At 59.7% G+C, this 55,660-nt stretch carries 60 protein-coding genes (1 of these 60 cut by a window edge); 37 read left to right on the plus strand and 23 right to left on the minus strand.

Annotation, left to right across the window (positions count from 1 at the left end; translation table 11 throughout):
- The first annotated feature begins 133 nt into the window (after window positions 1-133).
- Window positions 134-1,225: a porin gene (locus R6X40_RS28475; RefSeq protein ID WP_318418227.1), complete on the plus strand. Its 1,092-nt coding sequence runs from the start codon at window positions 134-136 to the stop codon at window positions 1,223-1,225.
- 117 nt (window positions 1,226-1,342) lie between these two features.
- Here R6X40_RS28475 and R6X40_RS28480 read toward each other — a convergent pair whose 3' ends face one another.
- Together R6X40_RS28480 and R6X40_RS28485 are read right to left on the minus strand one after the other, a co-directional pair.
- Entirely contained in the window at window positions 1,343-2,236 is an 894-nt protein-coding gene (locus R6X40_RS28480; protein WP_318418229.1) for an alpha/beta hydrolase, read from the minus strand.
- Window positions 2,237-2,363: 127 nt separating this feature from the next.
- Complete coding sequence (locus R6X40_RS28485; protein WP_318418231.1) at window positions 2,364-4,436, minus strand: lytic transglycosylase domain-containing protein; 2,073 nt, start codon at window positions 4,434-4,436, stop codon at window positions 2,364-2,366.
- A 299-nt stretch (window positions 4,437-4,735) separates the two neighbouring features.
- On the opposite strand from R6X40_RS28485, the gene dapA reads away from it, so the two are divergent.
- Complete coding sequence (gene dapA / locus R6X40_RS28490; RefSeq protein ID WP_318418233.1) at window positions 4,736-5,620, plus strand: 4-hydroxy-tetrahydrodipicolinate synthase; 885 nt, start codon at window positions 4,736-4,738, stop codon at window positions 5,618-5,620.
- Window positions 5,620-6,096: an SsrA-binding protein SmpB gene (smpB, locus tag R6X40_RS28495; RefSeq protein ID WP_318418235.1), complete on the plus strand. Its 477-nt coding sequence runs from the start codon at window positions 5,620-5,622 to the stop codon at window positions 6,094-6,096. Before dapA ends, smpB begins: the two co-directional genes overlap by 1 nt.
- A 77-nt stretch (window positions 6,097-6,173) precedes the next feature.
- On the opposite strand, the gene R6X40_RS28500 is transcribed toward smpB, so the two are convergent.
- Entirely contained in the window at window positions 6,174-6,752 is a 579-nt protein-coding gene (locus tag R6X40_RS28500; RefSeq protein ID WP_318418236.1) for an NYN domain-containing protein, read from the minus strand.
- Window positions 6,753-7,335: 583 nt separating this feature from the next.
- Here R6X40_RS28500 and rpoZ point away from each other — a divergent pair.
- The 8 genes from rpoZ (at window position 7,336) to era (ending at window position 14,534) form a co-directional block, all read left to right on the plus strand.
- A complete protein-coding gene (gene rpoZ, locus R6X40_RS28505; protein ID WP_318418237.1) occupies window positions 7,336-7,746 on the plus strand; it encodes a DNA-directed RNA polymerase subunit omega in 411 nt (136 codons plus the stop codon).
- A gap of 161 nt (window positions 7,747-7,907) precedes the next feature.
- The gene (locus R6X40_RS28510; protein ID WP_318418238.1) at window positions 7,908-10,130 is read left to right on the plus strand and encodes a bifunctional (p)ppGpp synthetase/guanosine-3',5'-bis(diphosphate) 3'-pyrophosphohydrolase; all 2,223 of its coding nucleotides are present in this window, start codon (window positions 7,908-7,910) and stop codon (window positions 10,128-10,130) included.
- 279 nt (window positions 10,131-10,409) lie between these two features.
- On the plus strand, window positions 10,410-10,562 hold the full coding sequence (locus R6X40_RS28515) for a DUF3563 domain-containing protein (protein ID WP_082546971.1): 153 nt from the start codon (window positions 10,410-10,412) through the stop codon (window positions 10,560-10,562).
- A gap of 314 nt (window positions 10,563-10,876) precedes the next feature.
- Entirely contained in the window at window positions 10,877-11,341 is a 465-nt protein-coding gene (locus tag R6X40_RS28520) for a DUF2062 domain-containing protein (protein WP_318418240.1), read from the plus strand.
- A 92-nt stretch (window positions 11,342-11,433) separates the two neighbouring features.
- Window positions 11,434-11,841 carry a holo-ACP synthase gene (acpS, locus tag R6X40_RS28525; protein ID WP_318418241.1) on the plus strand — a complete coding sequence of 136 codons (408 nt, stop codon included), beginning with the start codon at window positions 11,434-11,436 and terminating at the stop codon, window positions 11,839-11,841.
- 202 nt (window positions 11,842-12,043) lie between these two features.
- Window positions 12,044-12,778, plus strand: coding sequence for a signal peptidase I (lepB, locus tag R6X40_RS28530; RefSeq protein ID WP_412178488.1), 735 nt, complete (start codon window positions 12,044-12,046; stop codon window positions 12,776-12,778).
- Complete coding sequence (rnc, locus tag R6X40_RS28535; RefSeq protein ID WP_318418244.1) at window positions 12,775-13,491, plus strand: ribonuclease III; 717 nt, start codon at window positions 12,775-12,777, stop codon at window positions 13,489-13,491. The genes lepB and rnc overlap by 4 nt, the downstream gene beginning before the upstream one ends.
- A 110-nt stretch (window positions 13,492-13,601) precedes the next feature.
- Window positions 13,602-14,534 (plus strand): GTPase Era, encoded by a 933-nt coding sequence (era, locus tag R6X40_RS28540; RefSeq protein ID WP_318418246.1) that lies wholly within the window; start codon window positions 13,602-13,604, stop codon window positions 14,532-14,534.
- Between the two features lie 34 nt (window positions 14,535-14,568).
- Here the strand turns inward: era and arsH are convergent, their stop codons facing one another.
- The 4 genes from arsH to R6X40_RS28560 are packed head-to-tail and all read right to left on the minus strand — an operon-like array spanning window position 14,569 to window position 16,758.
- The gene (gene arsH, locus R6X40_RS28545; protein WP_318418247.1) at window positions 14,569-15,294 is read right to left on the minus strand and encodes an arsenical resistance protein ArsH; all 726 of its coding nucleotides are present in this window, start codon (window positions 15,292-15,294) and stop codon (window positions 14,569-14,571) included.
- Window positions 15,269-15,691 carry an arsenate reductase (glutaredoxin) gene (arsC, locus tag R6X40_RS28550; protein ID WP_318418248.1) on the minus strand — a complete coding sequence of 141 codons (423 nt, stop codon included), beginning with the start codon at window positions 15,689-15,691 and terminating at the stop codon, window positions 15,269-15,271. The genes arsH and arsC overlap by 26 nt, the downstream gene beginning before the upstream one ends.
- A 16-nt stretch (window positions 15,692-15,707) precedes the next feature.
- A complete protein-coding gene (locus R6X40_RS28555) occupies window positions 15,708-16,409 on the minus strand; it encodes an MIP/aquaporin family protein (RefSeq protein ID WP_318418249.1) in 702 nt (233 codons plus the stop codon).
- Complete coding sequence (locus R6X40_RS28560) at window positions 16,402-16,758, minus strand: helix-turn-helix transcriptional regulator (protein ID WP_318418434.1); 357 nt, start codon at window positions 16,756-16,758, stop codon at window positions 16,402-16,404. The genes R6X40_RS28555 and R6X40_RS28560 overlap by 8 nt, the downstream gene beginning before the upstream one ends.
- A 175-nt stretch (window positions 16,759-16,933) precedes the next feature.
- Between R6X40_RS28560 and R6X40_RS28565 the strand changes: the two genes are divergently transcribed.
- The 8 genes from R6X40_RS28565 (at window position 16,934) to R6X40_RS28600 (ending at window position 27,950) form a co-directional block, all read left to right on the plus strand.
- Window positions 16,934-17,932, plus strand: a complete 999-nt coding sequence (locus R6X40_RS28565) for a glutathione S-transferase family protein (RefSeq protein ID WP_318418251.1) — start codon at window positions 16,934-16,936, stop codon at window positions 17,930-17,932.
- Window positions 17,933-18,231: 299 nt separating this feature from the next.
- A complete protein-coding gene (locus R6X40_RS28570; protein WP_318418252.1) occupies window positions 18,232-19,488 on the plus strand; it encodes a cyclopropane-fatty-acyl-phospholipid synthase family protein in 1,257 nt (418 codons plus the stop codon).
- 124 nt (window positions 19,489-19,612) lie between these two features.
- Entirely contained in the window at window positions 19,613-21,934 is a 2,322-nt protein-coding gene (locus tag R6X40_RS28575) for a Tex family protein (RefSeq protein WP_318418254.1), read from the plus strand.
- 95 nt (window positions 21,935-22,029) lie between these two features.
- A complete protein-coding gene (gene recO, locus R6X40_RS28580) occupies window positions 22,030-22,794 on the plus strand; it encodes a DNA repair protein RecO (RefSeq protein ID WP_318418256.1) in 765 nt (254 codons plus the stop codon).
- Window positions 22,791-23,300, plus strand: a complete 510-nt coding sequence (locus tag R6X40_RS28585; RefSeq protein WP_318418257.1) for a PaaI family thioesterase — start codon at window positions 22,791-22,793, stop codon at window positions 23,298-23,300. Before recO ends, R6X40_RS28585 begins: the two co-directional genes overlap by 4 nt.
- Before the next feature lie 168 nt (window positions 23,301-23,468).
- Complete coding sequence (locus R6X40_RS28590; RefSeq protein WP_318418259.1) at window positions 23,469-26,327, plus strand: DUF2339 domain-containing protein; 2,859 nt, start codon at window positions 23,469-23,471, stop codon at window positions 26,325-26,327.
- A gap of 39 nt (window positions 26,328-26,366) precedes the next feature.
- Window positions 26,367-27,023 (plus strand): HD domain-containing protein, encoded by a 657-nt coding sequence (locus R6X40_RS28595; protein ID WP_318418261.1) that lies wholly within the window; start codon window positions 26,367-26,369, stop codon window positions 27,021-27,023.
- Between the two features lie 81 nt (window positions 27,024-27,104).
- Entirely contained in the window at window positions 27,105-27,950 is an 846-nt protein-coding gene (locus tag R6X40_RS28600; protein WP_318418263.1) for an MOSC domain-containing protein, read from the plus strand.
- 24 nt (window positions 27,951-27,974) lie between these two features.
- Here R6X40_RS28600 and R6X40_RS28605 read toward each other — a convergent pair whose 3' ends face one another.
- Window positions 27,975-28,964, minus strand: a complete 990-nt coding sequence (locus tag R6X40_RS28605) for an aldo/keto reductase (protein ID WP_318418265.1) — start codon at window positions 28,962-28,964, stop codon at window positions 27,975-27,977.
- Between the two features lie 438 nt (window positions 28,965-29,402).
- On the opposite strand from R6X40_RS28605, the gene R6X40_RS28610 reads away from it, so the two are divergent.
- Complete coding sequence (locus R6X40_RS28610; RefSeq protein WP_318418267.1) at window positions 29,403-29,558, plus strand: hypothetical protein; 156 nt, start codon at window positions 29,403-29,405, stop codon at window positions 29,556-29,558.
- Window positions 29,559-29,721: 163 nt separating this feature from the next.
- Here R6X40_RS28610 and R6X40_RS28615 read toward each other — a convergent pair whose 3' ends face one another.
- Complete coding sequence (locus R6X40_RS28615) at window positions 29,722-30,660, minus strand: phytanoyl-CoA dioxygenase family protein (protein WP_318418268.1); 939 nt, start codon at window positions 30,658-30,660, stop codon at window positions 29,722-29,724.
- A 124-nt stretch (window positions 30,661-30,784) separates the two neighbouring features.
- Between R6X40_RS28615 and R6X40_RS28620 the strand changes: the two genes are divergently transcribed.
- From R6X40_RS28620 to nadC, 5 genes are all read left to right on the plus strand, one after another.
- Window positions 30,785-31,651, plus strand: coding sequence for an AraC family transcriptional regulator (locus tag R6X40_RS28620; RefSeq protein ID WP_318418269.1), 867 nt, complete (start codon window positions 30,785-30,787; stop codon window positions 31,649-31,651).
- A 109-nt stretch (window positions 31,652-31,760) separates the two neighbouring features.
- Window positions 31,761-33,005, plus strand: coding sequence for an MFS transporter (locus R6X40_RS28625; protein ID WP_318418270.1), 1,245 nt, complete (start codon window positions 31,761-31,763; stop codon window positions 33,003-33,005).
- A 172-nt stretch (window positions 33,006-33,177) separates the two neighbouring features.
- Window positions 33,178-34,257, plus strand: a complete 1,080-nt coding sequence (gene nadA / locus R6X40_RS28630) for a quinolinate synthase NadA (RefSeq protein WP_318418271.1) — start codon at window positions 33,178-33,180, stop codon at window positions 34,255-34,257.
- A 219-nt stretch (window positions 34,258-34,476) separates the two neighbouring features.
- Window positions 34,477-36,075 carry an L-aspartate oxidase gene (locus R6X40_RS28635; RefSeq protein WP_318418273.1) on the plus strand — a complete coding sequence of 533 codons (1,599 nt, stop codon included), beginning with the start codon at window positions 34,477-34,479 and terminating at the stop codon, window positions 36,073-36,075.
- Between the two features lie 149 nt (window positions 36,076-36,224).
- Window positions 36,225-37,133: a carboxylating nicotinate-nucleotide diphosphorylase gene (gene nadC, locus R6X40_RS28640; protein ID WP_318418275.1), complete on the plus strand. Its 909-nt coding sequence runs from the start codon at window positions 36,225-36,227 to the stop codon at window positions 37,131-37,133.
- Between the two features lie 12 nt (window positions 37,134-37,145).
- On the opposite strand, the gene R6X40_RS28645 is transcribed toward nadC, so the two are convergent.
- Together R6X40_RS28645 and R6X40_RS28650 are read right to left on the minus strand one after the other, a co-directional pair.
- Window positions 37,146-37,367 (minus strand): DUF6434 domain-containing protein, encoded by a 222-nt coding sequence (locus R6X40_RS28645; protein WP_318418277.1) that lies wholly within the window; start codon window positions 37,365-37,367, stop codon window positions 37,146-37,148.
- 10 nt (window positions 37,368-37,377) lie between these two features.
- Window positions 37,378-37,608: a hypothetical protein gene (locus R6X40_RS28650; RefSeq protein ID WP_318418279.1), complete on the minus strand. Its 231-nt coding sequence runs from the start codon at window positions 37,606-37,608 to the stop codon at window positions 37,378-37,380.
- A 139-nt stretch (window positions 37,609-37,747) separates the two neighbouring features.
- On the opposite strand from R6X40_RS28650, the gene R6X40_RS28655 reads away from it, so the two are divergent.
- A complete protein-coding gene (locus R6X40_RS28655; RefSeq protein ID WP_412178489.1) occupies window positions 37,748-38,461 on the plus strand; it encodes a sulfite exporter TauE/SafE family protein in 714 nt (237 codons plus the stop codon).
- A gap of 107 nt (window positions 38,462-38,568) precedes the next feature.
- Window positions 38,569-39,081 (plus strand): superoxide dismutase family protein, encoded by a 513-nt coding sequence (locus R6X40_RS28660; RefSeq protein ID WP_318418282.1) that lies wholly within the window; start codon window positions 38,569-38,571, stop codon window positions 39,079-39,081.
- A gap of 28 nt (window positions 39,082-39,109) precedes the next feature.
- On the opposite strand, the gene R6X40_RS28665 is transcribed toward R6X40_RS28660, so the two are convergent.
- The 8 genes from R6X40_RS28665 to R6X40_RS28700 all read right to left on the minus strand — a co-directional run bounded on the left by R6X40_RS28665 (window position 39,110) and on the right by R6X40_RS28700 (window position 44,188).
- Window positions 39,110-40,084 carry an NrtR DNA-binding winged helix domain-containing protein gene (locus tag R6X40_RS28665; RefSeq protein ID WP_318418284.1) on the minus strand — a complete coding sequence of 325 codons (975 nt, stop codon included), beginning with the start codon at window positions 40,082-40,084 and terminating at the stop codon, window positions 39,110-39,112.
- Window positions 40,074-40,613: a tyrosine phosphatase family protein gene (locus tag R6X40_RS28670; protein WP_318418285.1), complete on the minus strand. Its 540-nt coding sequence runs from the start codon at window positions 40,611-40,613 to the stop codon at window positions 40,074-40,076. The genes R6X40_RS28665 and R6X40_RS28670 overlap by 11 nt, the downstream gene beginning before the upstream one ends.
- A 1-nt stretch (window position 40,614) precedes the next feature.
- Window positions 40,615-41,223 carry an HD family hydrolase gene (locus tag R6X40_RS28675; RefSeq protein ID WP_318418435.1) on the minus strand — a complete coding sequence of 203 codons (609 nt, stop codon included), beginning with the start codon at window positions 41,221-41,223 and terminating at the stop codon, window positions 40,615-40,617.
- Window positions 41,220-42,059, minus strand: coding sequence for a folate-binding protein YgfZ (locus tag R6X40_RS28680; protein ID WP_318418437.1), 840 nt, complete (start codon window positions 42,057-42,059; stop codon window positions 41,220-41,222). Before R6X40_RS28680 ends, R6X40_RS28675 begins: the two co-directional genes overlap by 4 nt.
- 73 nt (window positions 42,060-42,132) lie before the next feature.
- Window positions 42,133-42,879 carry a hypothetical protein gene (locus tag R6X40_RS28685; RefSeq protein ID WP_318418287.1) on the minus strand — a complete coding sequence of 249 codons (747 nt, stop codon included), beginning with the start codon at window positions 42,877-42,879 and terminating at the stop codon, window positions 42,133-42,135.
- Window positions 42,880-42,892: 13 nt separating this feature from the next.
- Entirely contained in the window at window positions 42,893-43,162 is a 270-nt protein-coding gene (locus R6X40_RS28690) for a hypothetical protein (RefSeq protein WP_264265995.1), read from the minus strand.
- 125 nt (window positions 43,163-43,287) lie between these two features.
- Window positions 43,288-43,710, minus strand: coding sequence for a TIGR02301 family protein (locus R6X40_RS28695; protein WP_318418290.1), 423 nt, complete (start codon window positions 43,708-43,710; stop codon window positions 43,288-43,290).
- Window positions 43,711-43,765: 55 nt separating this feature from the next.
- Window positions 43,766-44,188 carry an NUDIX hydrolase gene (locus tag R6X40_RS28700; protein WP_318418291.1) on the minus strand — a complete coding sequence of 141 codons (423 nt, stop codon included), beginning with the start codon at window positions 44,186-44,188 and terminating at the stop codon, window positions 43,766-43,768.
- A gap of 65 nt (window positions 44,189-44,253) precedes the next feature.
- On the opposite strand from R6X40_RS28700, the gene R6X40_RS28705 reads away from it, so the two are divergent.
- Window positions 44,254-45,018, plus strand: coding sequence for an SOS response-associated peptidase (locus R6X40_RS28705; RefSeq protein ID WP_318418293.1), 765 nt, complete (start codon window positions 44,254-44,256; stop codon window positions 45,016-45,018).
- Window positions 45,019-45,022: 4 nt separating this feature from the next.
- On the opposite strand, the gene R6X40_RS28710 is transcribed toward R6X40_RS28705, so the two are convergent.
- The gene (locus R6X40_RS28710) at window positions 45,023-45,160 is read right to left on the minus strand and encodes a hypothetical protein (protein WP_318418294.1); all 138 of its coding nucleotides are present in this window, start codon (window positions 45,158-45,160) and stop codon (window positions 45,023-45,025) included.
- A gap of 410 nt (window positions 45,161-45,570) precedes the next feature.
- Between R6X40_RS28710 and cysS the strand changes: the two genes are divergently transcribed.
- The 8 genes from cysS (at window position 45,571) to cimA (ending at window position 51,953) form a co-directional block, all read left to right on the plus strand.
- Window positions 45,571-47,001, plus strand: coding sequence for a cysteine--tRNA ligase (cysS, locus tag R6X40_RS28715; protein ID WP_318418295.1), 1,431 nt, complete (start codon window positions 45,571-45,573; stop codon window positions 46,999-47,001).
- A gap of 55 nt (window positions 47,002-47,056) precedes the next feature.
- Window positions 47,057-47,311, plus strand: a complete 255-nt coding sequence (locus R6X40_RS28720; RefSeq protein WP_318418297.1) for an antitoxin — start codon at window positions 47,057-47,059, stop codon at window positions 47,309-47,311.
- A gap of 14 nt (window positions 47,312-47,325) precedes the next feature.
- Window positions 47,326-47,730, plus strand: coding sequence for a type II toxin-antitoxin system VapC family toxin (locus R6X40_RS28725; RefSeq protein ID WP_318418438.1), 405 nt, complete (start codon window positions 47,326-47,328; stop codon window positions 47,728-47,730).
- Window positions 47,727-48,209: a GFA family protein gene (locus R6X40_RS28730; RefSeq protein ID WP_318418298.1), complete on the plus strand. Its 483-nt coding sequence runs from the start codon at window positions 47,727-47,729 to the stop codon at window positions 48,207-48,209. Before R6X40_RS28725 ends, R6X40_RS28730 begins: the two co-directional genes overlap by 4 nt.
- Complete coding sequence (locus tag R6X40_RS28735; RefSeq protein WP_318418300.1) at window positions 48,206-48,700, plus strand: GFA family protein; 495 nt, start codon at window positions 48,206-48,208, stop codon at window positions 48,698-48,700. The genes R6X40_RS28730 and R6X40_RS28735 overlap by 4 nt, the downstream gene beginning before the upstream one ends.
- A 1-nt stretch (window position 48,701) precedes the next feature.
- Complete coding sequence (locus R6X40_RS28740; protein WP_318418301.1) at window positions 48,702-49,175, plus strand: GFA family protein; 474 nt, start codon at window positions 48,702-48,704, stop codon at window positions 49,173-49,175.
- Window positions 49,176-49,210: 35 nt separating this feature from the next.
- Window positions 49,211-50,170 carry a prolyl aminopeptidase gene (gene pip / locus R6X40_RS28745; RefSeq protein ID WP_318418302.1) on the plus strand — a complete coding sequence of 320 codons (960 nt, stop codon included), beginning with the start codon at window positions 49,211-49,213 and terminating at the stop codon, window positions 50,168-50,170.
- Window positions 50,171-50,336: 166 nt separating this feature from the next.
- Complete coding sequence (gene cimA / locus R6X40_RS28750; RefSeq protein WP_318418440.1) at window positions 50,337-51,953, plus strand: citramalate synthase; 1,617 nt, start codon at window positions 50,337-50,339, stop codon at window positions 51,951-51,953.
- A 43-nt stretch (window positions 51,954-51,996) separates the two neighbouring features.
- Here the strand turns inward: cimA and R6X40_RS28755 are convergent, their stop codons facing one another.
- The 3 genes from R6X40_RS28755 to R6X40_RS28765 all read right to left on the minus strand — a co-directional run bounded on the left by R6X40_RS28755 (window position 51,997) and on the right by R6X40_RS28765 (window position 55,411).
- Window positions 51,997-52,356 (minus strand): VOC family protein, encoded by a 360-nt coding sequence (locus R6X40_RS28755; RefSeq protein WP_318418304.1) that lies wholly within the window; start codon window positions 52,354-52,356, stop codon window positions 51,997-51,999.
- An 81-nt stretch (window positions 52,357-52,437) separates the two neighbouring features.
- Window positions 52,438-53,319: a DMT family transporter gene (locus R6X40_RS28760; RefSeq protein WP_318418306.1), complete on the minus strand. Its 882-nt coding sequence runs from the start codon at window positions 53,317-53,319 to the stop codon at window positions 52,438-52,440.
- Between the two features lie 106 nt (window positions 53,320-53,425).
- On the minus strand, window positions 53,426-55,411 hold the full coding sequence (locus tag R6X40_RS28765; RefSeq protein WP_318418441.1) for a bifunctional 2',3'-cyclic-nucleotide 2'-phosphodiesterase/3'-nucleotidase: 1,986 nt from the start codon (window positions 55,409-55,411) through the stop codon (window positions 53,426-53,428).
- 240 nt (window positions 55,412-55,651) lie between these two features.
- Between R6X40_RS28765 and rarD the strand changes: the two genes are divergently transcribed.
- A protein-coding gene (gene rarD, locus R6X40_RS28770) for an EamA family transporter RarD (RefSeq protein ID WP_318418308.1) crosses the window boundary here: on the plus strand, window positions 55,652-55,660 show its beginning. It continues 930 nt past the right edge of the window; the window shows 9 of its 939 coding nt (coding positions 1-9); it begins with the start codon at window positions 55,652-55,654; its stop codon lies off the right edge, out of view.

Here is a 55,660-nt window from a genome sequence, read left to right on the forward strand (position 1 = left end):
TGTGCGTGCCGATCCTGGAGCGGCATAAATAGATCTCAGCAGGCGCTAAGCTGTTGGTCTTCCCGAAGCTGGTCGGGGTTGCGCAGGGGAGACCAACAGCGCTTGGTCGGTTATCTCTGACTGGAGGTCAGAAATGAACATCAAGAGCCTTCTTCTCGGCTCCGCTGCAGCTCTCGCAGCAGTATCCGGCGCCCAGGCAGCTGACGCAATCGTAGCTGCTGAGCCGGAACCAATGGAATACGTTCGCGTTTGCGACGCATTCGGTACTGGTTACTTCTACATCCCGGGCACGGAAACCTGCCTGAAGATCGGCGGCTACGTCCGTTTCCAGACCAACTTCGGTCGTGACCAGGTACAGAAGGGTGCTTTCGCAGGCAACGGTTCGTCCAGCTGGGATACGTTCACACGTGGTCAGTTGCAGTTCGACGCCAAGAACGACACTGAACTTGGCACGCTTGAAAGCACGATCGTTCTGCAGACCAACGCCGACGCGGCTGGCAACAGCGACTCGACTTTCCTTGATACGGCTTCGTTCGCGATCGCTGGCTTCAAGTTCGGCTACTACTACAGCTGGTGGGACGACGGCATTGCCGGCGAAACCGACGCTCTCGCAACCAACACCCTGTTCAACTCGATCTCGTACACCTACGATGGCGGCGCATTCAAAGCCGGTATCTCGGTTGACGAACTCGAAGGTATCGGCCGTGGTGGCGCGTTTGCTCCGACACAGCTGCCGAACGACTTCGGTCGTAAGGATAACGGCGTTGGTGTTGCTGCCATGCTGTCCGGCTCGGTCGGTGGCGTAACGGCTACCCTGCTCGGCGCATACGACACAGAGCGTGAAGAAGGCGCCATCCGCGCTATCTTGTCCGCTGAACTCGGTGCTGGCACGTTCAACCTTGCTGGTGTCTGGGCATCTGACCCGAACGCATACTACAACGAATCCGAATGGACCGTTGCAGCATCGTACGAGTTCAAGGCAACCGACAAGCTGACCATCACTCCGGCAGCTCAGTACTTCGGCGACTACGCTTTCATCAACGGTGTTGATGCATGGCGCGTTGGTCTGACGGCTGGCTACCAGATCACAGACGGTCTGAAGGCTCTCGCGACTGTCCAGTATCAGGACATCGACAGTGGTTCGTATTCCCGTGCTGGCACGACGACCAACTTCAACGGCAATGATTCGACAAGCGGTTTCCTCCGCCTGCAGCGCGACTTCTAATCTCTGGTTTCATATCAGTGATGGAAAGCCCGGTCGAAAGACCGGGCTTTTTTCGTTTGGTTGCTTTCGCTACTTTGGTGCTTTCTCGGCGCAGGCTGTGTCCAGGCGCTTCTCTTACTAAATCGTGTTGATGAACGCCGCGATTTCGGCAAGCAAATCCGGACGATGCAAAAGCGGTGCGTGTCCTTGTCCCGCTGCGGTTACGGATTTCATGTCCGGATGCCGTTGTCCCATCTCCGTGAAGGTGGCCTGTGATAGAATGCTGGAGTTTTTACCCCGGATGACCATCAACGGCATTGTCTGAAATCCCTGATAGAGTTCCCAGAGATCCGGAACCGGCGTGCTAGAATCAATGCTTTTCAGGGGCTCGATCAGGGCCGGATCGAAATCGGCGACGATCATGCCGCTCTTTTTCCGGAAGATCGCCTGCGCCATATCTTCCCAGTCTGGGTCATCAAGAGCCGGGAAAGCGGCACCATGCACCCGTTTCAGACTTTCGATGGCCTCTTGCCAGGACTGCGGCGGCTGTTGCGCTTCCAGATATTGCCGGATCTGCAGCAGACCGGCGATTTCGATGACCGGCCCGATGTCGTTCAGTACGACTGCGGCGAGTAGAGCCGGGTGCAGAGTGGCGAGAAGATGCAGGATCAGCCCGCCGCGTGACGTGCCGATGAAGATCGCCCGCGCGATCTCGAGAGCGGCGCATGCGCTCAGGACATCCTGGGCTTCGACGGGCAGTTGATACCGGCTTTTATCCGTGTCCCAGTCCGAAAAACCGCGCCCCCGATAGTCGAGCGCGATGACGCGGCGTGGATTATCCGGATGGGTTGAGAGCCGTGTTGCCAGAAGGTGGAAATCGCGGCTGTTGCGGCTGAGGCCGGGCAGGCAGACGATCGGAAGCGCTGCCACTGTCCGCGGATCGTCATATCCGTAGTCGCGGGCATAAAGCTGCAACCCGTCGCTGGCTGAAAACCGGTGTTCCTGAAAACTAGTCTTGCTGGTGCTCGTCACGATGTCTCCCTTCGATGAATGCTGGGAGAATCATAGCGGATCACGTCAGTCCCGAAAGAGGGGCGGGCACTTTATGTCTTCCGGGAGATTCGGGATTTGTGGCTGGCAGGCTACGGGTGGTTCGTCGTCAGCGCCCCATCCGTAGATCTTGCACAATATCGGCCGTCTGCCCGAGCCGGGACTTGTAGACCTGATAGTTCTCCATCACCCGCTGCACGTAGTTTCGCGTTTCGGCAAAGGGAATACGCTCGATCCAGTCGACGACGTCATCGATCGACTTGCCACGCGGGTCGCCGTAGCGGTTGATCCAGTCCGGCACGCGGCGAGGACCGGCATTGTAGGCGATGAAGGTGAGAATGTAGGAGCCGCCGAAATCATCGATCTGCTCGCCAAGGTAATGCGCTCCGAGCGTGGCATTATAGGCGGTATCTGTCGTCAATCGCTCCTGGGAATAGGCAAGGCCATGCCGGCCGGCGACGCCTTTGGCCGTGCCCGGTAGGATTTGCAACAGTCCGCGTGCATTGGCAGGCGAGATCGCTGCCGGATTGAAGGCGCTTTCCTGGCGGGCAATCGCATAGGCCAGCGCCTTGCCCGCGCCACTGATATTGGCATTTGCCGGAATGACGCCGATCGGGAAGGCGAGGGCCGCAACGTCGATCCCGCGGCCAAAGGCGAGTTTGCCGATCTGCAGCGACAGTTGGTGCCCACCGGCTTTTTCTGCGCCGGCTGAAAGGATGGCGAGTTCTCCCGGGCTGGTCAGTTCCTCGGCCAGGGCCCGGTAGAGATTGTCAGCGCGCCAGCCATGCCCTGCCTCCTCCAGCCGCGCGATAGCTTGAACCGCTTCGCGGCCCTCGAACCGCGCGCGATCATCGGCCGTCGGTGACGGGTAGGTGACGTTCAGCCCCTTACGGCCAAGCCGGGCTGCCGCAAGTTGCCCGTAGAATGTGCCGGGAAGGGTAGCCGCTTTGGCAAAATACTCTTTTGCATCGCCGGGAGCACCTGCCTCGGCGGCGCGTCCCATCCAGTACCAGGCACGCGAAACCGAAATTGGCCGGTTGGACGCCTTCAGGATGCGTTGAAAGTGCTGCGTTGCAACCGACGCGTCCTTCAGCCCGCGCAGGGCAAACCAGCCGGCATGGAATTCCGCATCGACAACATCGGCCGGGGCAACCGCAGAGTTGTTTGCCGCGATCGCATACGCGGCCTTGAATTTGCCTTGGTCCAGCAGACCCCGGCTGATGATCCGTTGCTCGACCCACCATTCACCCGGATTGACGAGCGCGTCCTTGTCTTTCGAAAGACCGGCCAGAAGCTTGGCTGCCTCTTCGTATTTCTCCTGCTTGCGCAGATATTCGACTCGAATGAACAGGTAGGCCGGTTCGTTGGACCAGGAACGGTCGACAGCGGCAATCAACGCCGCTGCATTATCTGCCTTCTTGGCAACCGCGATCCACGCGCGGTAAAGCGATTGCGCCTTGCCGAGATCACTGAAACGGGCGGCCTGGTCGAGACGGCCGCGATACAGCAACATTTCCATGCGCCGTTTGTGGTCTGCCACCGTCAGAAGGCTCGGAAACTCTGCGAGAATCTTGGTTTCGGTCTCCTTGTCGAGGGCATCTTTCAGCCAGAGGCCACGCAGCAATTTTGCTGCCGCGTTCATGTCGCCTGTCTGCTGCAAGGCGCGCGCCAGAATGATGGTGCCATCGGCTGTTTCCGGCCGGGTCGTGCCAAAAGCCGCGAGAATATCGGCGGCGGCCGGGTTCTCGCGGTACATCGCGCGCTCGGAATTGGCTCGTAGCGCGCCAAGCCCTGGCCAGCCCTTCAATTCCTGCTGTGCGGCGGCAATTTCATAGGATGGTACGCCCTTCTGCCCGGAGGTGGCGATGGCCCAGGTGAGAATATGACGGTCGAGCGTACCCTTGGCCATGGCATTGCGCGCCACGATTGCCTTGCCTGCGTCCTTGTTGGAAAGAGCGTCCAGTCCCATTTTCAGGGGCGAGTTGACGGGTATCGAGGCCGTGGCGGAGATGATGGAACCTGTGACTTCAGGGGAAGGGGCTCGTCCGGTCTTCACCTGTGTCTGTGGTTTCGCCCGGGGCAGTGGCGCCTGAAGGTCTTGCGCTGAAACGGTCAATGTCGAAAAAAGCATTGCCGATGCACCCAGCATCGCAATCATGTGGCGAAACATATGACCACGCATTCAGAACCCCACGCTTCCCCACAATAGTCTCTCATTTGGCGACGCAATTGTTACCGAAAGATTACCCGTTTCCATTCAATCCCACAAATATTGACACGTCCTTGTCGGCGGTGGGGCGAGCACCGATATGCGGAAAATCGCCATTGATACCGGTGTAATAGACGGGAACCGGCAACGAATGGCGCGATAGAGTGCTTGCCGCAGGCACGTCACATGATTAAGGTGCGCCAGTTTTCTAACCATGAAATGCGGCTAAAGCGTGGGTTGGTTTCAAGCTCCCGGGCCGTCAGGAGTCGTGCATGTTCAAGGGATCCATTCCCGCACTTGTCACCCCGTTCACCGCTTCCGGCGCTGTGGATACGGATAGCTTTGCCGCGCATGTCGAATGGCAGATCAGCGAAGGCAGTCACGGTCTGGTTCCGGTGGGTACCACTGGTGAATCGCCCACTTTGTCACACGCCGAGCATAAACGCGTGGTGGAACTGTGCATCGAGACCGCGGCCAAGCGCGTACCGGTGATCGCAGGCGCTGGCTCCAACAATACGACAGAGGCTGTCGAACTGGCTCAGCACGCCGAAAAGGCGGGCGCAGACGCCGTTCTGGTGGTGACACCGTATTACAACAAGCCCACGCAGAAGGGGCTTTTTGCCCATTTTGCAGCCATCGCCGAGAGCGTGAAGGTGCCGATCGTCATCTACAACATTCCCGGCCGCTCCGTCGTGGACATGAGTGTCGAAACGATGGCCGCGCTACACAAGGCCTATCCGTCGATCATCGGCGTCAAGGACGCGACCGGCAAGATCGAACGCGTCTCCGAGCAGCGAATGGCCTGCGGCGCAGGCTTCGTGCAGCTTTCGGGTGAGGATGCAACGGCACTTGGCTTCAACGCCCATGGTGGCATCGGCTGCATCTCGGTCACCGCCAATGTGGCGCCGCGCCTCTGTGCCGAATTCCAGGAAGCGACCCTTGCCGGCGATTATGCAAAGGCGCTGGATTACCAGGACAAGTTGATGCCTTTGCACAAGGCGATCTTTATGGAGCCGGGCCTGTGCGGCGCCAAATACGCGCTCAATCGCCTGCGCCAAATGAGCCGCACAGTCCGTTCGCCGCTGTTGTCGACGCTGGAACCAGCCACGGAAGCCGCCATTGATGCCGCGCTACGCCATGCGGGGCTGATGAACTGATGGCACCCAAAGGCAGCCAGCGTGTGGTCAAAAAGATTGTCGCGGAGAACCGCAAGGCCCGCTACAATTACGAGATCATGGATACCTACGAGGCCGGTCTGGTTCTGACCGGCACCGAGGTCAAGTCGCTGCGCGAAGGCAAAGCCAATATCGCCGAATCCTATGCCACCGACGAAGGTGGCGAGATGTGGCTGATCAATTCCTATCTGCCGGAATATCTGCAGGCCAACCGTTTCAACCACGAGCCTCGCCGCCGTCGTAAACTCTTGCTGTCGAAACGCGAAGCGAATCGGCTGCAAAGTGCGATCAACCGCGACGGCATGACGTTGATCCCGTTGAAAATCTATTTCAACGATCAGGGCAGGGCAAAGCTGGAACTGGCGCTGGGCAAAGGCAAGAAGTTGCACGACAAGCGTGAAAGCGAAAAGGAACGTGACTGGAACAGGCAGAAGAGCCGGTTGATGAAGGACCGTTAGTTCGCTGCTTGTCAGTGGGAAAGAACACTGGGATCGAAAAAAAGGGACCGGCTGATTGCAGCCGGTCCTTTTTCATTTCAGTCGTTGAATTCTTCGCTGACCGGCTCGGTCACCCGCACCGGGCGCTCTGAAGGGTCGCGGCCGACTTCGGCCTTCAGGCTGACAAGCTCGATGAAGTGGTCTGCCTGCCGGCGCAGGTCGTCGGCGATCATTGGTGGCTGGGTCGCCATGGTCGAGACGACGGAGACCTTGCGGCCCTTGCGTTGCAGCGCTTCCACCAGCGTGGTGAAATCGCCATCACCGGAAAAAATCACCAGGTGATCCACTGTTTCGGACTGTTCCATCGCATCGATGGCCAGTTCGATATCCATGTTGCCCTTGATCTTCCGGCGCCCGAGGGAATCGGTAAACTCCTTGGCGGGCTTTGTCACAACCTTGTAACCGTTATAGTCTAGCCAATCGATCAAAGGCCGGATCGATGAATATTCCTGGTCCTCAATCAGCGCCGTGTAATAATACGCCCGAAGCAGATAGCCGCGCTTCTGGAAGGCCTTGAGAAGCTTGCGATAATCAATGTCGAAACCAAGGCTTTTCGACGCAGCGTACAGGTTGGCCCCATCGATGAAGAGCGCGATTTTTTCGCGTGGGTCGAACATCGTAATTCCTTTTTGTTGTCTCAATGTTTTTTGTTGTCAACCTTAGCGAGCGGAGGCGTCCTCGGTGGCAGAACAGTCGAATACATTAAGGTTCCATCATATTCCAGCGTTCTAAGCCAGCATTCGCTTTAGTCTAAGAAAATTCCGCTTGGAATAGCTATTTCTCGCAGTTTTTTGCTAAAAATATGAAATATCCCGCTTTGATTAGATTTTTTTTCTGATGGCCTGGGTCGGGTGCTCTCGGCGAAAACGTCAATTCCTCCATGGCTCATCAGGATTTAACGATATTCAATCATCATTTAAGCGGATGTCAAAGCCAATCGATTGGGAGTGGTTACCTGGATGTCGTTTTTGTCTCCAACACCGCTGCAGCCCTGATTTCCGGATATCTTTTTTGGCATTGCAGGAAAAACTTGAATTTATGCGGTTTTGATTGTATCGGGCAGGGTAATTCCTGAAATCGGAGCCGCGGATACCGTCAAGCCGACGGCTGGACGGGTTCCGGTGTTGTTAATCAGCGCAGCAGCGGACGTCTTACGGCATCCATGATTTTAGCTGCGCTCTTGAGATCCAAAGGACAGGCATGGCCCGCGTCACCGTTGAAGATTGCATCGACAAAGTCGATAACCGTTTCGAGCTCGTACTTCTTGCAAGCCATCGTGCCCGCCTGATCTCGCAGGGGGCTGCGATCACCATCGATCGTGACAACGACAAGAATCCGGTCGTCGCGCTGCGCGAAATCGCCGACGAGACGCTCTCGCCGGGCGATCTCAAGGAAGACCTGATCCACTCGCTGCAGAAGCATGTCGAAGTCGATGAACCCGAGCCCGATCCAGCTTCGATGATCAGCGGCGATGCTGGTTCCGTCTTTGCCGGACAGTCCGGTGAAGACGACGATCAGCCGGAAGTCGTGACTTTCGACCGCATGTCGGAAGAAGAGCTGCTGGCCGGTATCGAAGGCCTGGTTCCGCCGGAAAAAAGCGACGATTATTGAGCCAATGCGGTGTCCGGCCTCTTGGCCGGACGCGCTGCTCTGATGCAATGCCGCGTTTTCGTTCAGAATTCGCGCAACGCCGGTATTTGCAAAGCAGTGCGCCACTCCTACGATTGGCGCACTTTTTTTGTTTTTCGGACCTTTCCTGGAGTCCCTCGCGGATGATGCGCCAATACGAGCTCGTTGAGCGCGTTCAAAAATACAAACCCGATGTAAACGAGGCGCTGCTCAACAAGGCGTATGTTTACGCCATGCAGAAACATGGCCAGCAGAAGCGGGCGAGCGGCGATCCCTATATTTCCCATCCTCTCGAAGTCGCAGCGATTCTCACCGAGATGCATCTCGACGAATCGACCATTGCGGTCGCTCTGCTGCACGATACGATCGAGGACACCACGGCGACACGCGCCGAAATCGACGAGCTCTTTGGGGAAGACATCGGCGCGCTGGTCGAGGGGCTCACCAAGATCAAGAAACTTGATCTGGTAACAAAAAAAGCCAAGCAGGCGGAAAACCTGCGCAAGTTGCTTTTGGCGATTTCCGACGATGTGCGCGTTCTGCTCGTCAAGCTTGCTGATCGTCTGCACAACATGCGCACCCTCGACCATATGTCGGCGGAAAAGCGTGCCCGGATTTCTGAAGAGACGATGGATATCTATGCGCCGCTTGCCGGCCGCATGGGCATGCAGGACATGCGCGAGGAGCTTGAAAACCTCTCCTTCCGCCACACCAATCCGGAAGCCTTTGAAACGGTCACCCGCCGCCTTGACGAGCTGTCGACCCGCAATGAAGGGCTGATCAGGAAGATCGAGGCCGAGCTGGACGAGCTGCTTCAGGCAAGGGGCTTGACGGGTACGATGGTTAAGGGGCGGCAGAAGAAACCCTATTCCGTCTTCAAAAAGATGCAGTCGAAGTCGCTCTCCTTTGAACAACTCTCGGACGTCTGGGGCTTCCGCATCATCGTCGCCGATATTCCCGATTGCTACCGGGCGCTCGGGATCGTCCATACGCGCTGGCGCGTCGTTCCCGGCCGGTTCAAGGATTATATCTCGACACCGAAGCAGAACGACTACCAGTCCATCCACACGACCATCGTCGGTCCGTCCCGCCAGCGTATCGAATTGCAGATCCGCACGCGTCTGATGCACGAAATTGCCGAATACGGCATCGCCGCCCACACACTCTACAAGGACAGCGTCGAGCCTGTCGGCGAGGTCAAGCTGTCGCCGAAGTCGAACGCCTACTCATGGCTGCGGCGGACGATCGAATCGCTCGCCGAAGGGGATAATCCGGAAGAGTTTCTCGAGCACACCAAGCTTGAACTATTCCAGGATCAGGTCTTCTGCTTCACACCGAAGGGTCAGCTGATTGCGCTGCCGCGCGGCGCCACCCCGATCGATTTTGCCTATGCCGTTCACACCAATATCGGCGACACCTGCGTTGGCGCGAAGATCAACGGCCGGATCATGCCGCTGGTGACACGGCTCAACAACGGCGACGAGGTCGAGATCGTCCGCTCCGGCATCCAGGTGCCGCCACCGGCCTGGGAAGAGATCGTCGTGACCGGCAAGGCCCGCGCCGCCATCCGCCGCGCCACCCGCGCTGCTGTGCGCAAGCAATATTCCGGCCTCGGTTACCGCATCCTTGAGCGCACGTTCGAGCGGGCCGGAAAATCCTTCACCCGTGAAGGGATGAAGCCTGTCCTGCATCGCCTCGGCCATAAGGAAATCGAAGACGCGATCGCCGCCGTTGGCCGTGGCGAGCTGTCTTCGCTCGATGTGCTGCGCGCTGTCTATCCCGATCATCAGGACGAGCGGGTGACGGTCAAGCCCAATGATGAAGGCTGGTTCAACATGCGCAGTGCTGCAGGCATGGTCTTCAAACTGCCGGGACGCCCCAAGGACATGTTCGACGTGCTGGACAGCGAGGGGCCTGAGGCTCTGCCGATCCGCGGGCTTTCCGGCAATGCCGAGGTCCATTTCAGCGCGTCCGGCGCTGTGCCGGGCGACCGTATTGTCGGCATCATGGAAAAGGACAAGGGGATCACTATCTACCCGATCCAGTCGCCGAGCTTGCAGAAGTTCGACGACGAATCGGAGCGCTGGATCGATGTGCGCTGGGATCTCGACGAGGCGAACAACACTCGCTTCATGGCGCGCATCCAGATCAATGCGCTCAACGAGCCGGGTACGCTGGCCGAGATCGCTCAGGCGATCGCCACCAGCGACATTAATATCCGGACGTTGTCGATGGGAGGGGTGGCTGCCGATTTCAGCGAATTCGAACTGGATATCGAGGTTTGGGATCTTCGCCAGCTCAACCATCTCGTCACTCAGATCCGCGACCTGCCGAGCGTTTCCACGGTCAAGCGCGTGTTCGAGTAAGGCCTGCGTTGCCCTTGCGCACAGGATTGAAATCGACAGTCAGCTCTCCGCCTCGTGCGCATGGTTCGACGGCTGGCGGAAGATCGTGTCTATCTTTCGCCATGATTGATGGCCGTTTCGCATGGCTTGGCGGCAATTGCACTTTGATTGTGCATTCTCTGGGGCGAAAACGTGCAGGGCATGCGCGCTGCGCATGGCTGCCGCCTCTTTGTAGCTCTAGTGAAGGGCGGTGGGTTCGACTATCTTCAGCGTCGGGAGGTAAACAAAAAGAGGTTTACCATGTTTAAGCAACTGAAGAAGATCACCAACGCCCTGCGCGTCCCGTCTGTCGAAGACCGTGAACTGAACTATCTCAATGGTTCGCTCGACCGGATCGACCTGGAATACCGTCAGCGTCAGATCGACCGCGGCCTGTTCCGCAACTCGTTCTAAGCGAACTGACCGTCCGGCTGCCTGTCGATACAGGCTGCCGGGACCTATGCACAGAGCGTATGGCGGGGCTGGCTTTTGCGCATGACGCGCAAGCGTATTGAGCGGCCGACAATGATTGCCCGGCATGTGGCATATTTGCGCTTCCCATTCCGGAAGTGCTGATTTCCGCGCAACTGCCATTGAACAGCCATATCCGCATCGTCTATCAGAGCATTATGTTGTTCAGACGCAAGAAGCCGGCAACCTGGTCGGGCAAGCTCCGTGAGTTCCTGTGGCCGCGAAAAGGTTTTTCGCGCGGGCCACGGTATTTGGCAATGCGCGTGCTGAGGATCTCGTCATCGCCGCACTCGATAGCGGTCGGCGTCGCTGCCGGTGCTGCGTCTTCGGCAACCCCATTTGTCGGTTTTCACATCCTCATCGCGCTCGCTTTTGCCTATCTGTTGTCCGGAAACATGATCGCAGCCGGCATATCGACGGCGCTCGCCAATCCACTGACCATCCCGTTCATCCTGGCGGCCACCTACGAGGTTGGTCTGATCATGCTTGGCAGTGAGGGTAACGGCGCCATGGCCGGTCAGGATATCCTCCACATGCTGCGGCATCTTGAGATCTCCCATTTGTGGGAACCGGTTTTGAAGCCAATGCTGATTGGCTCGGTGCCGCTTGCAGCCGTCAGTGCCGTTGTTTTCTATGTCGCGGCTTTCTATGCGGCCAAACTGTTTCAGTCCCGGCGGCATATCCGCCGCCAAGGCAAGATACAGGCACGTTCAGTCGCCTGAGCTGACGATCTTTGATTTCTGACATATTTTTAACTTGGCAGAGGGCGGACTGTTTGCTCTTGTTGTATTTTCACTAGGGTATTTTCATTTCGATGATTATCGGCATCGGCAGTGACCTGATCGACATCCGGCGTATCGCCAGTTCGCTTGAGCGTTTCGGCGAGCGGTTTAGCCATCGTTGCTTTACCGATGTCGAGATCCGCAAATCGGAAGGCCGCAAGAACCGCGCCGAATCCTATGCAAAGCGGTTCGCCGCCAAGGAAGCCTGTTCCAAGGCGCTCGGCACCGGATTGGCGCAGGGCGTCTTCTGGAAAGACATGGGCGTCGTCAATCTGCCGGGCGGTAAACCGACCATGCAACTGACCGGCGGTGCCGCCGCGCGGCTTGCCGAAATGCTGCCGGCCGGTCATCGCGCCGTTATCCACCTGACCATTACCGATGATTTTCCCTTGGCGCAGGCCTTCGTCATAATTGAGGCTCTGCCCGTTGCTCAAGATTGAGGAAGCGTTTAGAGCATGTCCGGATGACGTGGACCGTATAATTGGGCTCAAGTTTATTTGAAAGGACGGCGCCGCGCACGATATGCGTCAGGCAGCCTCCAATCGGATGACCCGGCAGGATACGGAACCCCAGGCAATATAGCCGCCCCGCTTTGCAGCGAGTGCGGGATCAGATCAAGGAACAAGTCGCGTGGCAGAAAATATCGACAAGAAGCAGGGCAGTGGCCTTTGGGAAAACGTCAAGGTCATCATCCAGGCGCTTCTGCTCGCCGTGGTGATCCGCACGGTGTTCTTCCAGCCGTTCACCATTCCGTCGGGCTCGATGATGCCGACGCTTTTGGTCGGCGACTATATCTTCGTCAACAAGTTCGCCTATGGCTATTCGAAATATTCGCTGCCGTTCTCACCCGACCTGTTCGAAGGCCGCATCTTTGCCAGCGAACCCAAGCGCGGCGACGTCGTGGTGTTCCGCTTCCCACCGAACCCGGACATCGACTACATCAAGCGCCTGATTGGCCTGCCGGGCGACAAGGTCCAGGTTCGCGACAGTATTCTCTACGTCAACGATACCGCTGTTCAGCGCGTGCCGGACGGCATGTTCCGTGCCGACGACCAGTATGATACCGGCGCTGACGTTCCGGTTTTCCGTGAGACCCTGGACAACGGCGTCAACTTTGACACGCTTGACCAGTTCCCGGATTCGCGCGGCGACAACACCCGCGAGTTCATCGTTCCTGAAGGCCATTATTTTATGATGGGCGATAACCGCGACAATTCGGCAGACAGCCGTTTCGATGTTGGCTTCGTTCCGGCGCAGAATCTTGTCGGCCGCGCCTCGATGATCTTCTTCTCGCTCGGCAACGACACGTCCTTCCGTGAAATCTGGAAATGGCCGACAAACCTGCGCTACGACCGCCTGTTCAAGAGCGTCGAATGAGCAAGGGCCGTTCGCTGAACACCGAGGACCGCCAGCGGCTTGAAGCCGCGATCGGTTACAGCTTTGTCCAGAAGGAACGGCTCGACCGGGCGCTGACTCATGCCAGCGCCCGCAATGCCAAGGGTTCCAACTATGAGCGGCTGGAGTTTCTGGGCGATCGCGTGCTCGGCCTCTGCGTGGCCGAACTGCTGTTCGACACCTTCAAGGATGCCGACGAGGGTGAGCTTTCGGTCCGGTTGAACCAGCTCGTCAGCGCTGACAGTTGCGCGCTTGTCGCCGATACGCTGTCGCTGCATCTCTTCATCCGCACTGGTGCGGACGTGAAGAAGCTCACCGGAAAATCGATGCTTAATGTGCGCGCCGATGTGGTAGAGTCGCTGATCGCGGCGATCTATCTCGACGGTGGACTTGAGGCAGCGCGCGGCTTCATCCAGCGTCATTGGTTGTCGCGAGCAAGCCGGGTCGATGGTGCGCGTCGCGATGCCAAGACCGAACTGCAGGAATGGGCCCACGCCAAGTTCGGTGTGACGCCAAGCTACCGGATCGACGATCGCTCCGGCCCGGATCACGACCCGCGCTTCACGGTGACGGTCGAAATACCCGGTATCGGTCCCGAAACGGGCATCGACCGGTCCAAGCGCGCCGCCGAACAGGTGGCCGCCACCAAGATTCTGGAGCGCGAAGGCGTCTGGAAGAAAGCGACGACGGCCTGATCTGTCCGGAGGTACGGTTCCTCCCGAAAGATCAGGCAATCCTTTGACAGACAATTGCGATTTTGCGCGCCTCAGCGGTGCCGGTCGCCCAATCGGAAATTACGGACACCATGAGCGAAACAGAACCAACAGCAGTAGAAACCGAAAAGGGCCCGACCCGGTCCGGTTTCGTCGCCCTGATCGGCGCCACCAATGCCGGCAAGTCGACGCTGCTCAACAAGCTGGTTGGCGCCAAGGTGTCGATCGTCAGCCACAAGGTGCAGACGACGCGCGCTATCGTGCGCGGCATCACCATCCACAAGAACGCCCAGATCGTCTTCATGGACACGCCCGGCATCTTCAAGCCGCGCCGCCGTCTTGACCGCGCCATGGTTACGACCGCCTGGGGCGGCGCCAAGGATGCCGATGCGATCATGATGCTGATCGACAGCGAACGTGGCCTGAAGGGTGATGCGGAAACCATTCTTGAGGGTTTGAAGCATGTCGAACAGCCGAAGATGCTGGTCCTCAACAAGATCGACCAGGTGTCGCGTGAAGACCTTTTGAAGCTGGCAACTGCCGCCAACGAATTCGTCGATTTCGAACGTACTTTCATGATCTCGGCGCTCACCGGCTCGGGCTGCGACGACGTGCTCGATTATCTCGCCATGAAGCTGCCGGAAGGTCCGTGGTATTACCCGGAAGACCAGATTTCCGACTTGCCGATGCGCCAGCTTGCTGCTGAAATTACCCGCGAAAAGCTGTTCCTGCGCCTGCATCAGGAACTGCCCTATTCGTCGCATGTCGAGACGGAGAAGTGGGAAGAGCGCAAGGACGGCTCGGTGCGCATCGAGCAGGTCATCTATGTCGAGCGCGACAGCCAGAAGAAGATCGCACTTGGCAAGAACGGCGATGCGATCAAGGCGATCTCCATGGCCTCGCGCAAGGAACTCTCCGAAATCCTCGAACAGCCAGTCCACCTGTTCCTGTTCGTCAAGGTTCGCGAAAACTGGGGCGATGATCCCGAGCGTTTCCGCGAGATGGGCCTGGAATTCCCGAAGTAACAAAAAGGCGCCGGAAACGGCGCCTTTTTCTATGTCATATGCTCCGCAACTCCACCCGCTGTTCGAGTTTTTCAGCATCTTCCTTGCGTTCGCTGTAGCGGTCAGTGAGGTAGCCTGAAGCATCCCGTGTCAAAAGCGTGAACTTCATCAATTCCTCCATCACGTCGACGACGCGATCGTAATAGGCTGACGGTTTCATTCTGCCGTCGGCGTCGAATTCTTGATAGGCCTTGGCAACGGAGGACTGGTTGGGGATGGTGATCATCCGCATCCAGCGCCCGAGAATGCGCATCTGGTTGAGTGCGTTGAAGCTCTGCGAGCCGCCCGAGACCTGCATGATCGCCAGCGTTCGCCCTTGTGTCGGCCGCACCGACCCGACAGACAGCGGTATCCAGTCGATCTGTGCCTTCATGATGCCGCTCATGGCACCGTGCCGCTCCGGGCTGACCCAGACCTGGCCTTCCGACCACAGGGAAAGATCCCGCAATTCCTGTACCTTCGGGTGACTGGCCGGAGCGGCGTCGGGGAGGGGCAGGCTTTCCGGACTGAAGAATTTCACCTCCGCGCCGAAATGGGTCAGCAAGCGGCCGGCCTCCTCGGCAAGCAGGCGGCTGTAGGAGATGGTGCGGAGCGAGCCGTAGAGGATGAGAATACGGGGCGGGTGACCGGGAGCAGGTAATCGCAACGCACGCATGTCCGGTTGGCAAAGATGTGCCGTACTGGCTGAGGGCAAATCAGACACGTCGCTTGCCTCCTGCATCAAGAACCTGTTCGCCGTCTTCCTTGGCAAAGGCGCCCTTGTGCGTCTGCGGCAGGATGTCGAGGACCACCTGGGACGGGCGGCACAGGCGCGTGCCCATCGGCGTGGTCACGAACGGCCGGTTGATCAGGATCGGATGCTCCAGCATGGTGTCCAGAAGCTGATCGTCGCTGAGGGACGGATCGGCAAGGCCGAGCGCCTCGAAGGGGGTGCCTTTTTCGCGGATCGCCTCTCGCACAGTGAGGCCTGCAGCCGCAATCATCGCCTTCAGTTGATTTCGGCCCGGCGGGGCCTGCAGGTATTCGATTACGGTTGGCTCGATCCCGGCATTGCGGATCATTGCCAGCGTGTTGCGGGAGGTGCCGCAATTGGGATTGTGATAGATGGTGACGGTCATGACTGGCCTTGAGGGATTAGACGTTGACGGAGGGTTGGCGTAGCAACCAATTCATCAGTGCAAAGGCACAAAGCGCGCCCAGGAGTTCGGCAGCGATGAAACCGGGCAGATCGAGTGGACGGATTCCGGAGAAGGTGTTGGTTAGCGATCGCGCCAGCGCCACGGCGGGGTTGGCGAATGACGTCGATGCGGTGAACCAATAGGCAGCGGTGATATAGAGCCCCACCAGCCATGGGATGGCCTTCTGCTCGAAACGCATACCGGCAAGGACAACGCCGATAAGGCCAAAGGTTGCTACCCACTCGGAAAACCATTGCGGGCCACCTGTTCGAGCCTTCAGCGAGACCTCGATCATCGGCAGGTTGAACATCAGATGTGCTGCCATTGTGCCGAGGATACCGCCGCCAACCTGTGCCGCGACATAAAATCCGAGTTCGCGGCGCGGCAGTTGGCGTTTTAATGTGAAAATCAATGAGACGGCCGGGTTGAAATGCGCCCCGGAGATTGGTCCAAGAATGGTGATGAGGACCACCAGTATGGCGCCGGTCGCCAGCGTATTTCCAAGCAGCGCCAGTGCATTGTCGTCGCTTAAGGTATTGCCCATGATACCTGAGCCGACCACGGTCATGACCAGCAGGCAGGTTCCAAGCGCTTCCGCGGCGACCCGGCGGTTCAGTCCAAAGCCTTGCGATTGCCGATGCTCGTTATCATCAGGCATGGCCTTTTTCCTTTGGAGTGCAGCAGGGAACGAGATCGGCGATCAGTGGTGCACAAAGATCGGGATGACCGGCGCAGCAGTCTTTCAGCAGAAACGTCACCACTTGGCGAAGGCTGTCGAGGCTGGCGCGGTAGACGATGGATCGGCTTTGCCGCTCGGCCGTGATCAGGTCCGCCCGCTGCAGGGTCGCCAGATGGGTCGACATGGTGTTGTGGGGAACGCCGAGCAGGCGGGCGATTTCGCCTGCAGGCAACCCGTCAGGTTCATGGGTAACGAGCAGCCGGAAGGCATCCAGCCGGGTGGTTTGGGCGAGGGCTGCAAGGGCATTGATGGTTGTCGTATTGTCCATATGTCGAGAGTTATCGACATAATAGGATTCCGTCAAGATGGATACTGTTCTGGCCGCCGATGCCGATCATCGAACAGTCTGTCGAACATCCGCAGGCTTGCTGCATGTTCACGTGCATGAGATTTGATTGGTGAAGTTGAGCGTATCCTCATGCAGGGGAAGAAGGACAATTACGATGCCACAGCTGGTCGATGGAAAATGGGAAACCGGCGATGTCGCCGCCAGCGAAATGAAGAACGGCGCTTTTCACCGCGAGCCGACCAGTTTCCGCAACTGGATCACGCCGGATGGCGAGCCGGGACCCGATGGCCAGACATCTCTGCCCGCTGAAGCCGGCCGTTATCAGCTGTTCGTCGCCTTCATCTGCCCCTGGGCATCACGCACGTTGATGATGCGCGCTCTGAAAGGCCTGCAGGACATCGTTTCAGTGTCGATCTCCGAGCCTGAACTTGGCGAAAACGGCTGGACGTATGCGCAGCCGCAGGATGCCGGTTCGCGCGTTGGAAAAATCCGTTATCAGCACGAGCTCTATACGGCGTCCGACCCGCATTATACCGGCAAGGTCTCCGTTCCGGTGCTCTGGGACCGCAAGGAAGGCCGCATCGTCAACAACGAGTCCTCTGATATCATCCGCATCCTCAACACCGCTTTCAATCACCTGACCGGTGATACCGGAGATTTCTATCCGCAGAGCCTGCGCGGGGACATCGACCGCTGGAATGCGCCGATCTATGAGCGGGTCAATAACGGCGTCTACCGGGCAGGTTTTGCCAAGACGCAAGGGGCTTACGAGGAGGCCGTGATCAGCCTTTTCGACATGCTGGATACGCTGGAGGCGCACCTGTCCGCCAAGCGTTACATCGCCGGGTCCCATTTTACCGAAGCGGACATCCGCCTGTTCGTCACATTGATCCGCTTCGATGCCGCCTATCATGGCGCCTTCAAATGCAATCTGCGGCGGCTGGAGGACTATCCGAACCTGTCGAGTTATCTGCGTGAAATCTATCAATGGCCGGGCATTCGCGAAACGGCGCGCATCGATCACATCAAGCGAGGCTATTACTCGATCGCCCATATCAACCCGACGAAGGTCGTGCCGCTTGGCCCGCTGATTGATCTTGACCGCCCGCATGACCGTGCAAAGCTTGCGGGGCAGGGCGTGATGGCGGCCTGATCCTCGAATTTGCTAAGCAAATAAATCCTTGAGGGACCAGTGCAGCCATTGCGCAGCGCCAAAACGGCACTATTTTAACGGGTGTTCTGATGGATAGAGCTCTCTGACAGGAGCGCCCAGACGACCTGTCGTGCGGACGGATGGCAACCGCCTTTGCGAATTGCCGATATACCGTTCCCCGGACGACGCCGACGGCGCGCCAGATTTGGTTCTTCTCGTTTCCGAACGTCCGGCAAAACCAAAGCCGGCGGCACGTGACCATTCACCAGAATGCTCTGCATCTGTGGTTGAGGTCCGGGATGAACACGACATTTCTGAAAATTTTCAGACGGCTGGTTCAAAAAGGCAATCTGACGCTCGTCCTCTCGTCTGGAGAGCGGGCCATTCTCGGCGACGGGTCCGGTATTCCGGTGACTGTGCGGACGCTGGATGAGGACGCCGAAAAGGCGATCCTGCACGATCCGGGCCTTCGGTTCGGGGAAATGTATGTCGAGGGGCGCATCGTCATCGAAGAGGGCAACATTTTCGACCTGTTATCGATGGTGAAGGCCAACGGTATGGAAAAGGCAGCAACGATCAGCAACACGGCGACGGCACTCCTGCATGTGGCCGAGCAGCAGATTAAAAGCCGTCTGCCGGTCAACCGCAACAAGCACAATGTTGCCCACCACTATGATCTCGACGGCAAGCTGTTCGACCTGTTCCTCGATCAAGACTGGCAATATTCCTGCGCCTATTTCGATCCGCCCGGGATCAGCCTTCACGAGGCGCAGACGGCGAAGAAGCGCCATATCGCCGCCAAACTTCTGCTGGAACCCGGCCAGACGGTGCTGGAAGTCGGGTCCGGCTGGGGCGGTATGGGGATGTATCTGGCCGAATCCTCCGGTGTCGATGTCACCGGCATTACGCTCAGCGAAGAACAGCTAAAGGTCTCCCGCACTCGGGCTCAAAAACGCGGGCTTGAGGATCGTGTCCGGTTCGAGCTGCAGGATTATCGGACGATGATCGATCGCCAGTTCGACCGTATCGTCTCGGTCGGCATGTTCGAGCACGTCGGCATGGCCAATTACGCCAGCTTTTTCACGAAAATGGCCGGACTGCTGGCACCCAAGGGCGTGATGGTGCTGCATTCGATCGGCCAGGCGGAAAAGCCCTGGGCGACCAATCCCTGGATCGAGAAATACATTTTCCCCGGCGGTTACATGCCGGCGCTATCCGAGGTGGTTCCGGCGATCGAGAAATCACAGCTGGTGATCCGCGATATCGAGATCCTGCCCATGCACTATGCCCACACGTTGCGGGCGTGGCGCGAACGGTTCACGGCCCGCAAGGAAGAGGCAATCCAGCTCTACGACGAGCGTTTCTTCCGTATGTGGGAATTCTATCTCGCGTCGTCAGAAACGGCTTTCATCTACGACAACCTTTCGATCTTCCAGATCCAGCTGTCGCACGAGCTGGATGCGGTGCCTTACACGCGCAACTACATCGGCGAGCGGGAAGCGGCCTTACGGGAGTTCGAAAAGACCCGCCCGCCGCTGGAGCCGGTGGAATTCTAGGCCACCGGCTGGCAGAAAGCCGGTATCCATCTGTGGACGCGCCGAGGCGAAGGTGCGCCTTCACTTGGCCTTGATGGCATGTGCATCTATGCTCCCTGCACATCTCAACTGAATCCGGAATTCCATGTCCCTGCCATCAAAGTCCATCGCCGTCCTCATCGCCCAGGAAATCAAGGCGACGCCTGCCCAGGCGATCGCAGCTATCGAGCTTCTGGACGAGGGCTCGACCGTTCCGTTCATCGCCCGTTATCGCAAGGAAGTGACCGGCGGTCTGGATGATACGCAGTTGCGCAACCTTGCCGAACGACTGGTCTATCTGCGTGAACTCGAAGCCCGGCGGTCCTCCATTCTCGATTCGATCCGCGGGCAGGACAAACTGACGGCAGAGCTCGAAGCCAAGATCGCCGGTGTCACAACCAAGGCCGAACTGGAAGATATCTATCTGCCCTACAAGCCGAAGCGCCGCACCAAGGCCGAGATCGCCCGCGAGCGTGGCCTTGGGCCTCTCGCCGAAGCCATCCTTGCCGACCGGGCTGTTGCGCCCGCAGACCGTGCCAGCGCCTATATCACCGCCGATGTGCCGGATGTGAAGACGGCGCTCGATGGCGCCCGCGACATCATCGCTGAAGGCATCACTGAAAATGCTGATCTGCTCGGCCGGCTGCGCGCTCATATGCGCCAGGTCGCCTTGATGCGGTCGAAGGTCGTTGAAGGCAAGCAGGATGCCGGCGCCAAATTTTCAGACTATTTCGATCATTCGGAGAAATGGGCAACCGTTGCGGGACACCGGGCGCTCGCCATGCTGCGCGGCTGGAACGAGGAGTTCCTCTCGGTCGATATCGTCGTCGATCTCGATGATACCTCGCCGGTCAAGCCGGTGGAGCGCACGATCGCCGCTGCCTACAGGGTTGGCGGCACATTGGCGGGCGACAAGTGGCTGATGGAGATGATCGGCTGGACCTGGCGCGTCAAGCTGTCGATGTCGCTGTCGCTTGACCTGATGCGCGAATTGCGCGAGCGCGCCGAGGAAGAGGCGATCCACGTTTTCGCCCGCAATCTGAAAGACCTTTTGCTCGCAGCCCCCGCCGGATCGCGCGCCACCATGGGTCTCGATCCGGGCATCCGCACCGGCGTCAAGGTGGCGATCGTCGATGGTACCGGCAAGCTGCTTGAGACTACGACTGTCTATCCGTTCCCGCCGAAGAACGATATTCGCGGCACGCAGGCCGAACTTGCCAGCCTTGTGCGCAAGCACAAGATCGAGCTGATCGCCATCGGCAACGGCACCGGCAGCCGCGAGACCGAACGTCTGGTCGCCGATATGCTCACCCAATTGCCGGCAGGCCCGAAACCGACCAAGGTCATCGTCTCGGAAGCAGGCGCGTCGGTCTATTCCGCTTCGCAGGCGGCAGCCGATGAATTCCCGGGCCTCGACGTGTCGCTGCGCGGTGCTGTCTCCATCGCCCGCCGCCTGCAGGACCCGCTTGCCGAACTGGTGAAGATCGAGCCGAAATCGATCGGGGTAGGTCAGTACCAGCATGATGTCGATCAGGGCCGTCTCAACCGTTCGCTTGAAGCTGTCGTCGAAGATGCGGTGAATGCCGTCGGCGTCGATCTCAATACGGCGTCGGCCCCGCTGCTCGCCCGCGTCTCCGGTCTTGGAAAATCATCCGCGGAAGCCATTGTCGCTCACCGCGATGCGACCGGCGCCTTTACTAGCCGCAAGGACCTGCTGAAAGTGCCGCGCCTTGGCGCCCGTACCTTCGAACAGTGCGCCGGCTTCCTGCGCATCCGTGACGGCAAGGAGCCGCTGGATGCCTCGTCTGTACATCCGGAAGCCTATGGCGTCGCCAAGAAGATCGTCGCTGCCTGTGGCCGCGACCTGCGTGCCATCATGGGCGACAGCGCTGCGCTGAAGCAACTCGATCCAAAAGTCTTTGTCGATGAGCGCTTCGGTCTGCCAACGGTCAAGGATATCTTCGCCGAACTCGAAAAACCCGGCCGCGACCCGCGCCCGAGCTTCAAGACTGCCACCTTCGCGGATGGTGTTGACGACATCAAGGATCTGAAGCCCGGTATGCTGCTCGAAGGCACGGTCACCAACGTTGCCGCCTTCGGTGCCTTCGTCGATATCGGCGTGCATCAGGACGGGTTGGTTCATGTCTCTCAGCTCGCCGACCGCTTCGTCAAGGACCCGCATGAAGTCGTCAAGGCCGGCGATGTCGTGCAGGTGCGCGTCACAGAGGTGGATATCCCCCGCAAGCGTATTGCGCTCACCATGCGCAAGGACGGTGCCGCAGAGTCAAGTGGCCGTGAGATGAAGAGCGATCCGAAGGCTGCTGCACAGGCGCGCCAGACCTTGTCCCGCGTCGAGCAGCAGAAACCGCAGGCGCCGTCGCAAGGCGCTTTTGGGGCGGCACTCGCCGAGGCGATGAAGCGGAAGTAAGACGCTGAGCACAGGAAAAATCGATTGCCGGGACCACCGGCAATCGAGCTGCGCCCTGATTGTCTTCGCCTGCTGCCAGGGGTAAAACTTCAGACATGCAATGGAACGATCAGGCCATCATCATCGGCGTCAAGCGGCACGGGGAAACCTCCGTCGTCGTCGAGGTGATGACGCGCGTGCGCGGCCGCCATCTCGGGCTTGTGCGCGGCGGCCGGTCGCGGACGATGCAGCCGGTGCTGCAGCCCGGCAACGAGGTCGAGGTCACCTGGCGCGCGCGGCTCGACGAGCATCTCGGCGAGTTCAAGATGGAGCCGGTGCGGCTTCGCGCAGCGCGTTTGATGGAAGCGGCCACCTCGGTCTACGGCGTTCAGGCCATGGGCGCGCTCTTGAGGCTGCTGCCTGAGCGCGACCCGCATCCGCATCTCTATGAAGCACTCGATGTCATCCTCGAAAATCTGCACGATCCCCGCGACGCAGGCGAGCTGTTCGTGCGCTTCGAGATTGCGGTTCTGAACGATCTCGGCTTCGGGCTCGATCTGGCGAAATGTGCGGCGACCGGCACGCGCGACGAGCTGGTCTATGTCTCGCCAAAATCCGGCCGCGCCGTCAGCCGCGCGGCAGGCGCACCCTATGCCGACAAGATGCTGGCGCTACCGGGGTTTCTCGCCGAAGGCGGTGCTGCCGATTATGAAAGCCTGTCAGCCGCCTTCCGCATGACCGCGTTCTTTCTCCACCGCCATGTCTACGAGCCGCGCGGCATCGGCCTTTCGGCGGCCCGCGACGGTTTCGTTCAGGCGGCACTGAAAGCCTTGAAACCGCAAAGCAGCATCGTCTCCCCACAAGGAATCCCCAACGAATGACGGTCGAACTTTACCCTGGAATGACTGTGTCGGGCATCGGCACGGTGCCGCTCGAGGCTGTCGCGCGCGACGGCGGGCTGAAGGCGATGCTCGATCTCCTGGCAGGCGTCCACCCCGCGCCGCCGATGGCTGCGACACTCAAATTCGGACTGACCGAAGTCGAAGAGGGCAGGGTCGTGTTCGCGGGCCTGCCCTCCACCGAGCATCTCAATCCGCTGGGCACCGTGCATGGCGGCTGGGCGGCGACCATCATGGATTCGGCGCTGGGTTGCGCCGTCATGACGACGCTGAAGCCGGGCGAGGCCTACACGACCGTCGAATTCAAGGTCAATCTGGTCCGCCCGCTGCTGCCCGGCATGGGCGAGGTGTTCTGCGAAGGCAAGATCGTCCATCGCGGCCGCACGTTGGCAACCTCGGAAGCCTGGCTGAAGGACAAAAACGGCAAGCTTCTGGCGCACGGCACGGAAACCTGTGCGATCTTCCCGATCGAAAACCTGATGCGCTAGGCCTGTAAGCAGGCCGGTTCGGCACCGGGAGATCAGGCCGCCGGATAATGGCAGGTTTGCAATAATCCGGTGAAGAGATGACCGTGCTCAGCCGTCTTAGAGTTGGCCTTTCACCGAAAAGCTGTATGGTCGGCAGCAATGCACGGGTACCGGTGCCAGGGAGAAAACATGCTCGAAGTCATTGCTTTCGCTGCTTTTGGTCTAGCGCTCGCAGCATTTCTGAACGGACGCAAGACAGCCGAAAAGCTGGATATCGAGATTGCCGCGCTGAAGGAGCATCTGGCGCAGCTTGAAGCACTTCGTCCGGTTGTTCCGGGCGTTGATTCGGTGGTTGAGGCCGCCGATCAGCCGGAGGTGGTGGAAAGTACGCCGCAACCGGTGGCAATACCACCAGTGGAGCGCAAGCGCCGCGGTGAGATCGAAAAAGGCGATGCCATCTTCGGCGGGCCGCCGCTCAGCCAGGATGCTGTCGAAAAGGCTTCGCGCGGCGAACCGGTGGCCGCGCGCGCTACCGGAGTAACCGCCATCGACGCTGTCGCGCCCCGCCAGAAGGAAAGTCTCGAAAGTCGACTTGGCGCGCGCTGGGCCGTCTGGGTCGGCGGTATCGCGCTGGCGCTCGGCGGTATCTTCATGGTCAAGTATTCGATCGATGCCGGATTGCTGAGCCCGGCGGTACGCCTGTTCATGGCGGCGGTCTTCGGTCTGGTTTTGATGGCCATCGGTGAGTTCGTTCGCCGCCGCGCCGTGCCTCTGGTCGCCGACGCATTTCAGAATGCCATGATCCCCGGCATTCTGACGGCGGCGGGTGCCGTCACGCTGTTCGGCGTGTGTTATGCTGCCCACGGCGTCTACGGTTTCATCGGGCCGGTGACGGCATTTGCGCTGTTGGCCCTGGTATCGCTTGCCACCGTCGGTCTATCGCTGTTGCACGGGCAGGCGCTGGCCGGCCTTGGTTTGCTCGCGTCGTTGATCACACCGGCACTGGTATCGTCTGAAAGCCCAAGCCCTTGGAGCCTGTTCGGATTTCTCGGTGTCGCCTGGATCGCCACCCTTCTTGCTGCCCGCATCCGCCGCTGGACAGTGGTGCCCTCGATGGCCAATATCGGCCTTTGCCTTTGGGCACTGGCCTATATCGCCTCCTCGGCGCCGTTCGAAACACGGCCGGTGACGCTGATCATGCTGGTAATGATCGCCGGTATCGCCTTCATCTGGCCCGGCAGGTTGGCTGGCGTCCTCGATAGCGAACCGGCAGGTACCGATCAGCCGCTTGCGGCGGCGCGGACGTCTTGGGAACGCACGATGACACCGCCCTTGGTCGCGATTACGGTAACGGCCGGAATTTCCGTTCTGCTGACGGCGCTGGCGATGATCAGCCCACTCGCCACAGCGTCCGGCTATCCCGTCATCGAATTCAGTCTTGTCGTTGCGGCTCTGGCGGCATTCGGCGCGCTGCGCAGCTATGCCGTCTATCCTGCCATTCTTTCCGCAATCGTCGCTGTCCTCGGTGTCTGGAGCATGACGGCGCTCAGCGGTCTTTTGACATTCATCGACCCGACGATCCCCGGTCATGTGGCAACCTTGGCCGTTTCCGGCCACACCGCGATGTTGGCTAGCATGGCGCTGTCCTGCGTCTTCATCGCTCTGGGGGCTTTCGCCATTCACCTGCACGGGAGAGATCGTCCGCCGCTGGCAACGATCTGGGCCGCCATTACCGCAATCGTTCCGGTCGCACTCATTGGCATGTCGCTGCTGATGACCGGTAACCTGACATTCGACCTGCCGCACGGACTGTTTGCGCTGGCGGCGGGGTTGGTACTTCCCGGTCTCGCCGAGTGGTTTTCACGCAGCAAGGTACCCGATGACGGGCTAGATCTGCCGCAGGCATTTCTGATCGCCGGTTCTCTCGGCCTCATCGTCATCGCGCTGCATGCTTTGACGGATGGGGTTGCCACCACAATCCTGATTGCGCTTCTCGGCACCGCCTATGTTGCAGCCACACGTATACGCTCGTGGCCAGCGCTGCCGTGGATGATGGTCGGTGCTGCCATCGCCGTGCTTGCCCGCATCGCCTGGGAACCGACCATTGTCGGTCCGCTCAATCTTGGCAAAACACCGGTCTTCAATGCGCTTCTCGCCGGCTATGGCATTCCGGCGCTGCTGCTCGTTCTCAGCGCATTCGAGCTTCGTCGCTGGCCGGACCTGAGGGTGCGAAACCTGCTGCAGGCGCTCGCCAGCCTGTTCGTGCTGCTGACCGTGGCGATCATCGTTCGCCATGCCATGAACGGCGGCGTGCTTGACAGTGCAGTGCCGACGCTGGGCGAACAGTCGATCTATACGCTGCTCGCCATCGGTGCCTCCGGCATCATGATGACACTCGACCGGAAATCGCCAAGCCCGATCTTCCGCTATGGCAGCATGGTGATCGGTATCCTGTCGATCCTTTCGATCCTCGGTGCTCATCTGATGGGGCTCAATCCGTATTTCAGCGGCGAACTGCTTGGCTCGATCCCGTTCTTCGATCTGCTGTTGATCGGCTATCTGCTGCCCGGATTGGGGTATGCCGGTCTTGCCTGGTATGCGCGCGGCAAGCGGCCCATGCCTTACGTGACTGTCCTTGCGGTGGCGGCTGCCGTGCTGGTCTTTGCCTGGGCAACGCTGTCCGTGCGCCGTTTCTGGCAGGGACAGAATATTGCCGATTGGAAAGGGTTCCTGCAGGGCGAGACCTACACCTATTCCGTGGTCTGGCTGCTGCTCGGCGTGGTGTTGCTGGTGCTGGGATCGCGTTTCAACGCCAAGAGCATCCGCATCGCTTCGGCGGTGCTGGTCTTCGTCGCGGTGCTGAAAGTGTTCCTGATCGACATGGCCAATCTGGAAGGTTTCCTGCGCGCCTTGTCGTTCATCGGCCTTGGGGCCGTGCTGATCGGCATCGGGCTGTTCTACCAGAAGATCCTTTCGGGTAAGGCGAGTGCCGAACCGCCGCAGGAAGCGCTGGTGGACATGGACGCAGAACCGGGTCAAACAGCCTGAGTGTTTCGATTGCCCCGCAGCCATTAGGACAGATGCCGTATGAGCCACAGTGCTTCGCTCGCCGATGCTTTCGCGCCTCACCAGGCCCTTGCAGAACAATTGCTGCCGCATGCCGTCTCCGGCAATGACGGCTCTCACGATGCCGCCCATCTGATCCGGGTGTGGAAGAATGCGCTGCGCATCCATGGTTCGGAGGGCGGAGACCTGCGCATTATCGCAGCCGCGGTTCTGCTGCATGATTGCGTCTCGGTCGAAAAGAATTCGCCCGATCGTGCTCATGCCTCGCGGCTTGCCGCGGAAAAGGCCTTCGAGGTACTGGATGCGTTGGGCTGGCGGACCATGGAAATTGCTGCGGTCGGCCATGCGATCGTCACCCATAGCTTTTCCGCCAATATCCCGCCGGAAAGCCTGGAGGCTAAAATCCTGCAGGATGCCGACCGGCTCGATGCGATCGGCATGATCGGCGCCGCCCGCTGCTTCTACATTGCCGGGCGGATGGGCAGCGGGCTCTACGATCCGCTCGATCCATTGGCGGAAGATCGCCCGCTGGATGACAAGGCCTTTGCCATTGACCATTTCGAAACAAAACTGTTCAAACTGACGGATGGTTTCCAGACGGCGGCCGGCCGCGCGCTTGCCCGTCAGCGGCAGGAAAGACTGCGAACGGTGCTCGGCATGCTGCTCGAGGAAATCTAGCCAAACCAAAGTCTTGCTATGATGTCCGGATTCAATCTGCAATGTGCTTGAATCACAATCTGAACGCCTGGGAGTGACGACATGAAGGTGACCGGTCTTAATATCCACCCGCTGAAAAGCGGCCGCGCCATCGCCCAGACCTCGGTTTCCATCCAGCGCGACGGCTTGGCTGGAGATCGCCGCTTTATGGTTGTCGATCCCGATGGAAAATTCATCACCCAGCGCGAACTGCAGCTTTTGGCACAGGTCGAAGCGACGCATGTGACCGGCGGCGTGCATCTCAAAATGGGCACTCGCACGGTTGCCGTGTCCTTCGATCCGGCGAAAAGGCTGGATGTCCGCGTCTGGGACAGCGAGGTCAACGCCGCCGTTTCCGAGGATCGCGTCAATACAACGCTTTCCGATTGGTTCGGCCGTCCGGTCAAGCTGGTGCATATGGATGACCAGGCCCGGCGCGCCGTTGGCGAGGAATGGGCAGGCACGGCGGCGCCCGTCGGTTTCGCGGATGGTTTCCCCGTGTTGATCACCACCACTGCGTCACTGGCCGATCTCAACGTTACGCTGATTGCCAAAGGGCAGGAGCCGGTCGGCATGGACCGCTTCCGCACCAATATCCTGATCGACAATGACGAGCCCTGGGAAGAGGATTTCTGGGAAAGCGTCGAGATTGGTGGCATCACCTTTGATCTCGTCAAACCCTGCGCCCGCTGCATCATGACGACGCAGGATCAGGTGACCGGTGATCGGATCGGCGGCAACCCGATCCAGGGGCTCGCCGAAAAACGGATGTCGGCCGACCGCCGCGTGCCCGGCGTGCTGTTCGGCTGGAACGCTGTGCCGCGCTCTGAAGGAACCGTCAATCTTGGCGACGAGATGCGGATCGTCAAAGTGCGGGAAGACCGCTGGCCGATGAAGATCAGGGCGTAGAACCAATCACACCGAAGAACCGGATCAACGCTGCAATGCGGCGTCGATTGCAGCCATCGTCGATGCGGACAATGGCCCTTTTTCCAGCGCACCGGCATTTTCCTCGACCTGCTTTACCGTGCGAAAGCCGGGGATCGGTAGCGTGTTTGGCGAGCGCGCCCAGAGCCAGGCCAATGCGCCCTGGGTCAACGTCCGCCCATCTGTTTGCAGCAGGTCGCGGATCGTTTCCAGCCGGCGCGAGAATTCCGGAGATACCACGCCGTCGCGAAAATATTTCAGCCAGTCGAGATCGGCGCTGCGCACATCGTTTGCCGCCAGCCGGTCGCCCGGTTTGAACTTGCCGGACAGCAGACCCATCGCCAATGGGCCACGGTTGATCGAGATGAGATCCGTTTGTTCCACAAGCGCGATCATTTGATCTGCCGGTTCCAGCACGTTCATCGTGTGCTGGACCGAAAGAAAGCCATCGCGCCCGGCAAAGCGCGCCGCGCGTTCCGGCCAGTCCGTGCTCCAGCCATAGGCCGTGATCTTTCCCTCGGCTCGCAGGCCATCGAGCGTGGCGAAGACCACATCGGCCTCGACCGGATCGAATTCGTTGAGATGAAATTGCAGCAGGTCGATCCGCTCGCGCTTCAGCCGCTTCAGTGACGTTTCCACGGATGCCCGGATGAACTCCGGTGAGGCGAAGGCGCCGGTCGCCTGTTTTGTCACCGGGTCGGTGGCAAAACCGAATTTGGTTGCGACGACGATATCGGGATGATCGCTAAGGGCCTCGCCCAGAACCGCTTCGGAATGGCCGGCGCCGTAGTTCGATGCCGTATCGAAGAAGCGGATGCCAAGTTCAATGGCGCGATGGATCGCCCGGATCGATTCCGCGTCATCGACATCACCCCACCCGAGCGGCACATCGCCGGCATAGAACGGCCCGCCGATGGCCCAGCAACCCATGCCGAGACGCGGGATCCTGCTCCCGTCCCAGAGTGTGATGCTGGTTGGTTTCGTTCTGTCGAGCATGATGGCCTCCCTTGGAATAACCGGTGGAGGCTATCAGCCGTTTCGCCGGCACCATACAGACAAGCTTGCAGGGCACTCTTCACGCCTGAAAAACGCGAGAGCGATTTCTTGCAGGCATGCCGGTTGGCGAAGGCATTGGAGTTCTGTTCGCGTTTGCTGTCGGCCTAATCCCCAGCACCACGAATGAAAAGAGCGCCGACGAGGCCGACCAACACAACACATTCAAGGATGAACATGGGCCATTCGTGAGACATGAGTGATTGTAGCAGAACCGGGACCTTTGTTTGTAAAGTTTTAGTGCAGAATGTCGTTGATGCGGTCCGTTGACCGCATGAATACCGTCACGACTGGAAACTGCACCCTCCAATCCCCATATCTCTACCACTGGCACCACTGCAGCCTTGTGCGCCCGGTGCCGACCAATCCCAGGAGACAGCCGTGACCAAAGAAACAAAGGCGGAAACGCCGGGCAGAGACGTGATTGCGTTCGCGAAGAAACACCGCGTTGCAATCGAGGATGCCCAGAAAATTCTTGAGCAGTTCGGCGACGACCGCAAAGCCGCAGACAAGGCGGCCCGGCGAATAGCCGCTTGATGTGAAAGAGATGCGGCACCATCGAAAACGGTGGTGCCGCATCTCAATTGAACTGACCTCGGTTTGCACTTCGGTGCTTCGCCTTTTCGAGTTGCCCGGCGATGTTCGGTCCGGAAGCTCTCCGCGGTTGGGAGCCGATCAGCCGGCGCCTGCCGAAGCTGTGCTATTTTCCGCTTTTCAATCCCAGCAGTTTTTCGCCGAGATCGCTCAGTGTTGCGGTCTTTGTATTGTGTTTCTCCCATTCGCGCGGATCGCCGGGAAAGGCGTCGCGCTGGGGGTAGTCGAGTTCGCGCCACAGCCGGATGCGTTCCTGCCGTTCGGTCTCGTTGTCTTCTTCGGCCGGATGCATCGAGATATATTGCGCCATTCGCACCCTGTCACCGGAATGGTTCGGCCGCACGCCATGGGCGAGCAGCGAGTTGAAGATCAACAGATCGCCGGGCTCCATCTCGATATTGATGACATCAAGGCCCGTCGTATCGGGATGCATCGGGTCGCGGTCGGTGGGCTGTGTGTCCACCCATTGCTGATGATGCTCGAACAGCCAGGGAATGCACTGGAACCCGCCGACATCGCCATCCTGCTTTTTGAGGCTGAGTACGCCTTGTACGCCGATCGGCAAGGGGGCGATCGAGGTGTCGATGTCCCAGTGGATGAAGCCGTTCGGATTGCCCTTGACCCGCTTCGGCGGATTGAGGTTCGCCCGGTCGATGGTCACCCAGAGATCCTCGCGGTCCCAGATATCGACGAAGGCGCCGTAGACCCGCGGCTCCTGCCGGTTGTCCCAGAGAAACTGGTGATTGTAGATCTCCAGCATGCCGGTGTTGTTAAGCTCCTTCATCTTGTGTTCACGGCGCTGCGGTGCGTACCAGGTGTCGGGATTGGCCGGGTCCTTCTCGTCGAACTGCCAAAGCAGATTGACCAGCCGCTCGACATTGGCCATCGGCACGGCTTGACGCACGATGACATAGCCGCGGGTGATCCAATGCTGCCAATCGGCCTCAGACAACACCCGCAGCGGCAGCGTTTTCTGGATCTCCTTCAGCGGCGTTTCGACTGAACTGCTGGTCGGATGGCTATCTTTCTTGGCGGCTGTCTGCATGGCGGCTTCCTCTGTCCACGACGTGTTTCGATGAGGAGAGAATAGCCGCCTAAGAATGATCATGTTGCACCAATGGCGCGAGTTCTGATACTATTTTGGCGTTTATGGTAATCTGGATGCGCGAATGAAGCCACATCTCGAGCGTTTGCGCCCCTCCGCCGATTCGTCCTGGTCGATGCTCAATCGCAGGCTGGATGATGGCATTCCGTTTCAGTGGCACCATCATCCCGAACTGGAATTGACACTGACGCTCAATTCGCGTGGGGAGCGCTTCATCGGCGATCATATCGGACCCTATGACGACGGCGACCTCGTGCTGGTCGGCTCCAATCTGCCGCACACCTGGTGTTCCGCCGAAAGGATCGATACGGAGCGGCCGCATGTGGCGCTGGTCCTGTGGTTTCGCCCGGAATGGGTGGAGGCTCTGGATGCGACCTTTACGGAGCTTGCCGCTGCCCGGACGATGCTGATGAGCGCGCGACCGGGGTTAAAATTCTCACCGCATTTTGCGGCGCAGGCGCGGCCGCTGATCGAGGCCGTTTTCACCGAGGCGCCGGAAGACCGGCTTCTCAGGGCCATCCGCATCCTGACATTGCTTGCCAGAGATACCGAGGCAAAACCCCTGTCGAGCACGCTGGCTGTGCCGGCGCCGGGGCAGGGCGACCGCGCCCGTCTCGACCGGGTGCTCGATCATATCCATCTGAACTATGCCGAAAACCTGCCGGTTGATGTGCTCGCCGGTCTCGCGGCGCTCAGTCCCTCCGGCCTTCACCGCCTGTTCGGGCGTCATCTGCAGACGACAATATCGGACTATGTGATGCGTCTGCGGATTGGTGAAGCCTGCGCCCTGTTGTCGGCAACCGACCGGCCGATTGCTTACATCGCCGGCGAGGTCGGTTACGCCTCGCTCGCCAATTTCAATCGCCAATTCAAGGCGTTGAAGATGCGGACGCCGCGGGATTATCGCAACAGTTTCCGTACGCGCCGCTGAACTAAGGGGGATCATCCATCAATATGGCTGATCGCAACGTCATTTTATTTCGCTTTTTTAGCAGGATGTCACAGCGTAGATTGCAGCTCCCATCACACGGAGTCGCCTCATGTCCGCCGTTTCCACCGCCTCCGCTACGCGGGCACCTGCCGCCAGTCCCGGTCTGCCCTGGCTGATCATCATCGCCGGCTCTCTCATCGCGGTTCTGACCTTCGGGCCACGTTCGGCCATGGGCTTTTTCCAGCTGCCAATGCTTGCCGATACCGGCTGGGATCGCACCACATTCGGCCTTGCCATGGCCTTCCAGAATCTGGCCTGGGGCGTCAGCCAGCCGTTCTTCGGGGCGATCGCCGATAAGTATGGCTCCTGGCGAGTGCTGGCCTTTTCCGGCTTCATCTATGCCGCCGGCCTGATCATTATGGCCTTCGCTGATGCGCCGATCTGGCTGCATATTGGCGGCGGTGTCATGGTCGGGCTTGGTGTCGGCTCTGGCTCCTTCGGCATCCTGTTGTCGGCCTTTGCCCGCAACGTCACACCCGAGCAGCGCTCGATGGCCTTCGGCATCTGCACGGCGGCCGGTTCCGCTGGCATGTTCCTGTTTGCGCCGTTGAGCCAGGGCCTGATTTCAAACTTCGGCTGGTCGGACAGCCTGATCTACATGAGTGCACTGATGTTGCTCGTGCCGCTGTTTGCCATCCCGCTGCGCGGCAACTCGTCGTCAGGAACCCAGAAGGAAGTGCAGTACAAGCAATCGATCGGGGAGGCGCTGAAAGAAGCGCTCAGCCACAAGAGCTACCTGCTGCTGGTCACGGGCTTCTTCGTCTGCGGCTATCAGGTGGCCTTCATCACCGCGCATTTCCCGGCCTATATCGGCGATATTGGCATTGATGCACGCTATGCGGTGATCGCGCTGGCGCTGATCGGCTTTTTCAACATCATCGGCTCGCTGGCTGCCGGTTTCATCGGCCAGCGCTATTCAAAGCCCTATTTTCTGTCGTGGATCTATATCGGCCGATCCGTCGTCGTCTCCGCCTTCCTGCTTCTGCCGCAGTCTCCCACATCGGTGATCATCTTTGCCGCCGTCATGGGTCTGTTGTGGCTATCGACTGTGCCGCCGACAAACGGTCTCGTCGCCATCATGTTCGGCACGCGCCATCTCGGTCTTCTGGGCGGCGTCGTCTTCCTGTCGCACCAGATCGGCTCGTTCCTCGGTGTCTGGATGGGCGGTTATCTCTATGACCATTTCGGTTCGTATGATCCGGTCTGGTGGCTCGGAGTGGTGCTTGGCATCTTTGCCGCCATCGTCCATTGGCCGATCGAGGAAAAGGCCGTCGTCCGTCCGGCCATGGCCTGATACCCGCAAAATCTTGCCCTCCCGCTGAAAATAGCGGGAGGGCATTCTTGAAAACCGTCACAAAACTTTCTAAATCTCATCCACCGGCACTGCCGGTTTTGTTTTGATCCTGTTATGCTCAAACTGAGCAAAATAGGTCTGCCGCCGGAGGGGCGGCAAGAGGAGCAGTTCGATGACCATTGCACAGACCAACGCGGCCATGCAGGCTTCCGGCGCGGTAAAGACCGCTGCAGAGCGTTTCGGCATCCTCGAACGGCCGGACCTGACGTTCACGCCCGAGATCGCCCGCGAGACGGCGCATCTCTATGAGCGCGTCAAACAATTCGTGCCTGCTTTCGAATGGCCGGTCTATGCGCCTTATGTTCACGCCATCAACCGGCTGAAGAAAGAGCGCGGCGCTGTCATCCTCGCCCACAATTACCAGACGCCGGACATCTTCCATTGCGTTGCCGATATCGTCGGCGATAGCCTGCAACTGGCGCGCGATGCCACCAAGGTCGATGCCGAGATCATCATCCAGTGCGGCGTGCACTTCATGGCCGAGACCTCCAAGCTGCTCAACCCGGAAAAGACCGTGTTGATCCCTGATGGCAAGGCCGGCTGCTCGCTGTCGGAATCGATCACCGGCGCCGACGTCCGGTTGTTGAAGCAACGTTATCCCGGCGTGCCGGTGGTGACCTATGTCAACACCTCTGCCGACGTAAAGGCCGAGACTGACATTTGCTGCACCTCGTCCAACGTGCTGGCGATTGTCGAGAGCCTGGAGAGCGATACCGTTCTCTGCATCCCCGATGAATATCTGGCGATGAATGTCGCCAAGCAGACGAACAAGAAAATCCTCACCTGGAAGGGCCATTGCGAGGTGCACGAGCGCTTCACGGCAGCCGAACTCTTGGCCTACAAGGCAGCAGATCCCACCATCGAGATCATAGGCCATCCGGAATGCCACCCCGACGTTATCGCCGTCTGCGATTTCGCTGGCTCGACCGCCGGCATGATCAACTACGTCAAGGACAAGCGGCCGCCGCGCGTCCTTTTGGTCACCGAATGCTCGATGGCTTCCAACATCCAGGCCGAGATCACCGGTGTCGATTTCATCAAGCCGTGCAATCTCTGTCCGCATATGAAACGCATCACGCTGCCGAAGATCCTCGACAGCCTGCTGTTCATGACGGAGGAAGTTCTGGTCGATCCGGCAATCGCCGGCCGCGCCAGACTTGCCGTCGAGCGGATGGTGAATTTGAAGCAGTAGCTTCTACGATCGCCGGGAGGGGCCAATGCGAAATAACGCGGACGATGAATGGGGAGCTCTAAGCTTTCGGCTTGCGATCTCCCTCCTTGAGGGGGAGATGCCCGACAGGGCAGAGGGGGGTATCTTGCCCCGTGCCGCGTGGTTCACCCCCCTCTGTCACTTCGTGACATCTCCCCCTCAAGGGGGGAGATCACTCCATGTTCGCCGGAGTTCAACAGCATGCTGACCGATCATTTCCGCCCACAGACTTTCAACGGCATCGACGATATCGTCATCGTCGGCGGCGGCCTTGCCGGGCTTTTCTGCGCGCTGAAACTCAGCCCGCGTCCTGTCACGGTTCTGGCGGCCGCCCCGATTGGCCACGGCGCTTCGTCCGCCTGGGCGCAGGGCGGCATCGCCGCTGCCATGGGTTTTGGCGATACGATCGACAAGCATGTCGCCGATACGCTGATTGCCGGTGCTGGTATCGTCGATGAAAAAATGACTCGGCTGATGGTCGCCGAAGGACCGGCGCGCATCCACGACCTGCTTGATTATGGCGTGCCGTTCGATCGTGATCTCGAAGGCAAGCTGCTTCTGTCCCGTGAAGCTGCCCATTCCGAGCGCCGCATCGTCCGTGTCAAAGGCGACATGGCTGGCAAGGCGATCATGGAGGCGTTGATTGCGGCCGTGCGCAACACGCCGTCGATCCGGGTTCTCGAAGGTTATGTGGTCGAGGAACTGGTGCGTCAGGGCCGTTTCATCTCCGGTGTCATCGCCCGCCCGGATGCTGGCCAGTCGAAGACGCGCGTGTCATTTCCGGCGCGTGCCGTGGTGCTGTGCTCGGGCGGCGTCGGCCATCTGTTTTCCGTCACCACCAATCCGACCGAGGCCTGCGGGCAGGGCGTCGGCATGGCTGCGCGTGCCGGTGCCATCATCGCTGATCCGGAATTCATCCAGTTCCACCCGACGGCGATCAATATCGGCCGCGATCCGGCACCGCTCGCCACCGAGGCCCTGCGCGGCGATGGTGCGCACCTGATCAATTCGGCCGGCAAGCGCTTCATGCTGGATATCCATCCGGACGGCGAGCTCGCGCCTCGCGATATCGTTTCGCGCGGCGTGTTTGCCGAAGTTCAGGCCGGGCGCGGCGCGTTCCTCGATTGCACCAAGGCAGTTGGCGCGCATTTCCCCGAGGCATTCCCGACAGTCTACGCCTCCTGCATTTCCGCCGGCATAGACCCCGTCACGCAGCCGATCCCGGTCGTTCCGGCCGTGCATTACCACATGGGGGGCGTGTTGACCGATGCAGAAGGCCGCACCTCGATCGATGGGCTTTGGGCCGCAGGCGAGGTCACGTCCACCGGCGTCCACGGTGCCAACAGGCTCGCTTCCAATTCGCTGCTCGAAGCCGTGGTCTTTGCCGCCCGTATTGCCGAAAACATCAAGGGCATGTTGCCGGAACCGAAGATCACCGATTGGGGCGACAATGCCGGTGAGAACGACGATCCGGTCACACTGGAAGACAGTCCGCCGTTAACGGCGCTGCGCCATATCATGAGCGAGCATGTCGGCGTCATCCGTTCCCGTGACACGCTGGTCAAAGCCATCCGCGCCATCGCCAATCTCGAGCGGCAGAACACCCGGCTGCGCTTCAGCAACATCGTCACCACCGCCAAGCTGATCGCAACCGGCGCCTATCTGCGCACAGAAAGCCGCGGTGGCCATTACCGCTCCGATTGCCCCGACCCGCGCCCGGAATGGAAACATCGGACATTCCTGACGCTCGCCGAAGCCGACCAGGTGGTCGCAGAGGTGGCTGAAACGGAAAGCGTTTAGAGCCGTCTGCCGGTCCGCTTTACTCCGCCATGTCCGCATGATCCGCAACAGGGGTGAGCATGGATCCTCGGCTCAAGGCCGGGGATGGCGATTTGAGCGGACGGTTTGAGAAAACCTGAGCCTTTGCATGATATTTTTGAGGAACAGCCATGACACCAACCGCCCTTCGCCCCGAACTGCCCGCACTGATGGTTGAAGATCAGGTTCGTGCAGCACTTATCGAAGATCTCGGCCGCGCCGGCGACATCACCACCTACGCGACTATCGCTCCGGAGCGGACTGCAACAGCAGACATGAACGCCCGGGAAAGCGGCGTCGTTGCCGGCATGGAACTCGCCCGCTCGGCCTTTCGCCTGATCGATCCCGCCATCCGTTTCGAGGCGCTGGTGACGGACGGCGACCATATTGCGCCCGGCACAGGGTTAGCGCGCATTTCAGGTCCGGCCCGTGGCCTTCTGTCGGCCGAGCGCGTGGCGCTGAATTTCCTCATGCATCTCTGCGGCGTCGCCACCTACACGTCGAAATTCGCCGCAGAGATTGCTCATACGAATGCAAAAGTCTGCTGCACCCGCAAGACCATTCCCGGTCTGCGGGCGTTGGAAAAATACGCGGTGCGCCTCGGCGGTGGCTCCAATCATCGGTATGGCCTGGATGATGCGATCTTGATCAAGGACAACCATATCGCCGTCTGCGGCGGTGTCGCCTCCGCCGTCCACGCCGCGCGCGTCTATTGCGGCCATCTCGTCAAGATCGAGGTCGAAGTCGATGGGCTCGACCAGATGCGCGAGGCGCTGACCGCCAGCCCGGACGTCATCCTGCTCGACAATATGGAGCCGCACCTGCTGCGCGAAGCCGTTGCCATCAACACAGCTCACTGGCAGCTTTCACGCGAGACCTATCTCGTCGATCCGCGCCGGACCAAGCTGGAGGCATCCGGCAATGTCAATTTCCAGACCATCCGCGCCATCGCCGAAACCGGCGTCGATTATATCTCGACCTCGAAGATCACCATGGCAGCGCCGACGCTGGATATCGGGCTGGATATCGTCATCGGCTAAACCTTCGCTGCGTCAGCCAGCAGTGGCTGCGTGACGGCGTTTCCATTCGGCGGCGACGTCACCCATCGTCTTTTTCTCACCATTCTTGATCCAGGCCATAAAGGCGCGGTCGAATGCAAAGCCATCGCCGCATTCCACTGTGAGAAAGCGGCGGACATTCTGCGTGTTGCGGTAGCTCGTCGTAACCGGCGTATCGCGGTCGATCGGATCGGCGTGCCAGTCGAAGCTCGTCATCTCTTGTCTCCTATCGCTGCAGCACGAAGGGACAGACCACGCGTGCGCCGATGGTCAGCGTCTTGCCGCAGTCGTAGCGGCAGGTCTTGAACTGTCCGTTCAGGTCTTCGCTGGTCAGATTGCATTGGGTGATCGCCGGTTGGCCGGTGGTTCTGTTGCCACCGAAATAATCGGGAATGGCCGGCTTGTCTTCCGGCGCCGTCAGAACAGTACCGGCGAGGAGAAGAGCAATCATCTTCATCGGTTCGTCCTTGTTTCATCACAGCGCTTGTGAATTACCGGTGGTGAACCTTTACCTACAGGGCATGGTTGGCGCAAATAAGCCTCGTTTTGAAAAGGCCGGATTTGGAGAAGGACTATTCGTGTCGGCAGATTTCTGGATGTTCGTTGCCATCGGATTTTTCGCGCAATTGGTCGATGGCGCGCTCGGCATGGCCTTCGGCCTGCTGTCCACCACCAGCCTGCTCGCGGTCGGCATCCCGCCGGCAATGGCTAGCGCCATGACCCATATCGCCGAAATTTTCACGACCGCAGCGTCGGGCGCATCGCATACCTACCAGCGTAACATCGACTGGCGCCTTGTGGCCCGTCTGGCACCGGCCGGGATGATCGGCGGTGTGCTCGGGGCCTATGGCGTGTCGAATATCGATGGAGATGTCATTGAGCCCTTCGTCTCTGCCTATCTCATGCTGGTCGGCATCTACATCCTGTTCAAGGCGTTTCGGCCGGTCTGGGTGCGGGAAGTCAGGGATTGGGCGGTGCCGTTTATCGGGCTTGGCGGCGGCGTGCTGGATGCAGCTGGCGGCGGTGGGTGGGGGCCGATCGTCACGACCTCGCTGATTGGCCGCGGCCACGAACCGAGAAAGGTGATTGGCTCCACCAGCCTCACGGAGTTTCTAGTGACGTTGACGATTTCGGCAACGTTCGTCTTCACGCTCGGCTGGTCCGATCTTGGCTCGGCGGTCGGCCTTGTCCTCGGCGGCATGATGGCCGCGCCGATCGGCGCTCTTGTCGTCAAGCGTCTGCCGGTCAGGCCGCTTTTAATAGCAGTCTCCCTGATCATCATCACCACGTCGGCGATCCGGATTTTCTGAACTGTTGCTGCCGTCCGGTCTGGGTTATCCGCAAACTGTTTTTGGAACCGCATGCCTCCATGATACGTTGCATGGAGAGAACACCACAGCCCCCGGAGGAATATCTGATGAAGCGTCTGATCACCACGATCGCTCTTGTTTTCGCGACGGCTACGGCCGCATCCGCTCAGTCATCGTCGCAGACCGCCATTGCCAATTTCATCGGCAAGGATGGGAAGGAGACGGGACGGGCAGCGCTGACGCAGGGCAAGAACGGCGTACTGATCGAAGTGGAGGTGACCAACTTGCCGCCCGGCACATGGGTGGCCTTCCATGTGCACGAAACCGGCAAATGCGATGCTGCACACAATCATGAATCTGCCGGTAAACACTTCAATCCCGGCAAGACGGAACATGGCTTTCTCGCCGCCAACGGCCCGCATGCCGGTGATATGCCCAATCAATATGTCGGCGCCGACGGCGTCATGCGCGCTCAGGTCTTCAACAGCATGGTAGCGCTCGACGATGCCGAAAATGGCATTCGCGGCCGGGCGCTGATGGTTCACGCAAAATCCGACGACAACCGCAGCCAGCCCTCTGGCGATGCCGGTGAGCGGCTTGCCTGCGCCGTTATCGAGTAAGTAGCCCAACCAGGCGGTTCGGCAGGGCTTATCGTCCGCCGACTTTCAGGCCGGGTGCCGGCCGCTCGTCGAGGATCTGGCGGCGGAAGCGGAAGAGGGCGGCGGGGCGCCCGCCGGTCGCGGCCGTCAGCATGCCGGTCGGCTCGACAAGCTCGGCACCTTCGACCAGACGGCGGAAATTCTGCTTGTGCAGATGGCGGCCGGAAATCGCCTCGACCGTTGCCTGCAGGTCGGTCAGGGTGAATTCGGGCGGCATCAGCTCGAAGATCACCGGCCGGTACTTGATCTTGCCGCGCAGCCGCGCAACGGCGGTGGCAACGATGCGGCGATGATCGTGACGCATGGTCAGGCCCACCGGCGGCGAACCTGCCACCGCTGCGCGGCCGTCGATCACCGCTTCGCCAACGAGGCCTGCCTCATAGAGAAGTTCGTAGCGCTCCAGCACACGCTCCTCGTCCCAGGGGAAATCATCAAGTCCAAAGGCAAGGCGCGTCCGGGTGCGCCTTTGCGGTAGTCCCATGCGTTCGTCCTGTTGCCCGCCCTTTTCCCATTGGCGAAGCGCCGGAAGGATAAGCTGGTCGATCAGTACCGGCCTGCCTTGGCGCCAGTCTTCCCAGGGCAGATAGCTGTACCAGTCGCGCCAGTGGGCGCCGGCCTCGGCCACCCGGGCATTGTTTTCGGCATCGGTGCGGGTCAGCGCCAGATAACCAACCGACACCATATGCGTGCTGGTTTCCCCACCCGAGCGGTGGCGGCCCTGGTCGCCGAACGTATAGAGCTGTTCGATATAACCGAGATCAAGCGCAGTCTGTTGCTCGACGCTGGCCCGCAGGCTGGTTTCGAATGTCCGGTGACGGGCGGGATCGAAGGGGCCGAAGGGCAGGCCGTCGCGTTTATCGCCGAGCTCGTCGTTGACAGCGAGGATGCGCGGCGAGCGGTTCGTCACCGCGACGATCGCTGCATTGAGGCCGATTTCGACGGTGACGGTCCTGTCATCCGTCATGAACGGCAGGCTCCGGTAGCGGGGAAAAGACGAACGGCACATTGCCGTCGGTATCAGCGCCACGGCCGATCGCCTTGATTGCTGCCACCAGCCGGCCGTTGCGCGACAGCAAGCGGTCGCCGAACTCGATCAACCGGGAATTGGGCGTGACATAGGCGGAGGCGGTACGCAGCCGCAGGGCAAGCTCAGTGTCGTCCTGATCGGGCTCCACGGAAAGGGCTGCGATAACGGCCGCGGCAGGCGAGCGCGAAATCCCCATCCAGCAATGAATGAGCAGCGGGGCCGAGCGGTCCCATTGCTTTGCAAAGTCGATGATCTGCAGCACGTGTTCTTCGCCCGGCGCCACCAGCCCGGCATTTCCGGCAAACGTGATGTCGTTCATCCCGAGCAGCAGATGCCTGTTGGCCGCAATCACCGCCGGACGGTGAAACGTCTGTTCCTTGGCCATCAGACTGATCATTTCGCTGGCGCGGTGGCGCACGGCCATTTCGGCGATACGCGACAAAGGCGAGACCACAATCACCGGCATCTCAGGACACCGCCCTGATAGCCGTTCGTTCCGCCTCGATGGCGTCAAATCGTTCGGAAAACAGTTTCTGGGCCTCGACGGCTGGCAGCGGGTCGATCAGGATCATCTCGCGGGTAATGCCGCGTGGCTGGCCGAAGAATTTGCGGGCTTCGGTCAGAGAAAATCCGGCAAGCACCGTCGCTTCGAAATAGGCGGCAATCTGGTCGGCCTTTTTGATCCGGGTCTTCAGTTCGGCCGAAGCTGTCGATGGCAGGCCGAACCGCAGATGGATGGCGCCTTCCAGCCGCTTCTCGACCACCTTGTATCCACCGCCGACCACCGCCTTGAACGGCGAGATCATGTCGCCGATCACATATTCCGGGGCGTCGTGCAGCAGCGCCATCTGGCATTCCTCGGCCGTGCAGCTGAACTGCCGGCGAAAGATTTCCTCGACAACGAGACTGTGCTGGGCAACGGAAAAGGCGTGGTCACCCTCTGTCTGGCCGTTCCAGCGCGCGACACGGGCAAGGCCATGGGCGATATCGGACAGTTCGACATCGAGAGGCGACGGGTCGAGCAGATCGAGCCGCCGTCCGGAGAGCATGCGCTGCCAGGCGCGGGCAGACATCAGGCGCTTGCCTCGTCGGCTTGCGCCGGAAATTCCAGGCCGCTCCAGGCGGGCAGGGTCAGCGTCACGGCGACATCGCCGGCAAGAATTTGTTCGCCCGTGGCGATGGCTTCGCCTGCCCTGTCGATACGAACGATCGCCAGCCCCGAGGAGCCGATAACGCTGCCGAGCGCACCGATCGGGCGGCCCTTGACGGTGAGCGGCGTTCCAGTTTCCGGCAAGGCGGTCTCGGCAGTGACGATCGCGACGCGCCGCCGCGCGGTGCCGCGATGCTGCATGCGCGAGACGACTTCCTGGCCGACATAGCAGCCTTTCTTGAAGGAAAGCGCGCCGTTCTTGTCCATCAGTACGTCGTGCGGAAAAGCATCCTGCAACGCATAGTCAGCGCCGGAAACCGCGATGCCGTTCAGGACGCGCAGGCGGTCATAGGCCTCGGTCGCAACCGTTTCGCCTTCAGCCCCATAGGCGCGGTAAGCCGCCTGTCCGGCCTTGGAAAAACGGGCGTCACGATAGGCGCCCGGCGCCGCGTCGAAGCGCACGGAAACGGTGGCGGGACTGGTCAGCGAAAGGGAAATCGGCGCGCGCAGCTTGTACATGGTCAGTCGCTTCAGCAGCGCTTCAGCCTGTTCGGTGCCTGTTTCAAGGTTGATCGCAGTGCCGTCCCGCGTCACCATGAAATCGAAGAGTATCTTGCCCTGAGGTGTCAGAAGCGCGCCGGGCTTGGCTTCGCCGTCTTCGAGAAGATCGAGATCGGTGGTGATGAGCGCCTGCAGGAATTCCTGCGCGTCCTGTCCCGACACGGTAATCATGGCACGATCTGGAAGGGTGACGGGCTGCATGGCGTTTGTCCTGTTCATCAGGTGAAACAGGTAGGATTTCGCAAGCGCTGCGGCAAGCGCTTTGCGCCGGTCGTCAGTCGCCAGCCACGAAAAATTTCCACTGACCATCGGGCGTGATGCCGACGCGGTAGAAATTATAATTGCCGCCTTCTTCCATCTCAGCAAAATCTCCAGCGGTCACCAGCCGGAACAGATCGACTTTTTCCGGTGGCGTGAGCGATGCCAGTGGTTTTTCGGTAAAGTAGGGCCAGACATAGGCTTCGTCAGGCGTACCCTTTTCCGTCAGTACAAAACCGGTCGACAGAACGTCGAGCAGGATTGCCAGGATTTCGATACCCTGCGGATCGCCGGACAGGCCCTTCAGCGTCTCGACCGGATCGGCGTCGTTTTCGCCGACCTGCGTCTGGGTTGGGCCCTTGCCCAGCAGGGGGCGCAACCGCTCGATATCACCGGAGGCGGCTGCTTCGACGATCAGTTCGCGCATCCGGGCGACAGGTTCGGGAATTTTCGAAATATCGGAGAGCACTTCGACAGGACCGGCAGGCGCTGTTTCCTCGACCGTATCGTCCTTGGCATCACGCGCAGGCTTGTTGACCAACGGATCCGGCATTGGAATCTGCATCGGTGCCTTGCGCGGTTGCTCCTTGGCGGGGATGTCCTTGGCCTTTTCGCCCTGGCTTGTCTCGCCGGGTATCTGCTTCAGCTCGCTGAGTGCGAAGGCGGAATGGGGCAGAAGGACGGAGGAGGCGAACAGGCTGGCGAGCAGCAACGCGGAAAGGCGAACCGCACGCGTCCGGCATGCTGATATCTGACGTTCCATGATGGCCTCGAAATTACTGCAGGGTGCGTTCCGGTGAGAATTCACCGGCGAGCATGCGCTCGCGAAGCGAATTCAACATGGCCTCAGCCCCGTTTTCGCCGTGAAGGCGGATTGTTTCGCGCATGGCAAGCGCAATGGCGGCATCCGCGATGATTTCAGGCTCGATGCCATCTGCCATGCCGTCCGCCCAGGCTTCATTCTGGTGTTCCAGGGCTGCCTGCATCTTCTCATGAACAATCATGTCGTCGATGTCATTCAGACTTGGTTCCATCATTCGTTCCATGCCGTTTCACGCTCTTTACTTGGCACCAGACTCGGGGCGATGCCACTTCTTACCACTCTCTTAACGACCTTAGCAGCCTTTTCCCAAAACGACACGGGGTCCTGAAGAAAGAGGTTAATTTATCGTTAATTTCCAAAGCGGGCGGTTATTTCTGACGCAAGTGTTGCTCCTTCGGCACGGTAGCGCTCGTCGGCAACCACTGCCGGAGGGGTGCAGACGGTATAAACGGAGGCAAAGGTACGGTAACCGCGGTTGAAGGCAGCGGTCATGCGCGCGCGCCTCTGGGCTTCGCCCTGAACCTCCTTGTCGAGCAGATCCTGCATCGATTGCCGCCAGGTATCTGCGGCCGGATCCTTGCAGAGTGTGCGCAAATAGTGAACGGAACCAAGGATTTCCGACAGGCGCAGCAGGCGCGCATCATAAGGCGCGGGCTTCTCGGCGGCGGCAACAGGCATGCCCGTTGGCGGCCCGTTCTGCGCTTGTGCGCCGAGCGGCAGGCAGGCAAAAGCCAAGAGAACAAACGATCGTGTGGCCAGAAAACGGATCATGACCCTTTCAAGCCCCGAATCACGCCGGCGGGCAAGCGGATTTTGGCAAACGCCGTCATTGCCGCCGCAACACTTCGAGTTTTTCCACGCATTCCCGCACGCTTTCTGGGATGGGGAGGTCGAATATTTCTGAAGCTGTATACCAGCCGATATCGGCCGCATCATCAGCCGCGATAGCGACAAGATCGGGATCGGCCTCGACCTTGAACACCGAAAGGAAAAAATGCCGCGCGCTTGCCCCGTCAGATTGGCTGGGCGGCAGATCGTAGGTTTCGAACAGACGCGGGTTGCGCGGCAGGATGCCGGTTTCCTCATGAAACTCGCGCACAGCCGTTTCCGCCGGTGTTTCCCCGGCTTCCGCGCGGCCACCCGGAAAGGCATACATATCGGCCGACGGCGGATTGGCACGGCGCACAAGCAAGTAGCGCCCGTTCCGTTCGAGAATGGCGGACGAGGCAAGCTGAGGAGTGGATGTCATGGTGATGGAACCGGAAAAGCATTGAAAATCTTGACCCACCTTAGGCGAAGTGCGATTTGAAAGCCATGTGCGGACGATTTTCGCTGACGGCGACACCCAAGGAACTGGCGGATATCTTTGGTCTTATGGAGACCGAGGATTTTCCGGCGCGCTTCAATATCGCCCCGACGCAACCAGTCATCATTGTCATGTCCGGTGAGCGCCAGCTGCCGGGCAGCAACCTGCCGGAGCGGCGGGCGCTTCTGGTCCGCTGGGGGCTGACGCCATCCTGGGTCAAGGACCCGCGTGATTTTCCGCTGTTGATCAATGCGCGCGCCGAAACGGCGGCCGAAAAAGCCTCGTTCAAGGCGGCGATGCGCCATCGTCGCGTTCTGATCCCGGCGTCCGGTTTTTATGAATGGCATCGGCCGTCGAAGGAGAGTGGCGAGGCGCCGCAGGCCTATTGGATCAGGCCAAGAAACGGCGGCATCGTTGCTTTTGCGGGACTGATGGAAACATGGTCTTCGGCGGATGGATCCGAAGTCGATACGGGGGCGATCCTGACGACGCATGCCAATGCGCGAATCAGCGATGTCCATGACCGTATGCCGGTGGTGATCAAGCCGGAGGATTTTGCCCGCTGGCTTGATTGCAGGACGCAGGAACCGCGTGATATCGCTGATCTGCTGGGGCCGGTCGATGATGACTATTTTGACGTCATCGCCGTATCGGACCGGGTCAACAAGGTGGCCAATACCGGTGCTGATCTCCAGACGCCGGTGCATGTCTCCACACGGCCTGTCGCTAAACCAAAGGAGCCACCTGCAAATCCACAGCTGTCGCTCTTTTGAGCGATCAGGCCGGCTTCTTGACCGGCTTAGGCTTGATCTGCAAGGCTGCAGCAAGCACGGCCTTCAGGCCAAGCGGACGGTATTGCTCGACGAGATCGGCCGCCGCTCGCGGGCTGTTCTTGTCGGTTTTTGTACCAGGCATTTCAAACTCTCCTCAGATGCTTTCCCTAAGCGGAAGCGCTTCGTTCCGTATATTCTTCACGAGAACGGCGCTTCTCATTGTGCCCGAGGAAACAGGCTTTAGTGTGCAAGTGCTCAAAGCCCTGCGTCCCCGGACATCCGGCTTCTCCAGATAAGCGCAATCATGACAAAACGATGACCAATAATCCAGGATCACAACAGAATACGCTGGAGCGCGGCTGACCTCTTGACCGGGACAGAGCGAAGCGCGATAAAGCAGCCATGAAAACGGTTATCTGCATTATCTGCCGGATTATTATTCGCTAGCCTCAACGCTGGCCTGGCCGTTTTCGTCTCCCAAAAATCAAGATGACAACGCGAAGGTCCAGCCGGGCCTTGCGTGATTCGGTCATATGCGGAATGGAGATTGGAATGCACGGACTGCCGACACTGAAAATGCACAACACGCTGACGCGGGAGAAGGCGGTCTTTGCGCCGATCGATCCCGATAATGTCCGCATGTATGTCTGCGGCCCGACGGTCTACGATTTTGCCCATATCGGCAACGCACGCCCGGTCATCGTCTTCGACGTGCTGTTCCGTCTGCTTCGTCATGTCTACGGCGAAAGCCATGTGACCTACGCTCGCAACATTACCGACCTGGATGACAAGATTAACGCCCGGGCGTTGCGCGATTTCGGTACTGAGATCGGCAATGGTACACTGTCGCTGAACGAGGCGATCCGGCGCGTGACGGAGAAGACAGCCAACCAGTTCCATTCCGACGTGGCGATACTGGGTTGCCTTGAGCCGACGCACGAACCGCGTGCCACCGAATTCGTGCAGCCGCGTGAAGACGGAAAGTCGGACATGATCACGCTGATAGAACGGCTGATCGAACGCGGCCATGCCTATAGAACCAATGGCGAGGTCCTGTTTGATACTGTTTCGACGGCTGACTATGGCGAACTTTCCAAACGCAACCTTGACGAACAGCAGGCTGGCGCACGCGTCGCCGTAGACGTCCACAAGAAAAACCCTGGCGACTTTGTGCTTTGGAAGCTTTCGTCGCCGGAGGAACCCGGCTGGGAAAGCCCATGGGGCCGGGGCCGTCCCGGCTGGCATATCGAGTGCTCGGCCATGGCAGCCGCCTATCTCGGCGAGATCTTCGATATCCACGGTGGCGGGCTGGATCTGATCTTTCCGCACCATGAAAACGAGATCGCCCAGTCGCGTTGCGCGCATGGCACCAAGGTCATGGCGAATGTCTGGATGCATAACGGTTTCGTGCAGGTGGAAGGCCGCAAGATGTCGAAATCTGAAGGCAATTTCGTCACCATCTACGAATTGCTGCACACCGAGACTTTTGGTGGCCGCAAGTGGTCGGGCGAGGTCCTGCGTCTGGCCATGCTGATGACGCATTACCGCGAGCCGATCGATTTCTCGATCAAGCGGCTGGAAGAGGCGGAACGCCTGCTGGCCAAATGGCCAGCAGGCAAACCCGGCGATGCCGCCCCGGACGCGTCCGTGCTCAACGCCTTGGCTGATGATCTGAACACGGTCGCGGCGGTGCAGGCTCTGCATGCGCTGGCATCGGCCGCTAATGCCGACCCCGCCATGCTACCGGTTTTTGCTGCAAGTTCGGCACTGCTCGGTGTCTTGCCGAAGGAGGCAGAGGTTGACGGTGCTGTTGCATCGGCGGTTGACGCTCTGGTGGCGATGCGGCTTGAAATGCTGAAGGCCAAAAACTTCGCCGAGGCTGACAAGATCCGCAACGATCTCGCCACCAAGGGTATCCAGCTGAAGGACGGCAAGGATGCGGCAACCGGCGAGCGGGTGACGACATGGGAGGTTCGGCGCTAACTTGTCTTACTGATAATGGAGGCATATGCTTCGGCCTATGCTGAAGGAGGCTGTGATGAATGTGATCCAGGTTGACGACGGACGCGAGGTAAAACTCTTTCGCAACGGCCGCAATCAGGCCGTACGTATTCCTGTGGAATTCGAGCTTCCCGGAAACGAGGCGATCATGCGCAAGGAAGGCGACCGGTTGATCATCGAGCCGAAAAAGAAAAGCGGCTTGCTGGAATGGCTGGCCACTATCGAGCCGTGGGACGAGGCGTTTCCGGATATCGATGACGGGCAGCTGCCGCTTGAGGATGTCGATCTGTGAGCGCCTGGCACTACATGCTCGATACCAATATTGTGTCGCACATGATCCGTGCGCCGGAAGGGGAGATTGTGCACCGCGTTGAAAGCGTTGGAAGTACCACGCTTTGTATTAGTGCTCTCGTCGCATCGGAACTTCGCTATGGCGCAGCGAAGCGAGGCTCTGAGCGGCTGTCTTCGCTCGTGGAAAACATGTTGGAACGCGTCGATATTGTAGCCTACGATTCTGCTGCGGCAGTGCACTACGCCGAGATTCGCGATCAGCTCACACGTGGTGGCGATCTCATCGGCCCCATGGACATTTTGATTGCCGCTCACGCACGTTCACTCGATCTCATTCTCGTGACTGACAACACCAGGGAGTTTTCCCGCGTTGACGGGCTCAATGTTGAAAACTGGTTGGCGGTGGAGGAGAGCCCATGACCCCTCCTATCCACACTGGAGGCTGCCAATGCGGCGCCGTTCGCTTCCGTGTCGAGGGCGCGCTCGGGGATGCTTCTGTCTGTCATTGCCGGATGTGCCAGAAGGCCGCGGGAAATTTCTATCTGCCGCTGGTGTCCGTTCGTCAGGCCACGCTGAGCTGGACGCGCGGCGGACCCAAGCGTTTCCAGTCTTCAAACGCAGCGTCGCGAGGCTTTTGCGGTGATTGCGGCACGCCGCTGACCTATGAGGCGCCGGATGGCGTGGCGCTGGCCATTGCCGCCTTCGACAGGCCGGAAGGCATCGTTCCAAAAATCCAATGGGGCATCGAGGCCAAGCTGCCCTATGCCGATCACATTCCGCAATTGCCGGGCGAGGATACGATGGCGGATCAGGATGCCGTGTCCTTCCTTGCCAATCTGGTTTCCTATCAGCATCCGGATCACGATACGGCCGAATGGCCACCGGGAGAACGCGGATGAGCATCAGCCGCATCTATACCGGCGGCTGCCAGTGCGGCGCGGTGCGTTACCGGGCAGAAGGAACGCTCGGCGATCCGCATCTGTGTCATTGCCGCATGTGCCAGAAAGCATCCGGCAATTACTTCATGCCGCTCGCCAATGTGCCCCGCGTCAATTTCAGTATCACCCGCGGTGCCCCTGGCTGGTTCCGCTCGTCGCATCTGGTGCGGCGCGGCTTCTGCTTTCTCTGTGGTACGCCTTTGTTTTACGATATGCCCGAGGCGGATTTCATCAACGTCGTGTTGGGTTCGCTCGACGACCCCTATGACGTGCGGCCGCTGACGCAATCCGGTGTCGAGTCGCGAATGCCGTGGTTTTCGCATCTGCCCGGATTGCCCGGCACCGAGGTTGATGATGGCAGCGAGGCGAGCACCGGGCGGCATATTGCCATTCTCGAATCGAACCGCCAGCATCCCGATTACGATACGCAACATTGGCCACCGGAGGAGTGATATGACAGACACCAATCGAACCGGAGGCTGCCAGTGCGGCGCCGTTCGTTTCAAGATCCACGGCGCACTCGGCCGCCCGTCGATCTGCCATTGCCGCATGTGCCAGAAGGCTTTTGGCGGTTTCTTCGGTCCGCTCGTCACCGCCAAGGGCGAGACAGAATGGACGCGCGGCGAGCCCAGCTACTTTCAGTCCTCCATCAACATCGCTCGTGGCTTTTGCGCTGCCTGCGGCACACCCTTGATCTACAAGCATCCGGGTGGGCTGGAAATCGCCATCGGTGCCTTCGATGATCGCAGCGATCTCGCGCCGCAGATCCAGGTGAATTTCGCCGCCCGCAATTCCTGGGTGACGACGATCTTCGACCAGCCGGTGCATCAGGATCAGAATTTCTACATGCAGCAGGAGCAGATCATCTCCTTCCAGCACCCCGACCACGATACCGAGGTCTGGCCGCAATTTCCGCACATCTCCTGATCGACAGCTTTAAATCATCCTTGAAAGCAGACAGCATGACCGAAATTCTTCGCACGCTTTATCCTGAAATCGAGGCCTATGCCTCTGGCCATCTCGACGTTGGCGATGGCCACACGATCTATTGGGAAAAATCCGGCACGCCCGGTGCCAAACCTGCCGTCTTTCTGCATGGCGGCCCCGGCGGCACGATCTCGCCGAACCACCGCCGCCTGTTCGATCCGAAGCTTTACGACGTGACGCTGTTCGACCAGCGCGGTTGCGGCAAGTCGACCCCGCATGCGGAACTGGAAGCCAACACCACCTGGCATCTGGTTGCCGATATCGAGCGCCTGCGCGAAATCGCCGGCGTCGACAAATGGCTTGTCTTCGGTGGATCCTGGGGCTCGACGCTGGCGCTTGCCTATGCGGAAAAGCATCCGGAGCGCGTGTCCGAACTCATCGTGCGCGGCATCTACACGCTGACCAAGGCCGAACTCGACTGGTACTATCAGTTCGGAGTCTCGGAAATGTTCCCCGACAAGTGGGAGCGCTTCATCGCGCCGATCCCGGAAAACGAACGCCACGAAATGATGCACGCCTATCACCGGCGGTTGACCAGCGATGACCGGGCGACCCGGCTTGCCGCCGCCATGGCCTGGAGCATCTGGGAAGGCGAGACGATCACGCTGTTGCCGGAGCCTTCGACCTCCACGCCGTTTGAAGTCGAGGAATACGCCCACGCCTTCGCCCGCATCGAAAACCACTTCTTCGTCAATGCCGGCTGGCTGGAGGAGGGGCAGCTGTTGCGCGATGCCCACAAGCTCCATGGCATTCCGGGCGTCATCGTCCATGGCCGCTACGACATGCCATGCCCGGCAAAATACGCCTGGGCTCTGCACAAGGCCTGGCCGGAAGCCGAGTTTCACCTGATCGAAGGGGCAGGGCACGCCTATTCCGAGCCCGGTATCCTCGACAGGCTGATCCGATCGACCGACCGGTTTGCGGGTAAACAGTAGGGGGCTGACCCTCATCCGGCCTGTCGGCCACCTTCTCCCCGTGAACGGGGAGAAGGACAAAGCGGCAAGCTCCGTCGCCCCTCTCTCAGCTTGCAAGGAGAGGGCTAGGGTGAGGGGCAATCCAAAAACATGATGTTGCGTTCCTTTGGAGGGAACACCGATGGCAATGACGCGTGAAAGAATCCACCTCTTCGACACCACTCTGCGGGACGGTCAGCAAACCCCCGGCATTGATTTTTCCGTCGAGGACAAGATTGCCATTGCGACGATGCTGGATGATTTCGGCATGGATTATGTCGAGGGCGGTTATCCCGGCGCCAACCCGACCGATACGGAGTTCTTCAGCAAGAAGCGCACCCAAAAAGCCCGCTTCGTTGCCTTCGGCATGACCAAGCGCGCCGGTGTTTCCGCCTCCAACGATCCGGGACTGACGAGCCTTTTGCAGGCGGAAAGCGACGCGATCTGTCTTGTCGCCAAGAGCTGGGACTATCATGTCCGTGTCGCTCTCGGCTGCACCAACGAAGAAAACCTCGAATCGATCCAGTCCTCGGTCGAGGCCGTCGTCGCCTCCGGTAAGGAGGCGATGATCGACTGCGAACATTTCTTCGATGGCTACAAGGCCAACCCTGCCTATGCGCTGGCCTGTGCCAAAACCGCCTATGATGCCGGCGCCCGCTGGGTCGTGCTGTGCGATACCAATGGCGGCACCCAGCCTCCGGAAATCCGCGATATCGTCACCGCCGTCATTGCGCACGGCGTTCCCGGCGCCAATCTCGGCATCCACGCGCACAATGATACCGGCCAGGCGGTCGCCAATTCGCTGGCTGCCGTCGAGGCCGGTGTGCGCCAGGTGCAGGGCACGCTGAACGGCATCGGCGAGCGCTGCGGCAACGCCAATCTGGTGACGCTAATCCCGACGCTGGCGCTGAAGGAAACCTATACCAGCCGGTTCGAAACGGCGATCGATCCCGAGCGCCTGCTGGAGCTCACTCAGCTTTCCCATTCCTTCGACGAGCTTCTCAACCGCTCGCCGGACCACCAGATGCCCTATGTCGGCGCCTCCGCCTTTGCCACCAAAGCCGGTATCCATGCCTCGGCACTGCTGAAGGACCCGCGCACCTATGAGCACGTGACGCCGGAAAGTGTTGGCAACCTGCGCAAGGTCATGGTGTCCGACCAGGGCGGCAAGGCCAATTTCATCAATGCGCTGAAGCGCCGTGGCATCATCGTCTCCAAGGACGATCCGAAGCTCGATCAACTGATCTCCATCGTCAAGGAAAACGAAGCGACCGGCTATGCCTATGAAGGCGCCGACGCCAGTTTTGCCATCCTGGCCCAGCGGATCCTCGGCTCGGTTCCCGATTTCTTCCACGTCGAAAGCTTTCGCGTCATGGTCGAGCGCCGTTTCGACGCCAATGGTCAGCTAAAGACCGTCTCGGAAGCGGTGGTGAAGGTCTCGGTCGATGGACAGGCGACGATGTCGGTCGCCGAGGGCCACGGCCCCGTCAATGCGCTCGATCTGGCGCTACGCAAGGATCTTGGCAAATACCAGTCGGAAATCGAGGATCTCGAGCTGGTGGACTACAAGGTGCGTATCCTCAACGGCGGCACCGAAGCCATCACCCGCGTCCTGATTGAATCCATCGACGGCACTGGCGCCCGCTGGTGGACCGTCGGTGTCTCCGACAACATCATCGACGCATCGTTCCAGGCACTGATGGATTCGATCGTGTTCAAGCTATTGAAGAACAGGGATCCGGCGAGGCTGGCTGCGGCGGAGTAGGGGCTTTAGGCCCTAAGTGGCGTTGCCGCAAGACAGGTCGGGGTTAGCTGGTGCGGCGCCCCACGCGCACGAGATTCTCGCCCGGGTCTGACACGGCGAATTCAAACATACCCCAAGGCTGCTGTTTCGGAGGATGGATCAGCTTGCCTTCCAATTGGGATGCCAGTGCTTCGACATTGTCGGCGTAGAAATAGATGCCGAAGGGGCTTTTCCCCGGGATGAGCCAGCCTTCGGGGGCTTTGGTCAGGTGAATTTCGGCACCGCCTTCATCGGTCAGCATGACGTAGTCGCCGTAATCATCTCCATCGGGATCGCGGTGAAAGCCGAGCAAGCCATAAAAGGCTTCAGTGGCGGCGAGGTCGTTGTACGGTATGACGGCGGTAACCCGTCGCTTCTCGGACATAAGCCAACTCCTCATTGCTGTGACTGTCGCATGCGTTATCACGGGGAGCGTCATCGCGAATGTGACCACTTCGTGCGATCGTCAAGTCGGTGTGGATTCGACTTTCTTGGCATTCGGTCGCCGCAGATTGAAAAGATTGCCAACCAGGATCAATCCCGCGCCTATCGCCGTAAAGCCGTCTATCGCTTCGGAATATAACAGAAAACCGAGTACTGCCGACAAAGGCACCCGCAGATAGTCCATCGGCATGACGACAGTGGCATCCGCGTGGGCCAACGCTTTTGCCATGCAGAAATGGGCAAATGAGCCCGCGAACGCGAAAAGGAATATCCACGGCCATAGTGAGGCAGACGGCCAAACCCACACTTTCAGCGCCGGAACGATCCCGATGATCGATTGGATGACGAGCATCCAGAAAAGGATCTTCGTTGCACTGTCGGAGCGGGTCAGCGCTTTTGTGGAAATGAAGGAAATAGCAAAGGCGAAGGCTGCGCCCAGGGTTATCAGGTGGCCTGGATTGAGGGGGGCAGCTCCCGGACGCACGATCAATGCTACGCCCGCCAAACCAAAAAGAATCACGATGCCTTTTCGCCATGTCAGTCGCTCACCGAGGAACATAGCCGCCAGAAAAGCAGCCCAAATGGGCGCGGTGAATTCGATCGAAATGACCTGAGCCAGGGGGATGAGTGTCAGGCCCATCAGCCAGGCGTACTGCCCGACATAATGGGCAACGTTGCGGCCGATGTGTTTGGGCAGGATGCTGGTTCGCATTGCTCGGATACCGCCCTCGCGATAAACAAGCGGCAACAGCATGAAAAAGGCAATGACGGAACGCATTTCCATCGCCTGGAAGACGTCGAGCTCGCGGGTAATGATGCGACCCGATACTGCCATAAGCAGTATCAAAACCACAGACGTTACCATCCACACTGCCGCCTTTGCGATCGACGGACTGTTACTCATGCGATGTGTGCTTCCAAGTTTGAGTGGCGGCTCGGGATCGAAGGGGGCACCGACTCTCCAGGGTGGAGTATGTCGCCTGCGAGCGCCACCTACCGGAACTCCCCCTTCACAAAACCAACCTGAACTTCGCAAACCCATCCGCCCCATCACCCGCGTCCTCGATTTTCACGCCCTTCACATCGGCAATCAGTCCGCGTGCCTTCGGGCCGCTCTCGAACACAGCCGTTGCGCCTTCCACCGGCGTAAAGCTCCAGTTGCCGTCGGCGGACGGGTTGATCGTGCCTTCCGCGATGATGTAGCGGACGATGACGTCGCGGTTGGTGTCGGGTGCGGCGAAGACAACTTTGTCAGCCGCGATCTCCGGAAACTTGCCACCGCCGCCGGCGCGATAATTGTTGGAGGCGACGACGAATTTCTGGGCCGGATTGATCGGCTTGCCTTCGAAAGCGAGGTTCTGGATGCGGTTGGAAGCCGGGTTCACTGTCTTGCCGTCGCCATCGTATTTGGCGGGCTGGGAGAGGTCGATCTGGTAGGTGACGCCGTCGATGATGTCGAAATTATAGGATGGGAAAGTGGTGTTGAGCAGAGCGACGTCCTTGGCGCCCGGTGCGACGGTGTTGAACATGCCCGCTGACATTTCCAGCCAGTTCTTGACCTGCGCGCCGGTAATGACCACGGCTTGCACGGTGTTCGGATAGAGATAGAGATCTGCGACATTCTTGATGGCGATGTCACCGGCAGGCACATCCGTATAGTAGTCCGCGCCGCCGCGGCCACCCGCCTTGAAGGGTGCTGCGGCAGACAGAACGGCCAAATCCTTGTAAGGGCCGTCCTTCAGCATGTCCTTGATATACCAGGTCTGTGCGTTGGAAACGATCTGCACGGACGGATCGTCGGCCACCAGGGCGAAATAGGAATAGAGCGGCGCCGACGTCTTGCCGACCGGCGTGCGGACATAGGCCAGCGTCGCCTCATGCTCGGCAGTGGCAGCGGCGATGACATCGGCACGGTCGGGTACGTCGGCCACAACCTTCTTGTCCTCGCGGTGATAGATCGGCCGGGCCTCGGTGGTGAAATCGACGATCTTCCAGCCGCTGCCGTCCTTTTCCAGCAACAGGTCGATGAGGCCGAGATGCGAACCCCAGAAACCGCCCATGACCGCGGGCTTGCCGAGCAGCGTGCCCTTGACCGGATCGACGCCTTCGATGCCGTCAAAACTCTTCGGACCGGGGAAGACGAGATGCTGGTGGCCGGTAAACACAGCATCGATGCCCTCGACCCCGGCCAGATAGAGCGATGCATTCTCCATGCGGTCGCTCTGGCCTGAGCCGTCGATGCCGGAATGGGAGAGCGCGATGATAATATCGGCGCCGTCCTCCTTCATGACAGGCACCCAGGCCTTAGCCGCTTCGACGATGTCGCGGGTCTGCGCCTTGCCTTCGAGGTTCTTGATGTCCCAGAGCATGATCTGTGGCGGTACGAAGCCGATAATGCCGATCTTCAGTTCGCTTGCCGCCCCTGAACCGTCGGTAATGGTTTTGTCCACGATGGTGTAGGGCTTGAAGAACAGGTCATCGTCCTTCGGATTGGAGGCTAGCTGCCCCTTGGTGAGGTTGGCGCAGACATAGGGGGAATTGGCGCCGCCGAGCACCTTGAACATATAGTCGAGGCCATAATTGAACTCGTGGTTGCCAAGGGTTCCGGCCTCGTAGCCCAGCACGTTCATTGCCTTGATGACCGGATGCACGTCGCCTTCCTTCATGCCGTGCTGATAGGCCATGTAGTCGCCCATCGGGTTGCCCTGAAGGAAGTCGCCATTATCGACGAGAAAGGAATTTCCGGCCTCGGCGCGGATTGCGTCAATAATTGAGGCGGTACGGGCAAGGCCGAGCGTGTCGTTCGGCTTGTCGCCGTAATAGTCGTAGGGAAAGACGTGGACGTGGATGTCGGTGGTTTCCATGATGCGCAGATGCGCCTGATTGGCGGCTGCCCGCGCTGCGAAAGGGTGCAGCAGAACAAGGGCGGAGGTGGCCGCAACACCGCTCAGAAGCGAGCGGCGGGTAATCGGGTGAAGCGCGAGGATGGATGACATCATGGTTTCCTTCGTCTGACCGGTCATTGCCTGCAGGGAACCTAGAGCGGCAGCCTTTGGAATGCACCCCGTAAAATCTGGGGTATTTTCGGAAGCCCGTAAGTTTCCCGTTACCATCCATTGTGAGCTTTGCTGTAGCAAGGTTCACGGAAATGAATTGGTTGATCAATCGTCTTTGGAGTACGACGGCCAAACTGACTGAGAGCTGCCACATGGCAAGCCGCAACGGGATGAAATGCCATGTCTGAC

The organism is Rhizobium sp. PL01 (assembly GCF_033447125.1).
Taxonomy (GTDB): Bacteria; Pseudomonadota; Alphaproteobacteria; order Rhizobiales; family Rhizobiaceae; genus Pararhizobium.

Coding starts and splice junctions, on each gene's coding strand:
- R6X40_RS28475 (WP_318418227.1), top strand. CDS start 134: ATGAACATCAAGAGCCTTCTTCTCGGCTCCGCTGCAGCTCTCGCAGCA.
- R6X40_RS28485 (WP_318418231.1), bottom strand. CDS start 4,436: ATGCGTGGTCATATGTTTCGCCACATGATTGCGATGCTGGGTGCATCG.
- dapA (WP_318418233.1), top strand. CDS start 4,736: ATGTTCAAGGGATCCATTCCCGCACTTGTCACCCCGTTCACCGCTTCC.
- smpB (WP_318418235.1), top strand. CDS start 5,620: ATGGCACCCAAAGGCAGCCAGCGTGTGGTCAAAAAGATTGTCGCGGAG.
- R6X40_RS28500 (WP_318418236.1), bottom strand. CDS start 6,752: ATGTTCGACCCACGCGAAAAAATCGCGCTCTTCATCGATGGGGCCAAC.
- rpoZ (WP_318418237.1), top strand. CDS start 7,336: ATGGCCCGCGTCACCGTTGAAGATTGCATCGACAAAGTCGATAACCGT.
- R6X40_RS28510 (WP_318418238.1), top strand. CDS start 7,908: ATGATGCGCCAATACGAGCTCGTTGAGCGCGTTCAAAAATACAAACCC.
- R6X40_RS28515 (WP_082546971.1), top strand. CDS start 10,410: ATGTTTAAGCAACTGAAGAAGATCACCAACGCCCTGCGCGTCCCGTCT.
- R6X40_RS28520 (WP_318418240.1), top strand. CDS start 10,877: ATGCGCGTGCTGAGGATCTCGTCATCGCCGCACTCGATAGCGGTCGGC.
- acpS (WP_318418241.1), top strand. CDS start 11,434: ATGATTATCGGCATCGGCAGTGACCTGATCGACATCCGGCGTATCGCC.
- rnc (WP_318418244.1), top strand. CDS start 12,775: ATGAGCAAGGGCCGTTCGCTGAACACCGAGGACCGCCAGCGGCTTGAA.
- era (WP_318418246.1), top strand. CDS start 13,602: ATGAGCGAAACAGAACCAACAGCAGTAGAAACCGAAAAGGGCCCGACC.
- arsH (WP_318418247.1), bottom strand. CDS start 15,294: ATGCAGGAGGCAAGCGACGTGTCTGATTTGCCCTCAGCCAGTACGGCA.
- arsC (WP_318418248.1), bottom strand. CDS start 15,691: ATGACCGTCACCATCTATCACAATCCCAATTGCGGCACCTCCCGCAAC.
- R6X40_RS28555 (WP_318418249.1), bottom strand. CDS start 16,409: ATGCCTGATGATAACGAGCATCGGCAATCGCAAGGCTTTGGACTGAAC.
- R6X40_RS28560 (WP_318418434.1), bottom strand. CDS start 16,758: ATGGACAATACGACAACCATCAATGCCCTTGCAGCCCTCGCCCAAACC.
- R6X40_RS28565 (WP_318418251.1), top strand. CDS start 16,934: ATGCCACAGCTGGTCGATGGAAAATGGGAAACCGGCGATGTCGCCGCC.
- R6X40_RS28570 (WP_318418252.1), top strand. CDS start 18,232: ATGAACACGACATTTCTGAAAATTTTCAGACGGCTGGTTCAAAAAGGC.
- R6X40_RS28575 (WP_318418254.1), top strand. CDS start 19,613: ATGTCCCTGCCATCAAAGTCCATCGCCGTCCTCATCGCCCAGGAAATC.
- recO (WP_318418256.1), top strand. CDS start 22,030: ATGCAATGGAACGATCAGGCCATCATCATCGGCGTCAAGCGGCACGGG.
- R6X40_RS28585 (WP_318418257.1), top strand. CDS start 22,791: ATGACGGTCGAACTTTACCCTGGAATGACTGTGTCGGGCATCGGCACG.
- R6X40_RS28590 (WP_318418259.1), top strand. CDS start 23,469: ATGCTCGAAGTCATTGCTTTCGCTGCTTTTGGTCTAGCGCTCGCAGCA.
- R6X40_RS28595 (WP_318418261.1), top strand. CDS start 26,367: ATGAGCCACAGTGCTTCGCTCGCCGATGCTTTCGCGCCTCACCAGGCC.
- R6X40_RS28600 (WP_318418263.1), top strand. CDS start 27,105: ATGAAGGTGACCGGTCTTAATATCCACCCGCTGAAAAGCGGCCGCGCC.
- R6X40_RS28605 (WP_318418265.1), bottom strand. CDS start 28,964: ATGCTCGACAGAACGAAACCAACCAGCATCACACTCTGGGACGGGAGC.
- R6X40_RS28615 (WP_318418268.1), bottom strand. CDS start 30,660: ATGCAGACAGCCGCCAAGAAAGATAGCCATCCGACCAGCAGTTCAGTC.
- R6X40_RS28620 (WP_318418269.1), top strand. CDS start 30,785: ATGAAGCCACATCTCGAGCGTTTGCGCCCCTCCGCCGATTCGTCCTGG.
- R6X40_RS28625 (WP_318418270.1), top strand. CDS start 31,761: ATGTCCGCCGTTTCCACCGCCTCCGCTACGCGGGCACCTGCCGCCAGT.
- nadA (WP_318418271.1), top strand. CDS start 33,178: ATGACCATTGCACAGACCAACGCGGCCATGCAGGCTTCCGGCGCGGTA.
- R6X40_RS28635 (WP_318418273.1), top strand. CDS start 34,477: ATGCTGACCGATCATTTCCGCCCACAGACTTTCAACGGCATCGACGAT.
- nadC (WP_318418275.1), top strand. CDS start 36,225: ATGACACCAACCGCCCTTCGCCCCGAACTGCCCGCACTGATGGTTGAA.
- R6X40_RS28645 (WP_318418277.1), bottom strand. CDS start 37,367: ATGACGAGCTTCGACTGGCACGCCGATCCGATCGACCGCGATACGCCG.
- R6X40_RS28650 (WP_318418279.1), bottom strand. CDS start 37,608: ATGAAGATGATTGCTCTTCTCCTCGCCGGTACTGTTCTGACGGCGCCG.
- R6X40_RS28655 (WP_412178489.1), top strand. CDS start 37,748: ATGTTCGTTGCCATCGGATTTTTCGCGCAATTGGTCGATGGCGCGCTC.
- R6X40_RS28660 (WP_318418282.1), top strand. CDS start 38,569: ATGAAGCGTCTGATCACCACGATCGCTCTTGTTTTCGCGACGGCTACG.
- R6X40_RS28665 (WP_318418284.1), bottom strand. CDS start 40,084: ATGACGGATGACAGGACCGTCACCGTCGAAATCGGCCTCAATGCAGCG.
- R6X40_RS28670 (WP_318418285.1), bottom strand. CDS start 40,613: ATGCCGGTGATTGTGGTCTCGCCTTTGTCGCGTATCGCCGAAATGGCC.
- R6X40_RS28680 (WP_318418437.1), bottom strand. CDS start 42,059: ATGCAGCCCGTCACCCTTCCAGATCGTGCCATGATTACCGTGTCGGGA.
- R6X40_RS28685 (WP_318418287.1), bottom strand. CDS start 42,879: ATGGAACGTCAGATATCAGCATGCCGGACGCGTGCGGTTCGCCTTTCC.
- R6X40_RS28690 (WP_264265995.1), bottom strand. CDS start 43,162: ATGGAACGAATGATGGAACCAAGTCTGAATGACATCGACGACATGATT.
- R6X40_RS28695 (WP_318418290.1), bottom strand. CDS start 43,710: ATGATCCGTTTTCTGGCCACACGATCGTTTGTTCTCTTGGCTTTTGCC.
- R6X40_RS28700 (WP_318418291.1), bottom strand. CDS start 44,188: ATGACATCCACTCCTCAGCTTGCCTCGTCCGCCATTCTCGAACGGAAC.
- R6X40_RS28705 (WP_318418293.1), top strand. CDS start 44,254: ATGTGCGGACGATTTTCGCTGACGGCGACACCCAAGGAACTGGCGGAT.
- R6X40_RS28710 (WP_318418294.1), bottom strand. CDS start 45,160: ATGCCTGGTACAAAAACCGACAAGAACAGCCCGCGAGCGGCGGCCGAT.
- cysS (WP_318418295.1), top strand. CDS start 45,571: ATGCACGGACTGCCGACACTGAAAATGCACAACACGCTGACGCGGGAG.
- R6X40_RS28720 (WP_318418297.1), top strand. CDS start 47,057: ATGAATGTGATCCAGGTTGACGACGGACGCGAGGTAAAACTCTTTCGC.
- R6X40_RS28725 (WP_318418438.1), top strand. CDS start 47,326: ATGCTCGATACCAATATTGTGTCGCACATGATCCGTGCGCCGGAAGGG.
- R6X40_RS28730 (WP_318418298.1), top strand. CDS start 47,727: ATGACCCCTCCTATCCACACTGGAGGCTGCCAATGCGGCGCCGTTCGC.
- R6X40_RS28735 (WP_318418300.1), top strand. CDS start 48,206: ATGAGCATCAGCCGCATCTATACCGGCGGCTGCCAGTGCGGCGCGGTG.
- R6X40_RS28740 (WP_318418301.1), top strand. CDS start 48,702: ATGACAGACACCAATCGAACCGGAGGCTGCCAGTGCGGCGCCGTTCGT.
- pip (WP_318418302.1), top strand. CDS start 49,211: ATGACCGAAATTCTTCGCACGCTTTATCCTGAAATCGAGGCCTATGCC.
- cimA (WP_318418440.1), top strand. CDS start 50,337: ATGACGCGTGAAAGAATCCACCTCTTCGACACCACTCTGCGGGACGGT.
- R6X40_RS28755 (WP_318418304.1), bottom strand. CDS start 52,356: ATGTCCGAGAAGCGACGGGTTACCGCCGTCATACCGTACAACGACCTC.
- R6X40_RS28760 (WP_318418306.1), bottom strand. CDS start 53,319: ATGAGTAACAGTCCGTCGATCGCAAAGGCGGCAGTGTGGATGGTAACG.
- R6X40_RS28765 (WP_318418441.1), bottom strand. CDS start 55,411: ATGTCATCCATCCTCGCGCTTCACCCGATTACCCGCCGCTCGCTTCTG.